Source organism: Nostoc sp. DedQUE08, from assembly GCF_034530895.1.
GTDB lineage: Bacteria > Cyanobacteriota > Cyanobacteriia > Cyanobacteriales > Nostocaceae > Nostoc.
Genome location: NZ_JAVRCD010000028.1, coordinates 57,672 through 98,301, shown reverse-complemented (window position 1 = coordinate 98,301; position 40,630 = coordinate 57,672). Strand labels below are relative to the sequence as shown.

Genomic DNA, 40,630 nt, shown 5'->3' with positions numbered 1-40,630 from the left:
TATGGACATTGCACAGTAGATGACCTCAATTCATCCCTCTATTATGCAACGCCTTATTTTTAAATTTAAAAAATGTCCCGTTCTGGATACACACTTCCCGTCTTTGCCTGCGCTGCTGCTATTGCAGCTTTACACTGGTTACGCGATCGCAAATCCCTAACTTTTGCCTCTGTAGATTTGATTGAACCGTCTCAAATCGCAGAAATCCCCATTGAACAGGTAGCAGGATTATCTGAGAATACCGCTTTAGCAATAACTCGCAGCGATCCTGGTGATAATCTCGATTTGACTAAAGATACACCGATTTGGGCGCTGGTGGAATGGCGCGAACAGGGTGATGATGCAGTAATTATTAAAGGTGGAGAAGGTATTGGTAGGCAATTAAATGCTGATGACAAGCCGGCTATTTATGCTTATGCTCAAAAGCTGTTGCAAGAGAATTTGCAACGGATACTAGCACCGGGGGAAAAAATCACGGTGACGATTATTTTACCCGAAGGGCGATCGCTTGCTGTTCGCACTTCAAATTCTGCTTTTGGTGTGGTTGAAGGACTTTCCCTTTTAGGCACAACCGGCATTTCTCAACCCTTGAGTACACCAGATCAGCTTGCAGTTTTTCGGGCGGAATTACAAAATAAAGCCAGTCGTTTTGAGAGTTTAGTATTTTGTATCGGAGAGAATGGTCTAGATTTGGCGCGTAAACTAGGGATTAATCCCGAACAATTAGTCAAAACTGCTAACTGGCTCGGCCCAATGTTAGTAGAAGCTGATGTGCTGGGTGTAAAAGAAATCTTATTATTTGGCTATCACGGTAAGCTGATAAAGCTGGCTGGCGGGATTTTTCATACCCATCATTACTTGGCTGATGGACGGCGAGAAATTTTGTCAGCGCACTGTGCGATCGCAGGTTTAAAATCACCAGATATCCAAGCTGTGTTTAACAGTGCAACCGCCGAAGCAGCACTAACATACCTAAAATCCCTAGATGCTGCAACTGGTAGTGATTGGGTAAATAAAGTTTACAGTGCGATCGCCGAAACTATCGATGTTCGTTCTCAAGAATACATTCAAAGCCATAGCGAAAGCGGCAAAAAAGTAACAGTCTGTGGCTCTATTCTCTTCGATCGCGATCGCAAAATTATCGTGAAGAGTAAAACTGCTGGTCTGTTGATCGGAAAATTATGTTAATTTATTATGAATAATCGTAAACAATCCAAAAAAATAATCCTTTAAGTAACCACTCTAGGGTAGATTTATCGTTTTAATACCATCTCCAACTCCGGGGTTTGACAAATGCACGTAAACTAGCGTTTGTCAAGGCTTTCTATACCATTATCAGCCTATCCAGGCTGGATAATAGCATCACCATAAACCACAAAGCATCTATTTATCCTTAACAGATATAACACTCCCGTCATGAATACAGCGGTGACTCTACCAACAGAACAAGCGCCCCAAACATTGGAAACTTTTGGGCGGCTCGATCGCCAATTGATTGTAATTTTGGATTTTGGCTCTCAATATTCTGAGTTGATTGCCCGTCGCATCCGCGAAACTCAAGTATACTCGGAAGTCTTATCCTATCGCACTACTTCTGAACATTTGCGCCAACTTAATCCCAAGGGAATAATTCTCTCAGGTGGGCCAAGTTCAGTTTATGGTGATAACGCTCCCCATTGTGACCCAGAAATTTGGAATTTGGGAATACCCATTTTGGGTGTTTGCTATGGGATGCAGTTGATGGTAAACCAACTTGGTGGGGAAGTGGCAAAGGCCGATCGAGGTGAATACGGCAAAGCCTCATTATATATTGACGACCCTACAGATTTGCTTACTAATGTTGAAGATGGCACTACTATGTGGATGAGTCATGGAGACTCAGTTATCCAAATGCCATCAGGGTTTGAATTGCTAGCACATACAGAAAATACTCCCTGTGCTGCGATCGCCGATCACGAAAAGAAACTTTACGGCGTTCAGTTCCATCCAGAGGTGGTGCATTCTGTTGGTGGTCTAGCATTAATCCGTAATTTTGTCTACCATATCTGCGATTGCGAACCCACTTGGACAACAGCGGCTTTTGTCGAAGAAGCAATTCGAGAAATTCGCGCCAGAGTTGGTGAAAAACGGGTACTATTGGCGCTGTCTGGTGGAGTGGATTCTTCTACCCTAGCTTTCTTGCTATACAAAGCGATTGGCGAGCAACTGACTTGCGTGTTTATCGATCAAGGCTTTATGCGAAAATATGAGCCAGAGCGATTGGTAAAGCTGTTTCAAGAACAGTTTCACATTCCTGTTGAATATGTTAATGCCCGCGATCGCTTTTTGGCTAAAGTTGCTGGAATCACAGATCCAGAAGAAAAACGCCGCCGCATCGGACACGAATTTATCAGTGTATTTGAGGAAACATCCAAGCGCCTCGGTCACTTTGACTATCTAGCTCAAGGAACTCTTTATCCAGATGTGATTGAATCTGCGGACACCAATGTAGATCCCCAAACTGGTGAGCGGGTAGCGGTGAAAATTAAGAGTCATCACAATGTTGGCGGTTTGCCCAAAGACCTAAGATTTAAATTGGTGGAACCACTGCGGAAACTATTTAAAGATGAAGTCCGCAAACTTGGGCGTTCCATTGGTTTACCAGAAGAAATTGTTCAACGACAACCTTTTCCTGGGCCTGGTTTAGCAATTCGGATTCTGGGGGAAGTTACATCTGAGCGGTTAAATATTTTGCGCGATGCTGATTTGATTGTGCGGCAAGAAATTAACCAACGCGGTATGTATCATGACTTCTGGCAAGCATTTGCTGTATTGCTGCCAATTCGTAGTGTTGGCGTTATGGGAGATCAACGTACTTACGCTTATCCCATTGTTTTGCGGATTGTTACCAGTGAAGATGGCATGACTGCTGATTGGGCAAGAGTGCCTTATGATGTCTTGGAAGTGATTTCTACTCGAATTGTGAATGAGGTAAAAGGGGTGAATCGCGTGGTTTATGACATCACCTCTAAGCCACCTGGAACTATTGAATGGGAGTAATCAAGCTTTGAGTTGGTCTTTAAAGATGCGAGAAATTGCGTCTCTACATCTAGGATTTGAGCTGATTTGAACTGTATTGATTGAAAAATGATAATGCCGACCTGACTAGTTTTAAGATTCGGCATTGTCTATTTTTTTGACTTTTTTCAAGCTCCATCAAAATCCAAACCTAATACTTTTCGGGTAAGGGTAAAAGGAGAAAAAGAAAGGGTTTGAATTTACCTTTCCCTTTCCCCCTTTGCCCTTTAACCTTTCCCCAGACCAAAAAAGAGATTATTGGGTTTATCCGAAGAGTATTGAATCCAAACCTGTTAGTAATAAAGTAGTCAGTAGTTAGCAAGATTATTTTTAAACTTTAACTATTCGTTAAAGTTAATTTTTTAATGTAAAGGAATTTAAACAATAACATAAATTTATCCGGTCAATAATTATAAATACCAGTGAATAATTAAGTATCAATTAAATGGTGACTAGACAAATTGAGTTATATTCTAGGAAAATAGGCGCGATCGCAGTAAAATTACCAATGGTATGGTGATAGAGAAAAAATAAGCAGCTCATTGGAAATACATTTCATTCGATCAACATTAATGGAGATGTTATGGAACCTGCTCTTCCCCTTGCTGGCTTAAACATCCTCGTAGTTGATGATGATGATGATAGCCGCTTTTACATTACTACTGTGTTGGAAGCTGATGGAGCCACCATTATGGCAGTTGCATCGGCAGCGGTAGCATTGAAAGTATTACCTGAGTTGCAACCAGATGTCTTGATTTGTGATATTGCAATGCCTGATGAAGATGGCTATACCCTGATCCGCAAGATCCGAGCACTAAAGCCTGATATTTATGGAAAAATTCCCGCGATCGCTTTAACTGCTTATGGTGATAGCGAGTATCGTAGCCGTGCTTTGGAAGCGGGTTTTCAAACTCATGTGCCTAAACCAGTCGATCCCGGAGAACTAGTTGCGATCGTCGCAGATTTGGTTGCTTCTTATAAGAATTAACACAAAAATGCAGTCATTTGTCGGTTTTTATTTGTTATTTGCCTTATCTGCCTCATGTTCCTCATCTAAAAGTGAATTGGTTATTTGAGAGTTATAAGTTTGTTTGAGTGTAAACCCGATCGTACTTAGATGGAAATTTTCTCATTTAGACATTAACTAAAATTTACCTTTGATTAAAAATAAATAAACAATTATCTATTTAAGTCTGTTAGTTTATTTATCTGTATACTCTCTCATTTTTCTATCTGCTCGATTTGAAACGATGTTATGTTTGACAAAGATTCTAGACTAAAAATGAGTTTTCTTTTTCTTTGTTTATGAGCGATCGCTACTTATAAGGTTTGCGAGCATTATAAAAACCATCAGTAGTCTGTATTTCCTCTAAATAACCGATCGGCTTAATGAGTGTTATTTACTATTTGATAAAGATAAGGAAGCTCATAGTTTTTTCAGAAAATTGTCAAAATTTGAGGAGCGAAATCTGACAGTTTCCCCATGTGATACCAAATAGGCACTATCTTTACTGCGGCCACGCTTGCAACGCTGTCTCCACAACCTGCAGGAGTTCCGTTCGGGTAGCTCCGGTTGCTGCCAGAACTGATATTCCACAATTGACCGTCACGACAAAGCGGGCGAGAGCCGCTGGATCGCAATCAGCCGACAAGTCCCCCTCCGAAATCGCCTGCTCGAAACGCTTACGCACAGAAGCTTCACTCGATTTTCGGCGTGCAGACAATTCCTGCCGAATCGGATCGGCTGGATCTCCGCATGAAAGCGTGCCATGAACCCAGAGACATCCGGGTGGATTGTGCGGATTGGTTCCCAAGTCAACGACCCCGTGCATCATCTTCTCGGCGACCTGGCGCGCAGTTGGCTCTTTGAGAGCTTCACGAAGATAAGCTGATGGCCCGTCGGCATAGCGAGCCAGCACTTTGCGAAATAGAGATTCTTTGTTCCCAAAGGCGGCGTAAAGGCTAGGACGATTAATGCCCATAGCCTCGGTCAGATCCGAGAGGGATGTGCCTAGATAACCCTTGCGCCAGAACACATACATTGCACGATTGAGCGCTTCATCGGTATCGAACTCGCGGGGTCGGCCTATGGCCGCAGTGGTTTTTTCCTGTTTCATACTCATCAGTATAATAATTTCTTGACAGGCTTACCCCCATGCTTTATATCTATACCAGACGATACAAAAGTTTAACGACAAAAGAATACTATGAGCAACAAAAAACTTACTGGAAAGGTGGCATTGGTAACAGGTGGCTCACGCGGTTTAGGGGCAGCGATCGCTAAACGTCTCGCTCAGGATGGGGCAGCTGTTGCCCTCACCTACACTAGCTCGCCGCAAAAAGCCGATGAGGTGGTGCAAGCGATCGAAACAGCAGGTGGGCAAGCTTTGGCTATTCGCGCCGACAGTGCCAACGCTGAAGCGGTGAAAAATGCTGTCACCGAGACTGTAAAAGCTTTTGGTCGTCTCGATATCCTCGTGAACAATGCGGGGATCGCCACTTTGGCTACTATCGACGAGTTCTCATTAGATGATTTTGACCGAATCATCGCGGTTAATATTAAGGGCGTGTTTGTGGCAACTCAAGAGGCTGTCCGCCATATTGGCGAGGGCGGACGGATTATTATGATTGGCAGCGTCAACAGTGACATCATGCCATTTGCTGGTGGTTCCGTCTATGCTTTGACCAAGGGTGCGATCGCAAGTTTTACGCGCGGTCTGGCCCGCGATCTCGGCCCTCGTAACATCACAGTAAATAATATCCAACCCGGCCCGGTGGATACCGACATGAACCCAGCGGAGGGTTCCTTTGCCGACACTATGAGAAGTATGACTGCCCTCCAGCGCTATGGTCGGAGTGAAGAAGTAGCCGACATGGTTTCCTATCTTGCCAGTGCAGAAGCCGGTTTCGTTACTGGTGCGAGTCTGAACATTGATGGTGGCTTCACAGCCTAATTCGGCGGTAACAAAACGACCAGGTAATACTGTGATTGCAAGCCAATGAAAGCCTGTTACGTAGTAAGCACTTCATTCTAACAAAGACGATGCGCGAACGGGTTCGTTAGTCGCTCATGGGGGAAACCCCCTTGGCGCTAGCCTCTCCCAAAAAGAGAAGACCGTGCTAACTTACTACAAACTTATTTACCCAGGACAGAATACTTGTCTTGACAGACTAACGAATTACCCGCAACGGTAATAATGGTCTTTGAAGAAGACACCGCAAACTATCAGAGTGGGATTCAGACCCCTTCTTCCGGTAATATAAGTACTTATCAAGAAGTTTTAATCAAAAAAATATGTCTTCAATTCCTCTAACATTGAACTTAATTGAAGGTTCAGTCTCCTTCAGTTTTTCACCCCAAGCAGCACGAGAATTAAAGACAGCAACGGATCAACTGATGGAACGCCTGAAAGCGATCGCCGCTAAACCCACTCCTGGCGGTGGTAGAGTCACTCCCCAGCCTCCCCTGGAATATCGTTATACGGGTGAAGTATTTTTAGAAGTTTTTTGTAATCCTAATATCTGGCCAACACCCTTTGCAGCCAAAGTTTTGCTGACTGTCCGCAATGTCAACATTCGCTTGACTACTGAGGCTGAACTTACTCGCATCATTGAAGACATTAATCAATATTTAGAGCAAGTAGGATAATAGTTCATCCAATTTTTCTGTTCTTTTCGAGATTTTTTCAGAAAAAATACTATAAAAATTTTGGATTTTGTGAAAGTTGAGGCAGTTGCTGACGAAGTTCCCTTTGTTGTCGCAACTGGTGTCGGTTAGCCCGACTTAGCAAACTTTTCTAGACGGATTTTGGTTTTGAACAGCAAGCAGCTTATCACTTACTTGAGGGAAGCGATGCCATAAATTGCGAGTCAAAAGTGAAGTTCCTACACTTCTATCGGATCGATGTAGGAACTTCACAGAATTTACATACTAAACTCAAGCCGTGACACCAAATGTACAGAACAAATGGTTTTGATGCCTTCTTTAACTTGAAAAGTTGTATAAATTCAGACTCAAATGCTTCTGTATTAATCAATAACGCAAGATTCTATATAGAGTAATGCTCATCAAAAAACTAGAGATTATTCCCCTAGATTGAGGGTTGAATCGTTGATGGTGAAATCCACACATCAAAAACAAACTCCCAATCCCAAACCCAACATCAAACATTGATTAGTCGTTATCCCACTGTTCGCGACCAATTAGGTCGCCAATGCGATCGCGTAACAAAAAGTCACATTTCTCTAATTCACATTCAACGCAAACCCACTCTCTCGCTGGAATGTATTGGCAGAGGCTATATATTGGCTGTTGTCGGCTAACCATTCCCTTTTGCACCAGTCGGCGTGCTTCGTCTTGAATCACATCTAGAGAGTAGTAATTGATAGAAGGCACCGTATTCACACTCATGGTTTTTACTCACAAATTAACACTTACGATAGTGTTCCCGTTAAAAATTAGGAACAAACATTACAGAAATTAGACTTGTGGCTAAGATTTTGTAGTTTGCTATACGGAACTATTTTTATTTTGACGCTACATCTCCTGAAATTATCTCAAGAAATGTTAAGAAAGTCAACGAATCCTGACATTTGTCGAAAATCCGCTTTACAAAAAAAATTCCCAGTAGTTAACTTAACCTGCTTATGTAACTGTATGACTTTGATGCCACAAGTCTGAAAGTCTTGCCATTACTGTATTTAGGCAAGATTTGGTGGGTGGGAAGGGTTTATATCGCCATCGCTTACATATCAAATAATCACCTTAAAAGCTGGATCTATAACTGCGGGTATTGATCTAAGGTAAACAACACAATAATATTTGTCAGTTGATGAGGTATAAACTGTTACAAAATATAACGGATGAAGTATACTACGAAGCCTTTAACCATAGCATCTGTTAACAATTTATTAAGTAAGCCTGTAATTTCTTAGTTAATTTCAGCACTAAGACCATCCCATTTTCTTTTGAAAAACATCTGTAAAAGGGTCAGGGTCGAGTAATACTCTAATTCGTAATCAGGATACACATAAACAGGAGTCAGAATTTCAGAATTAGTGAATATTCCACCCATCAAGGAAGAGAGTTTTAGCAAGGAAGAATGTTTAAACCTTGTTTTGCCTAAAAGAAGAGAAGTGTCTTGCTGAATTAGGTTATGTTCACATTAAAACAGACGCGATCTAGTCACGTCTGTAAACTGTTTGGCGGATTTGCTGAGATTAATTGTTCTGAAGTTACATTGTTGTTTTAGTTACTTATTCGGAGAATTCTTCATCATTTTGAACAGTGCTGTCTTCTACTGCTTCCAGATTTTCTGGCGGGCGATCGTGGTTAAGTTGATTTAGTAGTGCTAATACTTTATTACCGCGTTCTATAGAGCGATCTTCAAGAAATATCACCTCTGGTGTACGACGTAGCCGTACTCGCGCCCCCAGTTCGCTGCGGACATAACCTGTAGCCGACTTTAAGCCTGCCATTGTTTCTACCTTAGCTTCATCTGTACCATAGATGCTGACGTAGATTTTGGCGTGTTGCAGGTCGCCGGAAACATCAACATCAGTCACACTGACCATTCCGGTACCAACACGGTCATCCTTAATTCCGTTAAGCAGCATTTGGCTAACTTCCCGTTTGATCAGTTCAGCAACGCGGGAAACCCGACGATTTGTAGCCATAAAAATTTCGCCTCATCACAGAGGTTGTACGACAAAAATAGATACAGAATAGACAGTACTTAGCGGGAGCAACGCCAAAAGCAACCGTCTGTGGGGCACAGCCCCGATATAACGCTAGTCTAGATTGGACTCAAGCCCAGCATTGCCCGTAGAGTGAAAGTAAGGAAGACTAGGCTGCTCACAAATAAACCCAAGATAGCGATCGAGGTGATAGGGCGTTTCAACAATGGCACTAATGGCGCAAAGGTGTTCAAAAACAAGCCTAAGACGATCGTAATTAAGTACCGGGGGTAGCGAAAAACGTTATCCCAAAATCCGTCAAACATCTGAATTTAAACTGCCTTGTTATATACTTACGTTTGTTTTGATATGCTTTATCTACTCAATTGTAATATATGCGGCTGGAAAATTAGCCAGTTAATCTAAAATTTGGCTTGTCGGTTATATTGGCTTTATTTAGTCATAATTATTTTCAGTTAAATTGTAAGTAAATGGTTATTCAAGCCTCGAAGGAGACTAGCCCGCGTCCATTTTTGAAGTGGGCAGGGGGTAAAAGTCGGTTGATACAGCAATATATTCCTTATTTTCCCAAGAGTTATAAAAATTACTATGAGCCATTTTTAGGTGGTGGTGCTGTTTTTTTCTATCTCCAACCAAGTGCAGCCATTTTAACTGATATTAATGCCGAGTTAATTAACACTTATTGTTGTGTTAGAGACTGTGTAGAAGAATTAATTTCTCTATTAAAACAGCATAAAATCCAACATAATAAAGATTATTATTATAGTGTCAGAAACAACTCTAGTGGTACTGATATAGAAAAAGCGGCTCGTCTAATTTATCTTAATAAGACTTGTTTTAATGGTCTTTATCGAGTCAACTCACAGGGAAAATTCAATGTGCCATTAGGCAGATATGACAATCCCAATATTTGTGCTGAGGTTTTACTAAAAGCTGCTTCCGAAGCACTTTTCCATGCAGAAATTAAACAAGCAGATTTTACAGAAGTTCTAAATCATGCGACTAGCAGTGATGACTTTGTATTTTTTGATCCGCCCTACCATCCTATCAGTGATACTAGCTATTTCACTGCTTATAGTCAAAATTCTTTTAGTCAAAAAGACCAAGAACTTTTAAGAGATACTTGTGCAGAGTTAGCAAGTCGTGGTGTCAAAGTTATGGTATGCAATTCTGATAGTGAATTTATTCAAAAAATTTATACTGATATCAATTTTGAAACTTACCAAATTAAAGCAGCGCGTTCAATTAACTCAAAAATAAAAAAGAGAGGTGTTATTAACGAACTATTAATTACATCTTCTAAAGATTTTTATTTGCCCAAGCAATGAATCTATCTAAGCTATAAACTGCTAATAAATTATGGTTATCATTAACTCTTGCTTTCAGCCATTGGCTTGCGCCTTCTCGCATACCTTCACCGCCTAAAATTACGATAGTTGGTGCTGGGTAATAGTGCTGAATATTCATGTTCAAGTAAGGAAATTTTTCATCAACCGAACCAGGACTTTCTTGCCATTTACACTCGAAAATTAAACCAGACGGCATTGCAGATGAGCCGACAACATAAAAATCAACCTTCAGATAAGTATGATAAATTCCAGTTCCAATATAGACTTCTTTTCCATAACGTTTTGGCAATAAAGTAGCATTTAGTATAAATTCTTTTTGGACATAGTTCCCTACTTGGAAATAATTATGCCCATACAAGATTGCTTCTACATTTGCTTCTAAAATATTTCCAGACTTATTTGCCCGTCCGCCTTGAGTCAGAGCCATCTTCAATTCCTCTGCCAAAAGTCCTGCTTATTATAGGATTTCACAGAAGTAGTAAAAAAGGTTCAGTTGCTTAATATGAATTTTTGATTTTGGCTAAACGTAGTTGGATTAATGGGTGAAAAATCGAAAAATATTGGTATTTTTGTACTAAATAAATACAAATGTATTAATAATTTGGATGAGGGAGGAGTTAGTAATTTAGATAAATTCAGATAAGAGTTATTTGTGGAAGATTGCGGCGAATTGAGGGGTGAAATTTAAACGCATAGGCGCTTCTCTACGAGACGCTACGCGAACGCTTTCCCGAAGGGTAGGGACGCAGAGGGAAGCGCAGAGGCACACAAAGAATTCGCTACGAATTAATGAAATTTTGTATTTAGTGTATAAGCTAAATTCGCGCTCTTCTTCCCAGTCATAAGCTTCGATAATGTTTTTTAGTTATTTCACCTTAGCTTCAACCTGTTTGTGCTTCAGTATGACCGTTGCGGATAGACCATGCGATTTCTAAAAGTTGAGTCCAGCGCTTTTGTAGCTGTTTGGGGGTGCATTTGATGGTTTTAGCGATCGCAATGTCGTTTTCCCGTGCAGTTTTTAACTCTAATATTTGCTGTTGCTGTTCTGTGAGTTGATTCACAAAAATTTCCCACTGCTGGGAAGATAAACCCAACTTTTGCTCTAAACCCGCACCTAACCATTGATGTACCAATTGCCAGTGGTGTTGTTTGGCAAACTTTTCTACGTGGTATTTAAAGCGCTGTTGGAGATAATCGCGCTGACGGCTGGTTAAACCAAGAATTTGGTCGATTTCTGGGGCTGAAAGGTCTTGAAGTTTCAAGCTGAGGTAGTTCATACAATCAGATTGACCTTGAGACTCCAGGTATTTCATCAATTCAGTGATGACGCGATCGCGTTCTGATTCTTCAGATGGATCGAAATTAGTTTGGGCAATCATTTGCGATCGCAGCTGTTGCACCGCCGAGTTACGCTGGTAAGATTCTGCTTCTTCACCCTTAGCAGACTCTACCGCCATTTCAATATCCACGGTGGTTTCTTGGGGCTGACGACGAGCAAAACCTTGGGCGCGCAAGATAATCAATTGCTGATTTGCACCACCAGGTAAATTGATCCGGCGTTTGGCATACTGTTCTGTAAAAGCCATATATTCAGCTAATTGCAGCTGAGTACGCGGCGTGTGATTCTCTGGTAGTTCATTTTCTCTACGGAAAGCTTTGATTGCTTCGATATAAAATGCTTGTAAAAAATCTTCAATCAGGCTGTAACGAGCATCAAAGCCCAACTCCGAACCAGATATAGTTACATGACGGTAAACCATAGCACCCAAATTGCTATGTAATTCCACCCGCCCTTGTTTGGAACCTAGTTGGTAGTAACGTAAGCATTTTTGCATCCGATGCCTTCCCAACGTCATCTGCCAAGACTTGATTTCCCCAGATGTTTGAATGCGGGAGCTTTTATCGCAAATGCGTTCTACTTCTACGGCTATGCGCTTTGCTAAAGCTTCTACACACTTGGGTGTTGCTTTCACTTGCGCTTGCATTTCCTCAGACAGCAATTGAATCAAGCGATCGCTGCTGCTATCTGAAAATTCTTCATTTGAAACGTGGTTCTCAAAAATGGGTGTAGAGTTTGGTAGATTGACGACGTTAGCTTTCATGACTTTTCCAGTAGTATTGCACCGTAATTACAACGCAGACACAGCAATCAAGACCGTCCAAGGCTTGTGAATCTTTAGGCATTCATCCATCAAGACTTGCCGTATATAATGCTCACATCTAAAGCTCATATATCAAAACTATAGGAAATACGAAAGAGTTACAGTTCTGGCAATGTGTCGGTTTTGTTCACAAGCCACCATCTCAACGCTGGCACACGAGTACCCGCCATTTTCTGAAAGTTGTCAAATACCTTACTGTGGCAAGTTTTGCCACCATCCTCTTATATCCACTGCCTCACCGAACAGCCCATCCTAAACATCGCTTTTAAATATGACAATTTGAAAACTGGAGTTATTTTTATCACAATTTCCGAAACAAAGAGGTGCGCCTGTGAAGTGGAATTCTTATACCCATGCTGCTGCTGCTTCCCAACCTAAACCCCTCCGTATAATTGCTGCTTCGTCTCCGGTCATATCTAGGATGGTAGATACTTCAAATGTAGGTTCCTCGCCAGTGTCTACAATTATGTCTACCAACTTATCCAAACGATCGAATAGGTCTACCCGCGACTGAATCGTTTCAGGATCTATCCGAATCATGCCATTATCTGCTTCATCTGGTGGCAGATGTGCTGAAGTTGAAATAATCGGATTGCCCAAGGCTGCCAGCAACTCCAAACACACAGTATGGTTTGGTACTCTAATTCCAGTAGTTTTCCGCTTGGGGCTTTGCACCAATCGCGGTACTAACTTCGTAGCTGGGAGCAAAAACGTGTATGGCCCTGGAATCAGGCGTTTCATAATCCGATAAGCTGTGTCACTTACGAAGGCATAAGTTGCCACATTTGAAAGCGAGGGACATAAAAATGTCAATGGTTTATCGTTTGCTAGCTGTTTAATTTGCCGCACTCGTTCTACCGCCGACTTAGCATTCAAATCACAACCGATCGCATAGACTGTATCAGTAGGGTAAAGCATGACTGCGCCACTAGAGAGCGCCGACTTTATTTCCTCTATTCGGCGAATTTGAGGATTATCCGGATGAACTGGGAAAATTTTTGCCATAGGACGGGGATTGGGGATTGGGGATTGGGGATTGGGGATTGGGGATTGGGGACTGGGGACTGGGGATTGGGGAGAATAAAAAATTATTCTTGACTAATGACTAATGACTAATGACCAATGACTAATAACTAATGACTATGAATAAAATCGCTTATCTTCAATGTCCGACAGGAATTTCTGGTGATATGTGCCTGGGTGCTTTGGTAAGTTTGGGTGTTCCTGTGGAGTATTTAATTGAAAAACTTAATGGGTTGGGTATTGAGCAGGAATATCAGTTAAGGGCAGAACTTGTCCAACGGAATGGTCAACAGGCAACTAAAGTCCATGTGGATTTAGTACACGATCGCCATCACCACCATCACCACGATGGCGAACACAGTCACCATCACACACGCCACTTGCCAGAAATAGAGCAGATGATTCTCAAAGCTCAGTTGCCATCAAGGGCAGAAGCTTGGAGTTTGGCGGTATTTCGGCAGCTAGCGGTGGCAGAAGGGGCGGTGCATGGCATTTCACCTGAAAAAGTTCATTTTCATGAGGTTGGTGCTATAGATGCGATCGTAGATATTGTGGGTACTTGCCTGGGGTTGGATTGGTTGGGGATTGCGAGCAATGATGAAGGATTGCCCCTACTTTACTGCTCGGCGTTTCCGACTGGTGGCGGCACTGTTCGGGCTGCACATGGTCAGATGGCAGTACCAGTACCAGCGGTATTAAAGCTGTGGGAAATGCGGGGTTGTCCAGTTTATAGTAATGGCATTGACAGAGAATTAGTAACACCAACAGGAGCCGCGATCGCCACTACTTTGGCAAGAGATTTTGGTTCACCACCTGCGATCGCTATCAAGCAGATAGGATTGGGAGCAGGAACCATCAATTTACCCATTCCCAATATTTTACGCCTCTGGTTGGGTGAAAGCGCAAGTTTGCAGTCAAATTTCAGTGATTCTGAAGAAACTAGCTCAAATTTGGAAACCATCTCGGTATTAGAAACCCAAATTGATGATTTGAATCCACAAGCGATTGGCTATGCGTTTGAGGCATTGTTTGCTGCTGGTGCGCTGGATGTTTTTACTCAAGCGATCGGTATGAAAAAGTCCCGTCCGGGAATTTTGCTAACTGTGATTTGTCATCCAGAAAATTTACTCAGTTGTGAAGGCGTTATCTTCCGCGAAACTACAACTTTAGGCATTCGACGCACAACTCAGCAACGCGCCATTTTACAACGGGAAATTCAACAAGTGGAAACGGAATATGGCAAAGTGCATGTAAAAATAGCATGGAAAAGGCGATCGCCAGAAAAAGTTATTGCAAATGTGCAGCCAGAATATGAAGATTGTGCAGACTTAGCCCGAAAACATAATATTCCCTGGCGCGAAATTCAGCGTTTGGCTCTACAGCGTTGGTATTTAGTCAATCCCTGATCCAATTCCTCATTCCTCATTCCTCGTTCCCAGTCGGAGACTGGGAACGAGGAATTTGACTAAGTTAGAGTTTTCATCAAATATTGTGTCAATGTAAACGCATCTACACCCAATTCGCTACGCTCTTGGGCGGCTATTATACCTGCTTGCGAATGCCACCATGCGGCAGTTGCCACAATATCTTCTACGGGAATCTGTTTAGTTGCTGCTTGCGTCAACAATCCACCCAGTAGCCCAGTTAACACGTCGCCGCTACCGCCACGGGCTAAGGCGGGTGTGCTTTCAGGAATAATCCAAACAGCACCTTGAGGGTTGGCGATCGCAGTTCTTGCCCCTTTTAACAATACTATCGCCCCACTTTCGGCGGCAGCTTCCTGTACTGCTTTCACTTTGTCATGTTTGGCATCGGCGACATCAGGAAACAATCGTTCAAATTCGCCAGTGTGGGGTGTAAGTACGCTTACTGCTTGGCGTTTTTTTAATGTGGCGATCGCTCCCATTTGTGCCAAGATATTTAAACCATCGGCATCGAGAAGCAAAGGGCGATTGCTATCGATCGCTTCTTGGACAATGGGCGTAGCATCTCGTGTTAAACCGGGGCCACAAGCGATCGCATTAAAGGAACTCAGATCGGTGTTTTGTGGTAGTTGTAGGTGGGCGATGGCTCCACTTTCCGTTTCTGGACAACCGACAATTAGTGCTTCTGGCAAGTGTGACACCAAAATAGATTTCAAGGATTCAGGTACGGCAATCGAAAGCATCCCAACACCACTAGCTCTAGCACCCAAACCAGTTAAAATTGCTCCACCGGCATAGCGCCGCGAACCGCAAATTAGCAGTAAATGTCCTTCTTTATATTTGTGAGTAACTGCTGGACGGGGTAAAGGTAAAGTAGCAAGTGCCTTTGCTCGTGTAATACGTTTAATTTTAGGTGCATCTTTGAGAACAGCTTCCACATCAGCTAAAGGAATATCAAAATCGATTAACTCAGCTTTACCGAGATATTCCAACGCCCGATCTTGGAAGAAAGCGAGTTTCCATAAACCTAAGCAAAATGTGTGAGTGGCGCGAATGGCAGTTCCCAAGACTTCGCCTGTGTCGGTGTGTAAACCTGAAGGTAAATCGATACTATAAATCGGTATAGATAATTCATTTAGCTGATTAATTGCAGAGGCGATGGGATCGGTCAGGTTTCTTTCTAAACCAAACCCAAACAAGCCATCAATCAACAAATCAGAATCTGGTAGTTGTTCAATTGTTTGATAAATTGGAATGCCCAAACTCTGGGCATATTGCAAGTGCTGCGAAGTTAATTCTTTAAGCTTAGAAAAAGGAGAATAAATCCAAACCTCATACCCGCGAAAGTATAATTCACGAGCTACGACTAAAGCATCGCCACCATTATGACCGGGGCCGACAAGAATTCCCACACGAGATCCCCTTAACAAAGGGGTGTTTGCAGGAATTTCTGGAATGCGACGAGCAATTAATCCCGCTACCTTTTCCATCAAAGCAACTACAGGCATTCCCGCTGCAAAGATCCGCTTTTCAATATCGCGCATCTGTCCAGCAGTCACTACCACTTGCGAAATTTGTTCTTGCCTATCTTGCATCAGTCTTGAGTGGTGAGTTATGAGTTTCGTATTAACTCTTATTTTGACACTACCAAAATTGACTCATATTCCACTCAAAAAAGTTACAAACCGATTTCCACATCTTCAAGGATGCCAAGTGCGTCGGGGATGAGAACAGCTGCGGAGTAGTAGGCTGTAACAAGGTAGGAGATAATGGCCTTTTCGCTGATGCCCATGAATCGGACAGACAAACTGGGTTGGTATTCATCCGGGATACCAGTTTGATGTAAGCCAATCACGCCCTGATCTTTCTCACCAGTGCGGAGTATAAGGATAGAACTGGTTTGATTCTTAGTAATCGGGATCTTGTTACAGGGAAGAATCGGTACATTGCGCCACGTGATTATTTTGCTCCCATCCATGTCTATGGTGTCTGGATAGATGCCTCGACGGTTGCACTGGCGACCGAAGGCTGCAATAGTGCGGGGATGAGCCAAGAAGAACCTCGGCTTCCGCCGACGGGTGACTAATTCATCCAGGTCATCGGGAGTGGGGGGACCGCTGCGAGTGTAGATGCGCTGTTTGAGGTCGGCGTTGTGCAACAATCCAAATTCGCGGTTGTTGATCAACTCGTATTCTTGACGTTCCCGCAATGCCTCAATCGTCAGCCGCAATTGTTCTTCCGTTTGGTTGTATGGTTGATTGTACAGATCCGCAACGCGAGTACTTACTCGCAACACAGTCTGAGCAATGCTTAACTGATATTCGCGGGGTGAGAGTTCGTAGTCAACAAATGTTCCCGGTAACGTCGTCTCTTGACTATGACTGGTTGACAACGCGATCGCAGCTTCCCCATACTTGTTTTGTGGAAGTTCTGCGCGAGTCCGAAATTGCTCAACCTGAGCCTGTAACGCCTGCGACTGATTAAGCTGTTCTCGAAATGCCTGTTGTGGTAGCGCCAATACTGTGCATCGGGTCACAGCTTTGACCGTAAACTTCCAATTGCTTTCTGACACCAACAGATCGCCAAAATAATCACCGTCAGCTAGCATATCCAACAGAGGCTGCTCGTCATACTTGCCAATACCAATCTTGTTCACCTTGCCATGTGCGATCAAGAAAAGCTGATTGGCTGGTTGACCTGACTGGACTATGATATCACCAGGCGCGAACTCTTGCTGAACAAACCGACTTGCCAACGCCCTCAGCACCTCAGTGTTGTCAAATCCTCGCAGCAAGGGCAACTCACCAAGTTCCTGGGGAATCACCTGCACTTCGGCTCCGGTGTTAGAGAAACTTAACCGTCCATCACCCACCGTATAGGTCAACCGACGGTTAACTCGATAAGTCCCACCCTTCGTTTGCACCCACGGCAACATCTTCAACAACCATCGTGAGGTAATTTCCTGCGTTTGCGGTGCAGATTTGGTGGTCGTGGACAAATTACGCGCAGCATCTTTACTCAAACTCAGTTGAGGTTGTCCACTCTCAATATTTAAATTTGATTCAATAAAATCCGTCATCACCTCATCCTCTAGTTATTAATAAAAGTGCCATTCAGTGCTGAGTGCTGAGTTCCAAGTGCTGAGTTAAAAGACCGCCTACTTTCTTGCGGAGTATCAACAGTAGACCTGCCTTAAAAATAGAGGCTGAAACAACGCAAAATCATTCCCAGATTATTTTCATTGTTCCTTGTGAGCGCAGCTCATGGAGTCTCTTGCAAAAGTTCCTAACACCCCACCCCCAACCCCTCCCCGCAAGCGGGGAGGGGAGACAAAGCGTAGCTTTGGCGGGGTGGGGTTCTTTCTTATTTTTGATTTATGCAAGAGGTCTAGTCAGCGCTAATTTTACTCACTCAGCACCAGCACTCAACACTCAGCACTCAGCACTCAACACTCAGCACTCCTGATATTTAGCGCCCGATTTCAACATCTTCGAGGATACCAAGTGCGTCAGGAGTGAGGACTGCTGCGGAGTAGTAGGCGGTGACGAGGTAGGAGATGATTGCCTTTTCGCTGATGCCCATAAATCGAACAGACAAGCTGGGTTGGTATTCATCGGGGATACCAGTTTGATGTAAGCCGATTACCCCTTGTTTTTCTACACCAGTGCGGAGTAAAAGGATAGAACTGGTGCGGTTATTAGTGATGGGGATCTTGCTGGAAGGAAAGATGGGTACGCCGCGCCAAGATGTGACCTGAACGCCATTCACATCTACGCTTTGTGGATACAGACCCAGGCGGTTGGCCTCACGACCGAAGGCAGCGATCGTGCGGGGGTGAGCTAGGAAGAATCCCGGCTCCTTCCATACCGTCGCTAACAGTTCGTCAAGGTCATCGGGAGTAGGTGCGCCGCTACTGCTGTAGATACGCTGTTTGAGGTCGGCGTTGTGCAGCAACCCGAATTCGCGGTTGTTGAGCAACTCGTGTTCTTGACGTTCCCGCAATGCCTCAATGGTCAGACGCAGTTGCTCTTCTGTCTGGTTGTACGGTTCGTTATAGAGATCGGCTACCCGCGTACTTACTCGCAACACCGTTTGAGCAATGCTTAACTCATATTCTCTCGGTGTGAGTTCGTAATCGGCGAAGGTTCCCGGCAACTCAGCTTCTTGGGGATGATCGGCTGCCAGTTCAATGGCGGCTTCACCTTGGGGAGTCTGTGGCTGGCTCAGGCGAACGCGGAACTGTTCAACATGAGTTCGCAACGCCTCAGACTGATTGATCGCCCTCTCAAACACCGCTTGGGGTAGCGACAAAACGATGGTTCTGGTAATCGCCTTGAGGGTGTACTGCCAAGTATCCTCGGACTGCACCACAGTTTCATCACCGAAATGGTCGCCGTCAGCTAGCACATCGAACACGATCTGCTCGCCATACTTGCCAACACCAATCTTGTTTACCTTGCCACGAGCAATCAGAATCACGCGATCGGCAGGCTGACCAAGTTCGACGATTACATCATCTGGAGCATACTCCTGCTGAACAAACTGGTTTGCTAATCCGATCAAAACGTCAAGGTTGTTAAACCCTCGCAGCAAGGGCAACTCAGTAAGTTCCAGAGGAATCACCTGCACCGCAGCTCCAGTGTTGGTGAAAGTTACCCGTCCATCACCCACGGCATAACTCAACCGACGGTTGACTCGATAAGCGCCACCTTTCGTCTGCACCCACGGCAACAGCTTCAATAACCACCGCGATGTAATTTCCTGAGTCTGCGGTGCAGATTTGGCTGTTGTCGCCAAATTACGCGCCGCCGCTGTACTTAAAGTTAACTGGGGCTGCCGATCTTCTACCAAATTGGGGTCGTTAGAATAAGTCACAACTCAATCCTCCACTTTTTAGTTACTAAAAAAATTGATCTCACGCGATCGCATACTGACCTTGAATTAACTCACCGACAAGAAAACCTAACTTCATTGACCGAGTAATGACTTGAGACTCCCCTGACCGATCGACGAGCCAATACGCCTAGCTGAAGTACCCAGCCCTCTGGGCCCGCTAAGTAGCCGCCCTGCTAACGTACTACGCAATTCAAATTCTTTATAGCGGTCTACCGTTATATGCCATTTGAGTACGCCGCACATCCACTGCTCTAGTTTCTTGACGTATCCGAGCAGTTTTTTGCGGGTACTTGCATCCAGGTCGAAATCATCGAAAAGAACTGGCAGTTCGGTGGCGACGATGTGTTGAAACTGTAGCGCCCTAGAAGTCATCAGGTTGTTGACAACTTCAACGGCCTGTGCTTTACCGCAGTTGAGGAAATTCTGAACGACCAGCACACAGTTATGGATTTCACCCTCGAATTCGATTTCTTTTTGATAGGAGAAGATATCGTTGGTAAAACAGGCGAAGTCGGCGGCGGAATTATCGAGCGATCGCATTGTTCGGGTGCGGTAAATCTCCTGCGGGATCTCGTTGCCCTGAGCTAGTCGGGACAGACTCATGGTCAGATCCGAGCCAAAGGTCTTACGGCGCATTTCAATATAATCTATCGGGTCGGGAATCCGATTTTGGATCTGGTTGGCGAGTTCCCACACCCAGCTATCAGTCATATCCTGAATCGCCCGGCGGAACTGAGTCCGCGCATTTGCGGACATGGGGCCTGCTGTGCGAGACCAAATATCTGCCAAGCCGGCTTCCACTGGATTGGTTGGAACCTCGCTGGGGATGGAGTCATCCAGAGGCATAAACGCCGACAGTCGGGCGTTGAACACTTTCGCACCAGCCATGTTGCGGTTATTTCCGTAAAGCGCCGGGAAGTAATCGTCGGCATAGGTTCCCCAAACAAGCCAGCACGCGCTCAGATTCAGCTCAGGACCAGATCCATTCGGATGGATCAACGCACCGCAAAGGGCTACGTCGGCAACATCAAACTTGTGGTCATCCCAGATGACGGCATCAGGAATCCCAGGTAGTGATTCCAGCATCCCCATCTGGCGCGCCCATTCCTTGGAATGCTTCCGCGCAGCATTCAGATGGGGATTCAAGCTTGTAGTGAACGGCATGTAAAACTTCGGCAGTGTCACCGGTCCCACAGCCTGGTATGGAATGTGAGTAAAGCTCTTGAACCTTCCCAAACCCAAGGCGGCGTATAGCGATTGAATACGCGCAGCCGATGTGCCTAGACCTGTGGGGCCTCCCAGAATCGTAGATGTTGGAGAATTGTCTCCTCCCTTATTCATGTAACGGCTCGATCGCATGTGCCACTCGTGACCGCCCGATTGCCAGTCCTGGAGTCCTTTGATGTAAAGGAGAACGTTAACACGAGCCACTGGATCTAGTCCGTACTCCTCAAACAGGGGGGGCAACTCGGTGACAGCAGTGTTATCAAACTGGTATAACCGCGAGGTCAACAGTTCGTTAGTGAGGTTAGCTGCCTCCTGAGTACTGACATTTAAAAAGCGCTCCAAGACCAGCACGCAGTTAGCGTTCTCACCTTCATCCTCCACTTCTCTTTGGTAGGAGAATAGGTCGTTGCGAAGATGCACTCCATCGGCAAATGTGTCTTTGAGGATACGCATTGGCCGAGTCGAGGCGATTTCGGCCGGAATCTCTATAAACACGGCGTGTTCGACAAGATCCGCTGACCAAGGAGCGCCACCAACTTTGCGGCGCATTTCGACGTATTCGATGGGGTTGGCGACCCGATCTTGGTTGATATTGGCGAGTTCCCACAGAGACTCTTCTAGGAGGTTCTTGGTACTCTCGAAGAATCGAAGTCGCCAGTCCACAGATTTAGTAAAGGCGGTACGAGACCACAAATCAGCCAAGCCGCGCTCTACTGGGTTGGTCGGAACGGAAGGGGTATCAGTGGGATGCACTGGCATAAACGCTGGCAGTCGGTCAAGATACTGCTTTGCCCCAGCCATGTCTTGGGTGCGCTTATAGATTTCTAGGAAATGATCGTCGAAGAAGAATACCCAAACATACCAGTCGGTTACTAAGTCAAGCTCCGCTCCCGGCGCATCTGGATGGGTATAAGAGCAAAGTAAGGCGTAGTCGTGGGCATCGAATGTATGTTCATCCCAAATAACCGAGCTTTGTGCTTCTTCTTCTGAGCCAAGTATCCCCATCTCGTAAGCCCACGCTTTGGAATGGACTCGTGCCGCTTCCAGGTTTGGGTTCAGCCGTGCGGGCCAAGGCGTGTAAAATTCTGGCAGTTCAAAGGGTTGCATGATCTGCGCTAAACCTCCTCTGGAGTCTTCTTCTATCTTTATTTCGTGGACGATCTGAGCATTGTTGCAGTTCGCAAGTATCATCACCATCCAGTTAGATCCCCACATTTGGTTTGCTTGTGGTGGCTCGTTTCAAGGCGATAATATTATTAAGATGCTCATAATCGAATGGCACTAAGAAAACGTGAAACCTAGTCAGGGCAGGGTGTAGGGGGTAGGGTGTCGGGTGTAGGGAACAAATCAAGAAAATGAACAACAAGTGCGAACATTAATAAACTTTTTCGTCACTACACCCGACACCCGACACACCACACCCAAAAGTCTTATGAATACTGGATTTGCTGATATCTTAGTGCCATTCTGCTCATAATCTAAGTAACGAACTATAGGACTAATATTTGGAGTTGTTGGCAAATAAATTTTAATTACTAGATTGTGGTGTTCTCATAACTTTTCATAGTTGTAAATAAAAAGCAAGCCGTACATTGAAGCTGTAAGCAAATAGTTAAATTAAAAATTGAAGAATTAGAAGACACTTAAGACAGTTAAGACCGTTAAACAAATAGTTAAATCAAAAATTGAAGAATTAGAAGACAGTTAAGACAGTTAAGCAGATAGTTAAAAGATTTAAGATAGTTATTAAAGAAAAAATACTAATTGTTAATTTTTGCAACTAATGTCCATTAAGGTATCACTATTCCAAAACCGAAAAAGCGATCGCACACACTGGATTACAACCCAGTGCTAGTAAAGCTATAGTGCGATTTTGCAGCAATGTGACTAATATGCCTGTGAAATACTTATAAGGTTTCAAGACAGCTAATCATAAGAAAATCCCAAAAGGGTTGAAAAAGTTTTCTTCTCCTACTGCTCACTTATTTTTTCAAGCTAGTGGTAAAAAAGTATTGCTGTCACTTTGGCTGAAAGCTAGATACTATTAGATTCGGCGTGTTTACTGTTAGGGAGTGCCAAAATGTCTAAACAGCTGGGTCAAAAAATTGCACCCACACCGATATCAAATGATATCAGTGTGGTGGATTTGATCGATCAATACTTCACCGCTTACAACTCAGCGCGGTTGCGGGAAATCTGCCAACTACTGAGTCGCGATGTCCTAACGGAAGGTGTCACGGTGGGAGTTAGCCTTTCCGGTGCGATGACGCCAGCAGGATTTGGGGTTTCAGCGCTTGCACCTTTAATTCGCAACGGCTTTATTGACTGGATGATTAGCACTGGTGCAAATCTTTACCACGATATGCACTACGGATTGGGTTTTGAACTCTTTGCTGGTAATCCGTTTTTGGATGATGTGAAACTTCGTCAAGAAGGCACGATCCGCATTTATGACATTATTTTTGGTTACGATGTGCTGCTAGAAACTGATGCGTTCATCCGCAAGATTCTCCAAGGAGAAGCGTTTCAAAAGCGGATGGGAACGGCTGAGTTTCACCATTTACTAGGTAAATATGTCCGAGAAGTAGAAAAGCAATTGGGTGTGCAGCATTCCTGCTTGCTAGCTACAGCTTATGAGTATGGCGTACCGATTTATACGTCTTCTCCAGGAGATAGTTCAATTGGGATGAACGTGGCGGCTTTAGCATTGGAAGGTTCGCAGTTGGTAATAGATCCATCAATTGACGTGAATGAGACAGCCGCGATCGCATATAATGCCCGTGAATCAGGAGGTAAAAGTGCGGCTGTAATTCTTGGTGGCGGTAGTCCTAAAAACTTTTTGCTACAAACCCAACCGCAACTTCACGAGGTTTTGGGGTTGGAAGAACGAGGACACGATTACTTTGTGCAATTTACCGATGCACGTCCAGATACAGGCGGTTTATCTGGGGCAACCCCATCAGAAGCTGTCAGCTGGGGTAAAATTGACCCGGATGAGTTACCTAACACAATCGTTTGTTATACCGATAGCACGATCGCTCTACCACTAGTGAGTGCGTATGTGTTAAACAAATGCCAGCCTCGTCCCCTGAAGCGTATATACGACAGGCGAGAAGCCATTTTAGATAAACTGCAAAAAGATTATCTAGCAGCCAAAACCCAACCATCAGATCGGATTCCAGCAGCAGTTGCTGACAGTGCTTCACAGCAAACAGCAACTTATCCCTGTGGAAGGCTGATTCCGAATACTCACTAAGGGGATAGGCAGGGAGCAGGGGAGCAGGGGAGACAAGGGGACAAGGGGACAAGGGGACAAGGGGACAAGGGGGAATTATTGAACAAGTCTTTTCCTTTTTTCTTGTCTACCTTGTCTCTTCCCCATGCCCCATGCCCCATGCCCAATGCCCAATGCCCTCATTCCTTGCGTCCAATCAACAAATAAGTTGTCATCTTCCCTTTACCTTCAACTTCAATTTCGCCTCGTTTTTCAAATACAAATTCATCGCACAAGCACTTATAAGTATTTTCTGTAACTTGGATTTTACCAGCAATACCTTGCGATTCCATAGAGCGAGCGATGTTTACCGTGTCTTTATATTCATAAGTAAACTTATTCAGATCGATGACTTTCCCGACTACCGAACCGCTATGGATGCCGATACGGATGTTGAAATTTTGGTTATTCTCAATATTAAATAGAGCGATCGCAGTTTGCATATCCAGTGCCATCAGAGCGATCGCTTCAGCACGATCTTGGCGGCGTGTAGGTAAGCCACCAACCACCACATAGGCATCGTTAATGGTTCTGATTCTCTCTAAACTATATCGTTCGGTGAGGCGATCGAAAACTGAGAAAATTGGGTTGAGTAGGTTCAGCAGTTGAATTGCACTCATAGAAGTAGCAATTTCGGTGAAGCCAATGATATCTGCAAATAAAACTGTGACATCAGCAAAGTCTTCGGCAATTTTTGCTGGTTGTTCTTTTACTTCTCTAGAAATTGCGACTGGCAAAATATTCAGCAATAAACGTTCGGCTTCTTTCTGCTGATAACAAAGTGCTTCTTCTGCTGCTACTCGCTGGCTTATATTGCGAAAAATGCCGCGAATCGCAACTGGATGACCTTCAACAAATTTACAATTAATATTACCTTCTAAAAAGATTGTTTGACCATCTTTAGTAACGAATATAGCTGTTACTTGCCCAAGGTTTTCTCCTGATAGTACGCGATAAAATCTTTGCAAACAGCTTTGTTTAAACTCTGGATGTATAATATCGAAAATACTCATATTCGCAATTTCAGCTTCGCTATATCCCAAAGTTTCTCGCCATGCACGATTGACATATAAAAACCGACCAAATGGATTGACACATTGAATCAAGTCATTAGCATTTTCAAATAAATCTCGATATCGCTCTTCACTTTCTACAAGAGCATTTTCTGCTTGTTTGCGTTTGATAAATTGGGCAATTTGGCTACCAATAGAACCCATCATTTGCAATAGGTCTTTATCTTTTGGTAGTAACTCTCGACTAAAGAAAACCATCACTCCTAAGATTTCACTATCGTCTAAAATGGGGAAGCCAAAAGCTGCGTGCAATCCAGCCTCCGCAGCCGGTAGCGATCGCCTTTGATCTCCATCTACTGTGATATCTTTAATCCACAAAGGTAAACGTCTGATCCAAATTCGACCAGGTAAGCCAACACCAGGTATATAAGTAGTTTGCCAAGTGATTGCTTTAAACTCTCGGACAGAAACTAATCGACTTGACCAAATTTCTACACACCTTAGTACTGCATTAAGACTATCTCCTTGTAGGGAAGTGCCAATATATTGGCTTGGTGTCCAAAGTTCGCCTAAATCCCATCCCAAGTTTTGACAAATCGACTGCAAAATTTGGGGAATTCCCTGTTTTATGCTTTGTGATTCTGATAATATGCGAGTAATAGAATACTGGGCACTTGTACGCTGTTCTCGGCGTTGCCAAGCAGTAATATCCCGACCAATATAGACAATATCTTCTAGCCCTTCTGTTTTTTTGGGAATCACTGAGCAAGAAAAAGCAATCAACAGTTTCTCTCTAGTTTTGGTTCGACAAACCACTTCTAGATTTTGGGCATTATGCTTTAAATAAAAATGTTGACAAATAGCTTTAATTAAAAATTGATCCTCATCAATAATTAATGATATTGGTTGATTTATTAATTCTTCTTCCTGAAAACCAAATAATTGTTGAGCAGCATGATTTACTTTTTTTATTTTTCCTGAATTACTGGTTACTAACAAAGCATCTGGCATTGAAGTAATGACTTGTTCCATGTAATTAATGTTTGATTAATATACAAGCCTGTTTTTCCAAAATATTTTTTTACTAAGTTTATATTACTTGATTAAGCGTGCTATTTTTTCACCTTAATCGAGTATAATTGAGCAAAAAATACTAGTTCGCTGTGGCGGAAATTTGCCTACCTTTAATAAGTTGTTCAGAGCAACTTATCTAGTTAATTGAGATAGTAGCTAGATTTCCGTCGTGCTGTACTAGTCGAATGTCTAAGCTAGTGCAAGAGATTTTATAATAAGCACTTTAGTCCTTACTACAAACTTGCTTACCCAATTTAAACTAAATAAGCTTAATTAATATTTTTAAGTTACTTCTTTTGGGGGATTGACAATTTAATATAATATTGCTGTTCAAGTAGCTGCTTGTTAACAGTAGGTTTCATGTTTAATTTTAATCCTATGTGGTATTTTATAAAACGGCGAATTAAATAAGTATTTCAACCAAATATTGCCGTAAACACCTTTCATTAGTTTCGCTATCTTGAAAGTTGATTTTTCAAGATAGCGCGATCGCCAGTATCTATGAAATTTGAAACCCATCACTTTATAAGAGAGTGGCGACTCTGTAGCTAGGTTCCCGCCACTCTCTTATTCTTCAATTCCATCAATGAAGTTTATGATTGTGCGCTGGCGACAATTTGATTCCAGGCTTTGACTGCTGTCTGTAAATTCTTTGGCAGGTTATTTTGAGAAATATCGTTGTACTGAACCGTACCTTCTTGGCTGGTGAGGGTGTAGGTGATGTAATCAGCAGCACCACTGGGGGCTGGGTAACTCAAATTCCGAAATTTACTAAACTGAGAACGTTCTAGCGATCGCACAAATTGTTGTACCTGTTGCACAGAAACGCGGCGAACACTACGTTCAGAATCATTAGCATCACCAATCCGCACGCGAATCAGTCGCCCATCTTTGAGTAAAACAGTCTCATAGGTTCTGCCAGCAAAACCCCCACTGGAGATTTGGCGAAATACTATATCTCGATCTAACGGTGGTGGTAACTCACTAGCTGGAATTTGCACAGGCCCCAGTGTAGTTTCGTTAGCCTTTTGATTCAGCCTGAGTGCGGAACCTGTTTGATTAGTATGATAAACCAAAGTTTGACCGACTCCGCCGACAACCACCCGCCAGCCTGATACCAAAGCTTGGGTACATAATTCATCAGGATTAGCTAATTCTAAACAGCTATCTCTCCAAGTTTGCTGTTGAGCCTCAATAATGGTTAACTGAGAAATTGGCTGTTGCAAACGTTTGGATGCGGCTTTTAAAACAGCATTTTTTACAGATGTGGGTAATTTATTTGGCAGATTTTCTGAGGGAGTATTTGCCGAAGCTAAACGTAGCGATCGCCCATTATTATTGGTATGATAAACCCAGTTTTGTTTGCCATTAGATACCACAACCCGCCAACCAGGAACTAAGGCTTGGGTACAGAATTCATCAGCTTGAGGCAGTTCCAAGCAACCATTGCGCCAAGTCTGTTGATTGTAGTCAATAATTTGCAGTTGTCTAGTAAAAATTCCCTGCCTGCGAGCTAAATCGCGCAGTACCGCATTAGCTACTGGACGTGGCAAACGGTTTGGTTTAATATTCTCTTTGAGAACTTCATTGCTTGTTTCTAGCGATAAATTTGTAGAAGCCCCCGTAGCACCTTTTACAAGTGTTAAACTGCTAGCAACAGACAAAATTCCAGTCAAAATCAAAGCAGTGAAAATTCGCCCTTGATTGGTGTTAAAGTAGTTTTTCAGCATGATTTTCATAGTAAAATATAACTAAAAATAGTATCCAGCCACTAAGTAGACAATAAAGTATATAATTCCAAAACTTCAGCACTTGGAATTAATTTAGTATTTGTGTTTTCAGAGAGATATAGAGACAGACGCTAATGTACTGATTGTTTGTTCCTTATATAAATTCTGGTTGAAGAATAATTCACAAGTCAGAACAATCAGTAGGGAATACCCTATGGGATCTTGCTACAGACCCGCCACTGATTGAAAAGCACTAAATCTTCTTTTTCAGAGACGTTATACCAATCAAAAAAAATGCGACAAATAGAGCATTTGTACAGGCGCGATTCATCACGTCTTTACTCAAGGATGTGTTGCGATCGTTAATAGAATTGGTATTAGGGACTTCCAAATAAAAAAATATACAACTATTTATTGTGGGGTGGGCATCTTGCCCGCCTTTGACTATGGGCGGGCAAGATGCCCACCCCACAAGATTGGATAATTTATTTCTTGGAGGGTTTTGGCTCCCCTCTGGGTGTCCAAGAGGGGTTGGGGGAGAGGTCAAAAAAGGGCTTGTCGAACTCACGTTAATTTAGTGGGGGTTTTAAAACTTCTTGTTCACACGCGACGCTCGAATACTGGCTACTACTGCGCTATCGCGGACTCTCGTAGAGAAGGCATGCCGTTGGCGATCGCGTAGCGTATCGCAGACAGATGCTACGCGAACGTAGAGAAGTGTCGTACAGAATTAATTGTGTTAGCGGATAGCTAAGGTTTAGCCCATTCTGACTCCTGACTCCTGAATTCTGTTTGATAAATCCATCAAATTTGCCAGCTTGTAAACTACCCGCGCTCCCACATTACCATCCCACTCCGCATCACCAACTTCGCAGATATCAAAGCCAATAATTTTTCTTCCACTATTGACCAATTCTCGGAACAGACAAAAAGTTTGCTCTAATTCCAACCCACCTGGAACAGGAGTACCCGTACTCGGACATAGTTTTGGATCTAAGCCATCTACATCAAAGCTAATATAAACATACTCAGGTAAATGACTGATAATTTCTCGGCATAAATCAATCCAAGTTGTGCCAGAGTAAAGCTTTTGCTTAATAGCGGGATCGTAATAAGCAATAATGCGACTATCAGATTCGTCAATCATTTGTACTTCATCATGACTAATATCACGCAAACCTACCTGCACTAACTTAGTAATTTGCGGTATTTTCATCGCATTAAACATAATCGACGCATGGGAAAACTCAAATCCCTCATAAGCATCGCGTAAATCTGCGTGGGCATCAATGTGCAAAATGCCATAGTTTGGATATTTAGCTGCTAATGCTTGAAAATAACCTAAAGGCGAACTGTGATCTCCACCTATGACTGCAACTCGCTTTCCATTATTAATCGCTGCCTGACAATTTTCAAACAGCCATCGATTAACCCGTTGACTAGCCTGATTAATTTCTGTGAGGACAGATGTTAAATCTGGTGTATCTGAAAGTTGTTTACCTTCGGCTAATCGCTCAATAATTTTTGCTGCCAAAGCGCGGTAGTATGTGTTCTTCTCTAAAATATCTTGGGGAATTTCTTCCATAAAAATTCCCTGCTTCCAACCATCAGGGTGATCGAAATCGAACAAATCTAATTGAGTCGAAGCATCTAGAATTCGCTGTGGGCCATTAGCAGTGCCAGCACCATAAGAAACAGTGACTTCCCACGGCACACCAAAAACAATCAAGTTTGCAGACTCATAATCGCAGGGCAAACCTAAGAGGTTGCCATTTATTTCACCTACGCCGCTGGGATTGTAGTCTTTTAATTGATTACTCATTGAGTATCTTCTGGATTTACGTGGATAGACAGCACGCCGCCTAGTGGACATCTGCATTGTAATCAAAATTTTTCACAGGCAGTAAACTAGCGGTCTATGACTAACTATTTACTCAACCCGCTTCACTTCAAATCCCCGCAACCCTTCCGGTTCTTCATACTCAACCACAATATCTTTAACTACAGCAGCAGGTGGCCCAGAATGACACCAGCGAACCATATCATCTACGACCTCTCGCGCCCCTTCAAAGACTGCCTCTACTCGATTATCCGGGAGATTCCGCACCCAACCGGTTAATCCCAACTGCCTAGCTGTATCGACAGTGGAATAGCGATAGCCTACTCCGTGGACTCGGCCAGAAATGAATACATGGGCGCGGATAATCTTTGGCAGTGATGTGGAATTGTGCATAGACTGGTCTAATCTTTACGATTTCCAGTCTACCTAGTTTGTGTATACACAACCTGTTTTTAACTCCAACTTGCAATAATTAATCCTGCTCTTCGTTATCATCGTCGCCGCGATGTCTGTACTGGCGGTCATCGTCATCATCATCGCCACGATGTCTGTACTGGCGGTCATCGTCATCATCATCGCCGCGATGTCTGTACTGGCGGTCATCGTCATCATCATCGCCACGATGTCTGTACTGGCGGTCATCGTCATCATCATCGCCGCGATGTCTGTACTGGCGGTCATCGTCATCATCGCCGCGATGTCTGTACTGGCGATCGCGATTATCCCATTCTCGATCGCGTTGTTTCTGCTTGCCACCGACTATATTTCTGAACATATCCTCTATTCCCATAATTTTCCTCCTGAGTTGGCGAATTTCTTTATTTGGGGTCACTTTAGTAGTTTGTCTAATGGTTGTAGCGAATAAATCTTCCAGCAGGTATAGATAAAAATAAAATTATCCCCCACTTTGGGAGTGCCGCAAACTAGTGATAAAGTATTTTTAACTACCTCCTAACTGTAGTGAATTTAATTAATTTAGTAGTCAGTTTTTCAACTTATAATTTTGAATTGTTTATGTCTAACCTGCCACCACTTAATACAGAAACAATTTGGGCAATTCTTGACGATAAACTTGATGATGCCACAGTCAACCAGTTGCTATGGTATTATTTAGGCTATCGTTATGACTCTTCAATTGCACAATGGGACACCAGCTTAGTTGCACCAGAATGGCAAGATGAGTACCCACAACCACCAGATTTTCTTGAATCTCGCCCTGCAACAGTCAAGTTGACTCGTTCCATTCCTGCTGAAAATAAACAAATGCTAAAAGAAAAACTGGGTTTCAAAGGTTACAAAATTGGGGAATTTGGGCCTCGGCAAACTCGCAGGGCAACGGCGGCAAATTGGTTGTTAAGTTATCTGCAAAAAACTAGCAGCAAAATTGAGTAATCCAATACCGCAGATATTTAGCAAACAATCTCTTATCCTTACTAAATATCTGCTATTTAAAAACTTAAGAAAAAGCCATTAATCTATCCGTTCTAATAGGTTGTTTGAAAAGTGATGGGCTGTGATTTTAATTGCATTGTTACCCCCCTTAGTCCCCCCTTATAAAGGGGGGAAATAAGAAAAATCCGGTTCTCTCACGCCACATGCTTCAAGTCGGGCGTTGCCCGCCCAACGCAGTGGCTCCCCTTTATAAGGGGAGGGTTAGGGTGGGGTAAAAAAATATTTGATACATCAATCGTGACTTTTAAAACATCCTCTAATTTTACACTTTGAGTTCAATAGCATTTTAGGCTTAGTAGTATTACGAGCGAAAAATGCCTGACGTTGAATTTGATATTAGTAAAAAAATATGATAGACAGTCAAAAAATATTAATCACAGTAATTCTTTACAATTTTATTGATAAATTCATCCTGAAGATAGAAGCGCTGGTTACATAATTCTTTCTGTAGAGCGATTTGCAAATTCAATTGAGCATCCGAGAATACTTCTATCAACCCTTGGTATTACAAACACTTCTATGGCAAAGCCAATTGAATTTAATTTATTTGCACCTTATAACAAAGGAGTAGCATTAATTGGTTCTTTTTCTGATTGGCAAGAAATTCCAATGGAAAAAGGTGATGATGGTTATTTTCGTACAAGTGTTGAACTAGAAGACGGCGTTTATAAATATAAATTTCGCGTTCAATCAAATTCATGGTTTTTTGAACCAGAGCAATGGGTTGATGTTACAGATCCTTATGCAACTGATATAGATGAACAAAGTGGAAAAGATGATGGTATTATCCGGGTCAAAGATGGGCAAAGGATTACCGATACTTATGTTTGGCAACATGATGACAAACCTTTACCTGCTGACCACGAATTAGTAATTTATGAATTGCATGTCGGTGACTTTTCTGGTGGCGAGGACGACCCTTATGCACGAGGCAAGTACAAACACGTAGTTGAAAAGTTAGACTATTTGTGCGAACTAGGAGTCAATGCTATTGAGTTGATGCCACTTAAAGAATATCCTGGTGATTATAGTTGGGGTTATAACCCTCGTCACTTTTTTGCAACAGAATCAAGTTATGGTTCTACTGCTGAGTTAAAAAATTTGATTGATGAGTGTCATGGCAGAGGCATTCGTGTAATTATTGACGGAATTTACAACCACTCAGAAGCATCTGCTCCTTTAACACAAATTGACCACGATTACTGGTATCATCACGAACCTCGTGACCCTGATAATAATTGGGGGCCTGAGTTTAATTACGAACATTATGATGAAAAATTAGATATTAAACCAGCCTGGAAATTTATTGGTGATACAATTCGTTTTTGGATTGGAGAATTTCATCTTGATGGTATTCGCTATGATGCGGCGCGGCAAATTGCTAACTACGACTTCATGCACTGGATTGTTCAGGAAGCCAAAAACACTGCTAGCATGAAGCCTTTTTATAATGTTGCCGAACACATTCCTGAAACTACCAGCATTACCAATGTAGATGGGCCGATGGATGGTTGCTGGCATGATAGTTTTTATCATTGCATTCTAGAACACATTTGCGGTGATACGTTTGATTTAGAGCGTCTCAAAGATGTGATTGACTGCAAGCGCCAAGGCTTTTTGGGTGCTACCAATGTAGTAAATTATCTCACTAACCACGACCATAATCATGTCATGGTTGAACTGGGGAACCGTGAGATTTTTGACGAAGAAGCATTTCGCCGGGTCAAATTAGGAGTAGCCATCCTAATGACTGCTGTTGGTGTGCCTTTGATTTGGATGGGAGAAGAATTTGGCGAGTATAAACCTAAACAACCTGAATCATCCAAAATTGATTGGACACTGTTAGGTAACGATTTAAATCGTGGTTTATTTGAATCATACAAAGGCTTAACTAACCTGCGTAAAAGCAATCACGCTCTCTACACAGAAAATATCGATTTTATCCACGAAAATCCGGAAGCAAAAGTATTAGCTTATACTCGTTGGAATGATGAAGGTTCTCGTGTAGTCGTAATTGCAAATTTCTCAGAAAATTTTCTAGGAGGCTATCAAGTTCCTGACTTTCCTAGCGCTGGGACATGGCACGAGTGGACAGGCAATTATGATGTCGAATCTGGTGAAGATGGCATCGTAATTGACTTGGGACCATACGAAGCTAAAGTGTTTGTATGGCAGTAATGATATACACTACTACTAAGTCGGTAGTCCAATAAAAAAGAAAAGGGGAAATGTTTTCCCCTTTTTTAGTTATAATTTTACTCATTTACAGTCTAATTAGAAATTTGTCAAGTAAAAAATAAGCTATTTTAAAATTTCATTGGTTTATGTTACACTTTTGAGTTGAAGTGCGTCTATAGAATTGCCAAAGCATCCCCCATGCACAACAAATTATTTAATAGTAATATCGATAACGCTAACATTGAGAACGATCGCATTTTATTAACTCCCAATGAAGTCAAGTCAAAATTACCTTTAACACAATTAGCCGAACAAAGAGTTTTAGCATATAGGCAGGAAATAGAAGATATCCTGGATTTTAAGGATCGTCGGAAATTTATAGTAGTTGGCCCATGCTCAATCCATGACCCAAAAGCAGCACTCGAATATTCTGAGAGATTAAAAATCTTGTCCGAGCAAGTCAAGGATAACTTGCTACTAATTATGCGAGTGTATTTTGAAAAACCCAGAACAACTGTAGGCTGGAAAGGGTTAATTAACGATCCAGATATGGATGATTCTTTTCATGTAGAGAAAGGTTTATTAATTGCACGGGAGCTACTATTAAAAATTACAGAGTTGGGATTACCTGCTGGCACAGAAGCACTAGATCCAATCATCCCTCAATATATCAGCGAACTGATTACATGGTCTGCCATTGGCGCACGCACAACTGAATCACAAACTCACCGCGAAATGGCCAGTGGACTTTCGATGCCTGTAGGTTTTAAAAACGGTACTGATGGCAATATTCAAGTAGCTTTGAATGCTCTACAATCAGCTGGGAACCCGCATAGTTTTTTGGGAATTAATCAAAACGGTCAGGTCAGCGTCTTTCAAACTAAAGGTAATGGCTACGGTCACGTAATTTTAAGAGGTGGTAGTCAACCTAACTTCGATCCAGCAAATGTCAAACTGGTAGAAGAGAAATTAAAACAGGCAAATTTACCACCGAGAATTGTGATCGACTGTAGCCACGGCAATACCAATAAAGATTACAAATTACAAGGTGCTGTCTTAGAAAATATTATTCAGCAAATAGTGGATGGTAATACATCAATTGTTGGCATGATGCTAGAATCGCATTTGTATGAAGGTAGTCAACCGATTGCTGGGAAACAAGAAGAATTAAAATATGGTGTTTCTGTAACTGACAAATGTATTAGCTGGGAAGAAACTGAAAAAATTATTTTGGCTGCTCACGAAAAACTTAAATGAGAAGTCAGAAGTCAGAATTCAGAATGCGATCGATGGGGATTTAGAGGATATTTGTTAAGTATTAATGTATACTAATAAACTCCGCTCTATTTCTCTTACTGTTTCAGCAACGGTGTACGCGCAAATTTCAAAACCTGCTCTACATTAGCTTTAATTTGCTAGGGTGCGTTAAATCTATAGTCCATAACGCACGAAAATTTATGACGGTGCGTTAGGCTGAGGCGATAATACACCCGACAAAACTGGAAAATACCCAAGTGGTGGCGACGTAATTTATTTATCGAGAGAAGAGTTTCAGATTTGCACTGTCGTGTCAGCTTCTTACAAGGTAAGGGAATTCAGTCGTACCAAATCAGTAGAAGTCGAATCCCCAACTGAAGAACTACCTCCCACATCTTTTAAGATATACCCAAGATAGATGTAATAGGATCTAATATGTGCTAATTACTCAATAATACCAACTGAAGGATTGAAAATTAGTATTTTTCTACATAAAATAAAAAATCTAAAATTAAAAATTGGTAACACTGATGGTTAGGAGTGTTAGAGTTTCAAGAAATTCACCGAAACTTTTCAGCGGGTATTCATGCTGAAGAAACTACAGAAAAAGCAAATTTCGATAATTGCGGGTGCGGCACTGTTGGCCTTTTTAACTGGGGCAATGGTATCAGCACCTGAGATTGGCAAGTCTTTGGGGAAATGGCTCAAACTGAGTCAGAATCAAGCAGAGCCAAGATCGGACGGTAGTGTTGCTCGATCGGCCGTCTTTGGGCTGATATCGCAATCGCTGCCAGAACGGGCGGCAAAACTAGCAACGATCGCTGCCGAATCGCGATCGCCCGATCGCAACCGCGCTCGTTATCTTTTGGCGAGTGATTATATTGAAAGAACCCAAGGGCAAAAAGCTCTAGTTTTACTCGAAGGACTAGAGAAAGACTATCCGATTCTCGCACCCTACATTTTGCTCAAACAAGCCCAGGCAGAGGATTTGCTGGGCGAGGACGGCAAAGCCTCGGATCTCAGGCAAAGGGTGCTAAAACTGTATCCCAAAGAACCGGCCGCAGTCAAAGCGCTATATCTGATTGCTCAACCAAAGCAACAAGAAACTGCGATCGCTCAATTTCCTTCCAATCCTCTAACTTGGGAAATTATCCGCAAACGCTTGCAAGAAAATCCCAATCAGCCACAATTACAATTAATTTTGGCTAAGTATGCCTACGATCAACCAGGCATAGTGGGCATTTTGGATCAGCTAGCAAAACAGACTACCCTCAAACCCGAAGATTGGGAACTCATTGGCACTAGCTATTGGGAAAATAGTCAATTTCCGAAAGCGGCCAATGCTTACGCCAAAGCACCCAAAACATCGCGCAACCTCTACCGTACTGCACGGGGCTTACAGGTGGGAGGCAAAGATAAAGAAAAAGCGATCGCCACCTATAAACAATTAGTGCAGCAATTTCCCAATAGTGAGGAAACTGGGACGGCACTACTGCGGTTAGCAGAAACCGCAAAAACACCTAAAGACGGCTTACCCTATCTTGACCAAGTAATTAGTAAATTTCCCAAACAAGCTGGTACTGCACTGGCACAAAAAGCCAAAATCCAAACTCTCAAGGATCAAAAGTCAGCTAGCGCGGCGTGGCAATTACTCATAAGTAAATACGGTAACTCTGACGAAGCAGCAGAATACCGTTGGAAAATCGCCCAAGATAAAGCCAATGCCAAAGATTACGTCGGTGCTTGGCAATGGGCAGAACCAATCGTCACCAATAACCCCAATAGCATTTTGGCTCCAAGAGCAGGCTTTTGGGTAGGTAAATGGGCGGCTGCACTGGGGAAACAGCAAGAATCTAAAACTGCTTATGAATATGTGGTTAGCCAGTTTCCCTACTCTTACTATGCATGGCGAGCCGCGACAATGTTGGGGCTAAATGTCGGCAACTTTGACAACGTGCGCGTCATGAACCCGGAAGTAATCGCACCCCAGCGTCCATTACCGCCTGCTGGTTCTGAAACTTTCAAAGAATTGTATCTGCTAGGTCAAGACCGCGATGCCTGGTTACAATGGCAAACAGAATTTCAGAACAAAATTCAGCCAACGGTAGCAGAGCAATTTACTGAAGGGTTGATGCGGCAGGCTAAAGGAGAAAATCTCATCGGAATTGATGAAATTTCTAAATTGGAAGACCGAGAAATACCAGCCGAAGTTGCCCAATATCAGACTCTGAGTAAACAAATCACCTACTGGCAAGCGCGTTATCCATTTCCCTATCAGCGAGAGATTGAAAAGTGGTCTATTGACCGTAAACTAAATCCTTTGCTAGTAACTGCTTTGATGCGTCAAGAGTCACGGTTTGAACCAAAAATCAAATCTGTCGCTGATGCTACTGGTTTAATGCAACTGTTGCCGAGTACAGCTAAATGGATTGCACCACAAATCAAGGTGGATTTCAAAACAATCAACTTAGAAAATCCCAACGATAACATCATGCTGGGTACATGGTATTTGGGTCATACTCACGATCAATATAACAATAACTCCTTGCTGGCGATCGCTAGTTACAATGCTGGGCCCGGCAATGTCTCCAAATGGTTGCAAACTCTAACTACAAAAGATCCAGATGAGTTTGTTGAAGAAATTCCCTTTGATGAAACTAAAAACTATGTGCGGCAAGTATTTGGCAACTACTGGAATTATCTCAGGCTTTACAACCCCGAAATTTCTGGCATAGTGACCAAGTACTCGACCACACACCCACAACTACCAGCACGATAATCTTAGAAAGTTATGAGTTGTGAGTGTTGAGTTCAAACAATTTTTTAATTCAAAGTTCACAACTCATAGTGATATTTGTTTAGCTAATTACTAATTCGTAATGTCGCTAGCTCCGACACTCGATTACTCAAAGAGGCTGCGCTATTGCAACGCATCACATAAGGCCCTTATTCTCAAGCGGTAGCGCAATTTGCTTTTGCTTACTTTTGGCTGGAGTTTAGACTAAATTCTATTTTTCAGGCTACAGCTCTTGTGTAACAAGCATTTTAAACTTAGGAATCTAAAACTTACCTATAAATTAGGAAAGCCTTTCTGGATAAGGGTTTGGTGGTTTGGTAAGCAAAATTAGTCTAAACTCCAATGACAAAGAATCTGCCGTTTTGTCTAAATAATTCGTCGCTCTACAGCATTGATTAAAATCTATGTTAGGCGATCGCAACCATTAAATTATCAGCATTTATGTACCTGTACTACCTGGTACTCCTTCACCACCTGTACCTGACAAACCAAAATTATTCTCGTTAAACCATTCTGATTTGAGCAACGACCACCAAGCAGAGGTTAATCCAGCTAATACATAATCGTAAGGAAGCCAACCGTAACCTTTTACACCCCATTCAGTTCCCCAAGAATTCCTTACTAAAAATGCACCTTTTGAGTATTTCTGACCATTGGCACATTTAACGAACTGAAAATCATCATAACCAACTGCTACAAGTGTATGTCCACCAACAATCTTATCTTCCTGATAATCTGGAAACGGAATATGACCTTTTTCGTTCGAGCTTTTGTAGACAGAGCTATAAAGTGTAAGTCCAAAAATGCAAGGAAATCCTGCGGACAAAACTGCTTTTATTTGAAATAAAAGAGTTTCTTCAGTAATACCAGCATAATCTAAAAGAAAATACTTTATTGTCTTGTAATTTTGAGCAAAAGCATAGCAGTATGGTGGTGGTTCTTCATCTACTTTTTTTTCATCATAAGACCAATATTCTTCTGGTGGAACGCCAAATAAGGCTAATGCTTTCATCGTTTCTCTAATTGACGAACCTACATCTCCTGTAACTTTCATTTTGTTACGTGCAGCCTTGTAGAGAAACATAGGAGACGGTTCAATTTTATCTTTAGAGTTTTTATTGGCAAAATACTCTAATAACGAAATAGCAGCAAATGCAGTACATGATTGTAAAGAACCTTGGTCTTTGACTGAAGAAAACCAATAACTTAAATCCACTACGCTAGGAAGTTGAAAAAATGGTTTTTTATCTTTTTCTTCCTGTGCTTTCGGCTTTTCTAAATATTTAAGATTTTTACTGCTGAATATGGGAATATATAAATTTAAAGTTAGGAATAGTTCTTCTTGTTTCTGAGTAGAGCTTTTGGTATTTCTCTCTGTTACAATTTCAAATACTTCTTGCTTATCAAAAAGATTATAAGGAGATGAGTTGGTAACATCTGAATTGTCAATATCAGCAATTTCTTTTTCAATTTCTTCTACAGCTTCTCGTGTATACTCAAATTGATTTAAGTATTTTTTGATAAAGAAACATAGGACAAAAGAATTGATAAACTCTGTTGTAAATTTTTCATTTTTTATTTGTCTTTCTTGATTTTCTTGCTCAAGAGATTGGATTTCATAACGAAGTGTAGATATAATTTTACGAATTGAGTATTTAACTAATTCATTATTGGAGTATTCAACCTTTGGCTTTTGCTGTTCATCAAAATCTTCTTGTCTTGGTTTAATAAGATTTTCAAAGTTAGAAATTCCTTGCTCAACTAATTCTTCAAGTGTCTGGTGTCTAAGTCGAGCTAACGGATAAATACTTCTGAGAGCTATTGAAATTATTGGATCGAGCAAGGGAGAATTCTTTAAAAATTCAAAATTAGCACTAATTTCAAATTGATTTTGATTAACTGTACTAATAGATTGGGTTGATTTAGTTAACCCTTCTCCTAAAACTTTTAATAACCAATTTTTATCTTTAGTAACAATATTTGAATTTAGCTCATTTGAATTTAGCTCTGCTAAAACTTTTTGAAAAAAGTCCGATTTTACCTTAATGCTATTCAGAAAATCTTCTTCAAGAAAATTTCTTATTTTTATTTCTTGTAAAATTTGCTCATTTACCTTTAAACATAAGTTGTATATAATTTTATTAAAAGCATTATCTGGTATTAATGAAGTTACTGAAAAATATCTAATTCTTTTTAATGGTCTTCTTTTAGCATCATCCTCTTTACATTTATTATCTTTATCAGCTAATTTATCTTTATTCGGGTTTAATAGATATTCATTTAATTGAATAAAAGTCTCAAGCCCAACAATTCCATCTTGCTTAATATTTGATAAACATTGAAACAATTCAACAATTTCTTTTGTGCGAAAATCATAATTTTCATCATTCATCCACTGAATTATATCCAATGGCTGTTTCATATCTAAACTATTATCAGTGCCATCACTATAATTTGTATTTATTTTTTCAGGAAGCTCTAAATATTTAGTTAATAATAAAATACCGAGATATTTCTTTAATTGAAGAACTTGTCTCGACAAAATACTATCATATTTAATTTTATTAATACTAAATTTACTAGTGTTTTCATTTATTTCCAAACAACTTGGATATTGCAAAAGCTTATGAACTCTTACCTTTTTAAATATAACATTTCCCAATATTTTATTTCTTAGTTCATTAATTCTTAGTTCATTAATTTTACTTTTTTGACCATTTTCATTTATTACTTGAATTAATTCTCCAATAATATTTTCTATCCAACCTGTGGTTTCTTCCACTTTCAAGCGTTGCTGATTTCTCAGATCCTCATCATCTAAATTATAGTCGCGTAAATCTGGATAATCAGGCACCCAACCTAAGCCTTTACTCTTCCAATCATAGTTTTGATTACGATTTTCCGGTTGATTTAGCATAAATGTATTCCTGAGAGATATCTAACTTTACTATTAGCTAATTTGATTAAATGTAGACTAGTTTTTTGCATTTAATCTTTATTTCATTTGCACACATTTTTTAAATCGTCTCGCTCATCATTAGTTTTTAGATAATCACTCAACCAATTACATCCACGCTCTATGTATTTGTCGAAATTCATATCTTGTACATCCCACACCAAAATTTTTTTATCAGAACTAGCGGTAGCAAGCTTTTTATTGTCAGGGGTAAATTTAACAGA

Annotated in this window: 30 protein-coding genes (1 of these 30 running past the window's edge); 13 read left to right on the top strand and 17 right to left on the bottom strand. The window is 42.0% G+C overall.

The annotated features are described in order from the left end of the window. The first annotated feature begins 72 nt into the window (after positions 1-72). The 3 genes from cbiD to RMY64_RS19520 all read left to right on the top strand — a co-directional run bounded on the left by cbiD (position 73) and on the right by RMY64_RS19520 (position 4,045). Positions 73-1,188, top strand: coding sequence for a cobalt-precorrin-5B (C(1))-methyltransferase CbiD (gene cbiD / locus RMY64_RS19530; RefSeq protein ID WP_322700885.1), 1,116 nt, complete (start codon positions 73-75; stop codon positions 1,186-1,188). Between the two features lie 228 nt (positions 1,189-1,416). After that, entirely contained in the window at positions 1,417-3,039 is a 1,623-nt protein-coding gene (gene guaA / locus RMY64_RS19525; protein ID WP_322682316.1) for a glutamine-hydrolyzing GMP synthase, read from the top strand. Positions 3,040-3,640: 601 nt separating this feature from the next. Next, positions 3,641-4,045, top strand: a complete 405-nt coding sequence (locus RMY64_RS19520; protein WP_322682317.1) for a response regulator — start codon at positions 3,641-3,643, stop codon at positions 4,043-4,045. A gap of 520 nt (positions 4,046-4,565) precedes the next feature. Here RMY64_RS19520 and RMY64_RS19515 read toward each other — a convergent pair. Continuing rightward, positions 4,566-5,180 carry a TetR/AcrR family transcriptional regulator gene (locus RMY64_RS19515; protein WP_322700884.1) on the bottom strand — a complete coding sequence of 205 codons (615 nt, stop codon included), beginning with the start codon at positions 5,178-5,180 and terminating at the stop codon, positions 4,566-4,568. Between the two features lie 84 nt (positions 5,181-5,264). Between RMY64_RS19515 and RMY64_RS19510 the strand changes: the two genes are divergently transcribed. Then, complete coding sequence (locus RMY64_RS19510; protein ID WP_322689136.1) at positions 5,265-6,011, top strand: 3-oxoacyl-ACP reductase family protein; 747 nt, start codon at positions 5,265-5,267, stop codon at positions 6,009-6,011. Positions 6,012-6,352: 341 nt separating this feature from the next. Beyond that, a complete protein-coding gene (locus tag RMY64_RS19505) occupies positions 6,353-6,706 on the top strand; it encodes a hypothetical protein (RefSeq protein ID WP_194046709.1) in 354 nt (117 codons plus the stop codon). A 525-nt stretch (positions 6,707-7,231) separates the two neighbouring features. On the opposite strand, the gene RMY64_RS19500 is transcribed toward RMY64_RS19505, so the two are convergent. The 3 genes from RMY64_RS19500 to RMY64_RS19490 all read right to left on the bottom strand — a co-directional run bounded on the left by RMY64_RS19500 (position 7,232) and on the right by RMY64_RS19490 (position 9,059). Next, complete coding sequence (locus RMY64_RS19500) at positions 7,232-7,468, bottom strand: DUF4327 family protein (RefSeq protein ID WP_094347157.1); 237 nt, start codon at positions 7,466-7,468, stop codon at positions 7,232-7,234. Positions 7,469-8,313: 845 nt separating this feature from the next. Beyond that, a complete protein-coding gene (rbfA, locus tag RMY64_RS19495) occupies positions 8,314-8,733 on the bottom strand; it encodes a 30S ribosome-binding factor RbfA (protein ID WP_322673394.1) in 420 nt (139 codons plus the stop codon). 119 nt (positions 8,734-8,852) lie between these two features. Beyond that, positions 8,853-9,059 carry a DUF751 family protein gene (locus tag RMY64_RS19490; protein WP_322673395.1) on the bottom strand — a complete coding sequence of 69 codons (207 nt, stop codon included), beginning with the start codon at positions 9,057-9,059 and terminating at the stop codon, positions 8,853-8,855. Positions 9,060-9,224: 165 nt separating this feature from the next. On the opposite strand from RMY64_RS19490, the gene RMY64_RS19485 reads away from it, so the two are divergent. Continuing rightward, complete coding sequence (locus tag RMY64_RS19485) at positions 9,225-10,082, top strand: DNA adenine methylase (protein ID WP_322673396.1); 858 nt, start codon at positions 9,225-9,227, stop codon at positions 10,080-10,082. Here the strand turns inward: RMY64_RS19485 and RMY64_RS19480 are convergent. The 3 genes from RMY64_RS19480 to RMY64_RS19470 form a co-directional block, all read right to left on the bottom strand. Next, positions 10,054-10,530, bottom strand: coding sequence for a PD-(D/E)XK nuclease superfamily protein (locus RMY64_RS19480; protein WP_322673397.1), 477 nt, complete (start codon positions 10,528-10,530; stop codon positions 10,054-10,056). The two genes, RMY64_RS19485 and RMY64_RS19480, sit on opposite strands and share 29 nt — an antisense overlap. A 454-nt stretch (positions 10,531-10,984) precedes the next feature. Then, positions 10,985-12,205, bottom strand: coding sequence for a HetZ-related protein (locus RMY64_RS19475; RefSeq protein ID WP_322700883.1), 1,221 nt, complete (start codon positions 12,203-12,205; stop codon positions 10,985-10,987). 405 nt (positions 12,206-12,610) lie between these two features. Continuing rightward, positions 12,611-13,270 (bottom strand): L-threonylcarbamoyladenylate synthase, encoded by a 660-nt coding sequence (locus RMY64_RS19470; protein ID WP_322667838.1) that lies wholly within the window; start codon positions 13,268-13,270, stop codon positions 12,611-12,613. Between the two features lie 137 nt (positions 13,271-13,407). Here RMY64_RS19470 and larC point away from each other — a divergent pair, with 137 nt between their 5' ends. Then, positions 13,408-14,694 carry a nickel pincer cofactor biosynthesis protein LarC gene (gene larC, locus RMY64_RS19465; protein ID WP_322700888.1) on the top strand — a complete coding sequence of 429 codons (1,287 nt, stop codon included), beginning with the start codon at positions 13,408-13,410 and terminating at the stop codon, positions 14,692-14,694. A gap of 59 nt (positions 14,695-14,753) precedes the next feature. Here the strand turns inward: larC and RMY64_RS19460 are convergent, their stop codons facing one another. From RMY64_RS19460 to RMY64_RS19445, 4 genes are all read right to left on the bottom strand, one after another. Next, positions 14,754-16,307 (bottom strand): NAD(P)H-hydrate dehydratase, encoded by a 1,554-nt coding sequence (locus tag RMY64_RS19460; RefSeq protein WP_322700882.1) that lies wholly within the window; start codon positions 16,305-16,307, stop codon positions 14,754-14,756. Between the two features lie 83 nt (positions 16,308-16,390). Beyond that, the gene (locus tag RMY64_RS19455) at positions 16,391-17,791 is read right to left on the bottom strand and encodes a family 2B encapsulin nanocompartment shell protein (protein ID WP_322700881.1); all 1,401 of its coding nucleotides are present in this window, start codon (positions 17,789-17,791) and stop codon (positions 16,391-16,393) included. 389 nt (positions 17,792-18,180) lie between these two features. Further along, positions 18,181-19,587, bottom strand: coding sequence for a family 2B encapsulin nanocompartment shell protein (locus RMY64_RS19450; protein ID WP_322682328.1), 1,407 nt, complete (start codon positions 19,585-19,587; stop codon positions 18,181-18,183). Between the two features lie 93 nt (positions 19,588-19,680). After that, entirely contained in the window at positions 19,681-22,032 is a 2,352-nt protein-coding gene (locus RMY64_RS19445) for a family 2 encapsulin nanocompartment cargo protein terpene cyclase (protein WP_322673403.1), read from the bottom strand. An 883-nt stretch (positions 22,033-22,915) separates the two neighbouring features. Between RMY64_RS19445 and RMY64_RS19440 the strand changes: the two genes are divergently transcribed. Further along, positions 22,916-24,091 (top strand): homospermidine biosynthesis protein, encoded by a 1,176-nt coding sequence (locus RMY64_RS19440; protein ID WP_322673404.1) that lies wholly within the window; start codon positions 22,916-22,918, stop codon positions 24,089-24,091. A gap of 158 nt (positions 24,092-24,249) precedes the next feature. Here RMY64_RS19440 and RMY64_RS19435 read toward each other — a convergent pair whose 3' ends face one another. The 4 genes from RMY64_RS19435 to RMY64_RS19420 all read right to left on the bottom strand — a co-directional run bounded on the left by RMY64_RS19435 (position 24,250) and on the right by RMY64_RS19420 (position 30,159). Continuing rightward, positions 24,250-26,154 (bottom strand): adenylate/guanylate cyclase domain-containing protein, encoded by a 1,905-nt coding sequence (locus RMY64_RS19435; RefSeq protein WP_322673405.1) that lies wholly within the window; start codon positions 26,152-26,154, stop codon positions 24,250-24,252. Between the two features lie 635 nt (positions 26,155-26,789). Beyond that, entirely contained in the window at positions 26,790-27,935 is a 1,146-nt protein-coding gene (locus RMY64_RS19430; protein WP_322673406.1) for a hypothetical protein, read from the bottom strand. 748 nt (positions 27,936-28,683) lie between these two features. After that, positions 28,684-29,748 carry an agmatinase SpeB gene (gene speB, locus RMY64_RS19425; protein ID WP_322674687.1) on the bottom strand — a complete coding sequence of 355 codons (1,065 nt, stop codon included), beginning with the start codon at positions 29,746-29,748 and terminating at the stop codon, positions 28,684-28,686. 108 nt (positions 29,749-29,856) lie between these two features. After that, the gene (locus RMY64_RS19420; RefSeq protein ID WP_322674686.1) at positions 29,857-30,159 is read right to left on the bottom strand and encodes an acylphosphatase; all 303 of its coding nucleotides are present in this window, start codon (positions 30,157-30,159) and stop codon (positions 29,857-29,859) included. 112 nt (positions 30,160-30,271) lie between these two features. Between RMY64_RS19420 and RMY64_RS19415 the strand changes: the two genes are divergently transcribed. The 5 genes from RMY64_RS19415 to RMY64_RS19395 all read left to right on the top strand — a co-directional run bounded on the left by RMY64_RS19415 (position 30,272) and on the right by RMY64_RS19395 (position 37,432). After that, positions 30,272-30,631, top strand: coding sequence for a hypothetical protein (locus RMY64_RS19415; protein ID WP_322700880.1), 360 nt, complete (start codon positions 30,272-30,274; stop codon positions 30,629-30,631). Positions 30,632-30,780: 149 nt separating this feature from the next. Beyond that, entirely contained in the window at positions 30,781-31,158 is a 378-nt protein-coding gene (locus RMY64_RS19410) for a DUF1823 family protein (protein ID WP_322674684.1), read from the top strand. A 564-nt stretch (positions 31,159-31,722) separates the two neighbouring features. Then, positions 31,723-33,396: an alpha-amylase family glycosyl hydrolase gene (locus RMY64_RS19405; protein WP_322674689.1), complete on the top strand. Its 1,674-nt coding sequence runs from the start codon at positions 31,723-31,725 to the stop codon at positions 33,394-33,396. 198 nt (positions 33,397-33,594) lie between these two features. Further along, complete coding sequence (locus RMY64_RS19400) at positions 33,595-34,653, top strand: 3-deoxy-7-phosphoheptulonate synthase (RefSeq protein WP_322700879.1); 1,059 nt, start codon at positions 33,595-33,597, stop codon at positions 34,651-34,653. 586 nt (positions 34,654-35,239) lie between these two features. Further along, on the top strand, positions 35,240-37,432 hold the full coding sequence (locus RMY64_RS19395; RefSeq protein ID WP_322700878.1) for a transglycosylase SLT domain-containing protein: 2,193 nt from the start codon (positions 35,240-35,242) through the stop codon (positions 37,430-37,432). Between the two features lie 457 nt (positions 37,433-37,889). Here RMY64_RS19395 and RMY64_RS19390 read toward each other — a convergent pair whose 3' ends face one another. Together RMY64_RS19390 and RMY64_RS19385 are read right to left on the bottom strand one after the other, a co-directional pair. Further along, entirely contained in the window at positions 37,890-40,367 is a 2,478-nt protein-coding gene (locus RMY64_RS19390) for a C1 family peptidase (RefSeq protein ID WP_322700877.1), read from the bottom strand. 83 nt (positions 40,368-40,450) lie between these two features. After that, positions 40,451-40,630 carry the end of an AAA-like domain-containing protein gene (locus tag RMY64_RS19385; protein WP_322700876.1) on the bottom strand. 3,354 nt of this gene lie beyond the right edge of the window, so the window shows 180 of its 3,534 coding nt (coding positions 3,355-3,534); its start codon lies off the right edge, out of view; the stop codon is at positions 40,451-40,453.

Bases quoted from the DNA above. Each gene is read 5' to 3' on its own strand.
- cbiD (WP_322700885.1), top strand. From the start codon at position 73: ATGTCCCGTTCTGGATACACACTTCCCGTCTTTGCCTGCGCTGCTGCT.
- guaA (WP_322682316.1), top strand. From the start codon at position 1,417: ATGAATACAGCGGTGACTCTACCAACAGAACAAGCGCCCCAAACATTG.
- RMY64_RS19520 (WP_322682317.1), top strand. From the start codon at position 3,641: ATGGAACCTGCTCTTCCCCTTGCTGGCTTAAACATCCTCGTAGTTGAT.
- RMY64_RS19515 (WP_322700884.1), bottom strand. From the start codon at position 5,180: ATGAGTATGAAACAGGAAAAAACCACTGCGGCCATAGGCCGACCCCGC.
- RMY64_RS19510 (WP_322689136.1), top strand. From the start codon at position 5,265: ATGAGCAACAAAAAACTTACTGGAAAGGTGGCATTGGTAACAGGTGGC.
- RMY64_RS19505 (WP_194046709.1), top strand. From the start codon at position 6,353: ATGTCTTCAATTCCTCTAACATTGAACTTAATTGAAGGTTCAGTCTCC.
- RMY64_RS19500 (WP_094347157.1), bottom strand. From the start codon at position 7,468: ATGAGTGTGAATACGGTGCCTTCTATCAATTACTACTCTCTAGATGTG.
- rbfA (WP_322673394.1), bottom strand. From the start codon at position 8,733: ATGGCTACAAATCGTCGGGTTTCCCGCGTTGCTGAACTGATCAAACGG.
- RMY64_RS19490 (WP_322673395.1), bottom strand. From the start codon at position 9,059: ATGTTTGACGGATTTTGGGATAACGTTTTTCGCTACCCCCGGTACTTA.
- RMY64_RS19485 (WP_322673396.1), top strand. From the start codon at position 9,225: ATGGTTATTCAAGCCTCGAAGGAGACTAGCCCGCGTCCATTTTTGAAG.
- RMY64_RS19480 (WP_322673397.1), bottom strand. From the start codon at position 10,530: ATGGCTCTGACTCAAGGCGGACGGGCAAATAAGTCTGGAAATATTTTA.
- RMY64_RS19475 (WP_322700883.1), bottom strand. From the start codon at position 12,205: ATGAAAGCTAACGTCGTCAATCTACCAAACTCTACACCCATTTTTGAG.
- RMY64_RS19470 (WP_322667838.1), bottom strand. From the start codon at position 13,270: ATGGCAAAAATTTTCCCAGTTCATCCGGATAATCCTCAAATTCGCCGA.
- larC (WP_322700888.1), top strand. From the start codon at position 13,408: ATGAATAAAATCGCTTATCTTCAATGTCCGACAGGAATTTCTGGTGAT.
- RMY64_RS19460 (WP_322700882.1), bottom strand. From the start codon at position 16,307: ATGCAAGATAGGCAAGAACAAATTTCGCAAGTGGTAGTGACTGCTGGA.
- RMY64_RS19455 (WP_322700881.1), bottom strand. From the start codon at position 17,791: ATGACGGATTTTATTGAATCAAATTTAAATATTGAGAGTGGACAACCT.
- RMY64_RS19445 (WP_322673403.1), bottom strand. From the start codon at position 22,032: ATGGTGATGATACTTGCGAACTGCAACAATGCTCAGATCGTCCACGAA.
- RMY64_RS19440 (WP_322673404.1), top strand. From the start codon at position 22,916: ATGTCTAAACAGCTGGGTCAAAAAATTGCACCCACACCGATATCAAAT.
- RMY64_RS19435 (WP_322673405.1), bottom strand. From the start codon at position 26,154: ATGGAACAAGTCATTACTTCAATGCCAGATGCTTTGTTAGTAACCAGT.
- RMY64_RS19430 (WP_322673406.1), bottom strand. From the start codon at position 27,935: ATGAAAATCATGCTGAAAAACTACTTTAACACCAATCAAGGGCGAATT.
- speB (WP_322674687.1), bottom strand. From the start codon at position 29,748: ATGAGTAATCAATTAAAAGACTACAATCCCAGCGGCGTAGGTGAAATA.
- RMY64_RS19420 (WP_322674686.1), bottom strand. From the start codon at position 30,159: ATGCACAATTCCACATCACTGCCAAAGATTATCCGCGCCCATGTATTC.
- RMY64_RS19415 (WP_322700880.1), top strand. From the start codon at position 30,272: ATGTCTGTACTGGCGGTCATCGTCATCATCATCGCCACGATGTCTGTA.
- RMY64_RS19410 (WP_322674684.1), top strand. From the start codon at position 30,781: ATGTCTAACCTGCCACCACTTAATACAGAAACAATTTGGGCAATTCTT.
- RMY64_RS19400 (WP_322700879.1), top strand. From the start codon at position 33,595: ATGCACAACAAATTATTTAATAGTAATATCGATAACGCTAACATTGAG.
- RMY64_RS19395 (WP_322700878.1), top strand. From the start codon at position 35,240: ATGCTGAAGAAACTACAGAAAAAGCAAATTTCGATAATTGCGGGTGCG.
- RMY64_RS19390 (WP_322700877.1), bottom strand. From the start codon at position 40,367: ATGCTAAATCAACCGGAAAATCGTAATCAAAACTATGATTGGAAGAGT.